45 protein-coding genes and 4 tRNA genes (2 of these 49 cut by a window edge) are annotated in these 57,671 nt (G+C 37.4%); 26 read left to right on the forward strand and 23 right to left on the reverse strand.

Features of this window, described 5'->3' with window-relative positions; translation table 11 throughout:
* Positions 1-806 carry the 3' portion of a nucleoside triphosphate pyrophosphohydrolase gene (gene mazG / locus J7R13_RS04365; RefSeq protein ID WP_208437643.1) on the forward strand. The gene continues 25 nt to the left of window position 1, outside the view, so the window shows 806 of its 831 coding nt (coding positions 26-831); its start codon lies beyond the left edge, outside the window; the stop codon is at positions 804-806.
* Between the two features lie 65 nt (positions 807-871).
* Here the strand turns inward: mazG and J7R13_RS04370 are convergent, their stop codons facing one another.
* Positions 872-1,231 carry an iron-sulfur cluster assembly accessory protein gene (locus J7R13_RS04370; RefSeq protein ID WP_208437720.1) on the reverse strand — a complete coding sequence of 120 codons (360 nt, stop codon included), beginning with the start codon at positions 1,229-1,231 and terminating at the stop codon, positions 872-874.
* A 651-nt stretch (positions 1,232-1,882) separates the two neighbouring features.
* On the opposite strand from J7R13_RS04370, the gene J7R13_RS04375 reads away from it, so the two are divergent.
* Positions 1,883-1,959, forward strand: a tRNA-Pro gene (locus J7R13_RS04375).
* 259 nt (positions 1,960-2,218) lie between these two features.
* Here J7R13_RS04375 and J7R13_RS04380 read toward each other — a convergent pair.
* On the reverse strand, positions 2,219-2,716 hold the full coding sequence (locus J7R13_RS04380) for an Hsp20 family protein (protein WP_208437644.1): 498 nt from the start codon (positions 2,714-2,716) through the stop codon (positions 2,219-2,221).
* A 270-nt stretch (positions 2,717-2,986) separates the two neighbouring features.
* Here J7R13_RS04380 and J7R13_RS04385 point away from each other — a divergent pair, with 270 nt between their 5' ends.
* The 3 genes from J7R13_RS04385 to J7R13_RS04395 all read left to right on the forward strand — a co-directional run bounded on the left by J7R13_RS04385 (position 2,987) and on the right by J7R13_RS04395 (position 4,925).
* Complete coding sequence (locus J7R13_RS04385; RefSeq protein WP_208437645.1) at positions 2,987-3,907, forward strand: serine aminopeptidase domain-containing protein; 921 nt, start codon at positions 2,987-2,989, stop codon at positions 3,905-3,907.
* Positions 3,908-4,389: 482 nt separating this feature from the next.
* A complete protein-coding gene (gene cpdR / locus J7R13_RS04390; protein WP_004858948.1) occupies positions 4,390-4,752 on the forward strand; it encodes a cell cycle two-component system response regulator CpdR in 363 nt (120 codons plus the stop codon).
* A 98-nt stretch (positions 4,753-4,850) separates the two neighbouring features.
* Positions 4,851-4,925, forward strand: a tRNA-Val gene (locus tag J7R13_RS04395).
* A 908-nt stretch (positions 4,926-5,833) separates the two neighbouring features.
* Here J7R13_RS04395 and J7R13_RS04400 read toward each other — a convergent pair.
* The 5 genes from J7R13_RS04400 to J7R13_RS04420 all read right to left on the reverse strand — a co-directional run bounded on the left by J7R13_RS04400 (position 5,834) and on the right by J7R13_RS04420 (position 8,939).
* A tRNA-Arg gene (locus tag J7R13_RS04400) sits at positions 5,834-5,910 on the reverse strand.
* 36 nt (positions 5,911-5,946) lie between these two features.
* The gene (locus J7R13_RS04405; protein WP_208437646.1) at positions 5,947-6,252 is read right to left on the reverse strand and encodes an ETC complex I subunit; all 306 of its coding nucleotides are present in this window, start codon (positions 6,250-6,252) and stop codon (positions 5,947-5,949) included.
* Between the two features lie 92 nt (positions 6,253-6,344).
* Positions 6,345-6,421 (reverse strand) — tRNA-Pro (locus tag J7R13_RS04410).
* Positions 6,422-7,044: 623 nt separating this feature from the next.
* Positions 7,045-7,734 (reverse strand): DnaA regulatory inactivator HdaA, encoded by a 690-nt coding sequence (gene hdaA / locus J7R13_RS04415; protein WP_208437647.1) that lies wholly within the window; start codon positions 7,732-7,734, stop codon positions 7,045-7,047.
* The gene (locus J7R13_RS04420; protein ID WP_208437648.1) at positions 7,731-8,939 is read right to left on the reverse strand and encodes an AI-2E family transporter; all 1,209 of its coding nucleotides are present in this window, start codon (positions 8,937-8,939) and stop codon (positions 7,731-7,733) included. The genes hdaA and J7R13_RS04420 overlap by 4 nt, the downstream gene beginning before the upstream one ends.
* Before the next feature lie 181 nt (positions 8,940-9,120).
* On the opposite strand from J7R13_RS04420, the gene purM reads away from it, so the two are divergent.
* Both purM and purN read left to right on the forward strand, forming a co-directional pair.
* Positions 9,121-10,206, forward strand: coding sequence for a phosphoribosylformylglycinamidine cyclo-ligase (gene purM / locus J7R13_RS04425; protein ID WP_208437649.1), 1,086 nt, complete (start codon positions 9,121-9,123; stop codon positions 10,204-10,206).
* Positions 10,203-10,814 (forward strand): phosphoribosylglycinamide formyltransferase, encoded by a 612-nt coding sequence (gene purN / locus J7R13_RS04430; RefSeq protein ID WP_208437650.1) that lies wholly within the window; start codon positions 10,203-10,205, stop codon positions 10,812-10,814. The genes purM and purN overlap by 4 nt, the downstream gene beginning before the upstream one ends.
* Positions 10,815-11,062: 248 nt before the next feature.
* Here the strand turns inward: purN and J7R13_RS04435 are convergent, their stop codons facing one another.
* A complete protein-coding gene (locus J7R13_RS04435) occupies positions 11,063-13,606 on the reverse strand; it encodes a response regulator (protein WP_208437651.1) in 2,544 nt (847 codons plus the stop codon).
* A 189-nt stretch (positions 13,607-13,795) separates the two neighbouring features.
* Between J7R13_RS04435 and J7R13_RS04440 the strand changes: the two genes are divergently transcribed.
* A complete protein-coding gene (locus J7R13_RS04440; RefSeq protein ID WP_208437652.1) occupies positions 13,796-14,311 on the forward strand; it encodes a flagellar biosynthetic protein FliO in 516 nt (171 codons plus the stop codon).
* Positions 14,312-14,363: 52 nt separating this feature from the next.
* On the opposite strand, the gene dksA is transcribed toward J7R13_RS04440, so the two are convergent.
* Positions 14,364-14,780: an RNA polymerase-binding protein DksA gene (gene dksA, locus J7R13_RS04445; RefSeq protein ID WP_004858975.1), complete on the reverse strand. Its 417-nt coding sequence runs from the start codon at positions 14,778-14,780 to the stop codon at positions 14,364-14,366.
* 348 nt (positions 14,781-15,128) lie between these two features.
* Complete coding sequence (locus J7R13_RS04450) at positions 15,129-15,662, reverse strand: flavin reductase (protein ID WP_208437653.1); 534 nt, start codon at positions 15,660-15,662, stop codon at positions 15,129-15,131.
* 131 nt (positions 15,663-15,793) lie between these two features.
* Between J7R13_RS04450 and rpe the strand changes: the two genes are divergently transcribed.
* From rpe to J7R13_RS04500, 10 genes are all read left to right on the forward strand, one after another.
* Positions 15,794-16,468: a ribulose-phosphate 3-epimerase gene (gene rpe / locus J7R13_RS04455; protein ID WP_208434283.1), complete on the forward strand. Its 675-nt coding sequence runs from the start codon at positions 15,794-15,796 to the stop codon at positions 16,466-16,468.
* A 9-nt stretch (positions 16,469-16,477) separates the two neighbouring features.
* Positions 16,478-17,782 carry an adenylosuccinate lyase gene (gene purB, locus J7R13_RS04460; RefSeq protein ID WP_208437654.1) on the forward strand — a complete coding sequence of 435 codons (1,305 nt, stop codon included), beginning with the start codon at positions 16,478-16,480 and terminating at the stop codon, positions 17,780-17,782.
* A 77-nt stretch (positions 17,783-17,859) separates the two neighbouring features.
* Positions 17,860-18,408, forward strand: a complete 549-nt coding sequence (locus J7R13_RS04465) for an RBBP9/YdeN family alpha/beta hydrolase (protein WP_208437655.1) — start codon at positions 17,860-17,862, stop codon at positions 18,406-18,408.
* Between the two features lie 173 nt (positions 18,409-18,581).
* Positions 18,582-19,346, forward strand: coding sequence for a phosphoribosylaminoimidazolesuccinocarboxamide synthase (purC, locus tag J7R13_RS04470; RefSeq protein ID WP_004858990.1), 765 nt, complete (start codon positions 18,582-18,584; stop codon positions 19,344-19,346).
* 86 nt (positions 19,347-19,432) lie between these two features.
* Positions 19,433-19,672 (forward strand): phosphoribosylformylglycinamidine synthase subunit PurS, encoded by a 240-nt coding sequence (gene purS, locus J7R13_RS04475; protein ID WP_208437656.1) that lies wholly within the window; start codon positions 19,433-19,435, stop codon positions 19,670-19,672.
* A 12-nt stretch (positions 19,673-19,684) separates the two neighbouring features.
* Entirely contained in the window at positions 19,685-20,356 is a 672-nt protein-coding gene (gene purQ / locus J7R13_RS04480; protein ID WP_004858997.1) for a phosphoribosylformylglycinamidine synthase subunit PurQ, read from the forward strand.
* 302 nt (positions 20,357-20,658) lie between these two features.
* The gene (purL, locus tag J7R13_RS04485) at positions 20,659-22,872 is read left to right on the forward strand and encodes a phosphoribosylformylglycinamidine synthase subunit PurL (RefSeq protein ID WP_208432727.1); all 2,214 of its coding nucleotides are present in this window, start codon (positions 20,659-20,661) and stop codon (positions 22,870-22,872) included.
* A 70-nt stretch (positions 22,873-22,942) separates the two neighbouring features.
* Positions 22,943-23,176 (forward strand): BolA/IbaG family iron-sulfur metabolism protein, encoded by a 234-nt coding sequence (locus J7R13_RS04490; protein ID WP_004859001.1) that lies wholly within the window; start codon positions 22,943-22,945, stop codon positions 23,174-23,176.
* Positions 23,177-23,274: 98 nt separating this feature from the next.
* On the forward strand, positions 23,275-23,607 hold the full coding sequence (gene grxD, locus J7R13_RS04495) for a Grx4 family monothiol glutaredoxin (RefSeq protein ID WP_208437657.1): 333 nt from the start codon (positions 23,275-23,277) through the stop codon (positions 23,605-23,607).
* Between the two features lie 68 nt (positions 23,608-23,675).
* On the forward strand, positions 23,676-24,926 hold the full coding sequence (locus tag J7R13_RS04500; RefSeq protein ID WP_208437658.1) for a multidrug effflux MFS transporter: 1,251 nt from the start codon (positions 23,676-23,678) through the stop codon (positions 24,924-24,926).
* A 59-nt stretch (positions 24,927-24,985) separates the two neighbouring features.
* Here the strand turns inward: J7R13_RS04500 and parC are convergent, their stop codons facing one another.
* Together parC and aspS are read right to left on the reverse strand one after the other, a co-directional pair.
* Positions 24,986-27,235, reverse strand: a complete 2,250-nt coding sequence (gene parC, locus J7R13_RS04505) for a DNA topoisomerase IV subunit A (protein ID WP_208437659.1) — start codon at positions 27,233-27,235, stop codon at positions 24,986-24,988.
* Between the two features lie 656 nt (positions 27,236-27,891).
* Complete coding sequence (aspS, locus tag J7R13_RS04510; protein ID WP_208437660.1) at positions 27,892-29,685, reverse strand: aspartate--tRNA ligase; 1,794 nt, start codon at positions 29,683-29,685, stop codon at positions 27,892-27,894.
* Between the two features lie 136 nt (positions 29,686-29,821).
* Between aspS and rnd the strand changes: the two genes are divergently transcribed.
* A complete protein-coding gene (gene rnd, locus J7R13_RS04515; RefSeq protein ID WP_208437661.1) occupies positions 29,822-30,976 on the forward strand; it encodes a ribonuclease D in 1,155 nt (384 codons plus the stop codon).
* A gap of 234 nt (positions 30,977-31,210) precedes the next feature.
* Here the strand turns inward: rnd and ppx are convergent, their stop codons facing one another.
* Both ppx and J7R13_RS04525 read right to left on the reverse strand, forming a co-directional pair.
* The gene (gene ppx / locus J7R13_RS04520) at positions 31,211-32,722 is read right to left on the reverse strand and encodes an exopolyphosphatase (RefSeq protein ID WP_208437662.1); all 1,512 of its coding nucleotides are present in this window, start codon (positions 32,720-32,722) and stop codon (positions 31,211-31,213) included.
* Positions 32,723-32,728: 6 nt separating this feature from the next.
* Positions 32,729-34,912 carry an RNA degradosome polyphosphate kinase gene (locus J7R13_RS04525; protein WP_208437663.1) on the reverse strand — a complete coding sequence of 728 codons (2,184 nt, stop codon included), beginning with the start codon at positions 34,910-34,912 and terminating at the stop codon, positions 32,729-32,731.
* Between the two features lie 331 nt (positions 34,913-35,243).
* On the opposite strand from J7R13_RS04525, the gene J7R13_RS04530 reads away from it, so the two are divergent.
* Positions 35,244-35,492 carry a zinc-finger domain-containing protein gene (locus J7R13_RS04530; RefSeq protein ID WP_208437664.1) on the forward strand — a complete coding sequence of 83 codons (249 nt, stop codon included), beginning with the start codon at positions 35,244-35,246 and terminating at the stop codon, positions 35,490-35,492.
* 32 nt (positions 35,493-35,524) lie between these two features.
* The gene (locus tag J7R13_RS04535) at positions 35,525-36,778 is read left to right on the forward strand and encodes an FAD-binding protein (protein WP_208437665.1); all 1,254 of its coding nucleotides are present in this window, start codon (positions 35,525-35,527) and stop codon (positions 36,776-36,778) included.
* Positions 36,779-36,982: 204 nt separating this feature from the next.
* Here the strand turns inward: J7R13_RS04535 and dnaE are convergent, their stop codons facing one another.
* Positions 36,983-40,471 carry a DNA polymerase III subunit alpha gene (gene dnaE, locus J7R13_RS04540; RefSeq protein WP_208437666.1) on the reverse strand — a complete coding sequence of 1,163 codons (3,489 nt, stop codon included), beginning with the start codon at positions 40,469-40,471 and terminating at the stop codon, positions 36,983-36,985.
* A 401-nt stretch (positions 40,472-40,872) separates the two neighbouring features.
* Here dnaE and recG point away from each other — a divergent pair, with 401 nt between their 5' ends.
* A complete protein-coding gene (gene recG / locus J7R13_RS04545; protein ID WP_208437667.1) occupies positions 40,873-42,981 on the forward strand; it encodes an ATP-dependent DNA helicase RecG in 2,109 nt (702 codons plus the stop codon).
* Positions 42,982-43,087: 106 nt separating this feature from the next.
* Here recG and glmS read toward each other — a convergent pair whose 3' ends face one another.
* The 5 genes from glmS to J7R13_RS04570 all read right to left on the reverse strand — a co-directional run bounded on the left by glmS (position 43,088) and on the right by J7R13_RS04570 (position 48,635).
* Positions 43,088-44,911: a glutamine--fructose-6-phosphate transaminase (isomerizing) gene (gene glmS, locus J7R13_RS04550; RefSeq protein WP_208437668.1), complete on the reverse strand. Its 1,824-nt coding sequence runs from the start codon at positions 44,909-44,911 to the stop codon at positions 43,088-43,090.
* A 174-nt stretch (positions 44,912-45,085) separates the two neighbouring features.
* A complete protein-coding gene (gene glmU, locus J7R13_RS04555) occupies positions 45,086-46,435 on the reverse strand; it encodes a bifunctional UDP-N-acetylglucosamine diphosphorylase/glucosamine-1-phosphate N-acetyltransferase GlmU (RefSeq protein WP_208437669.1) in 1,350 nt (449 codons plus the stop codon).
* 14 nt (positions 46,436-46,449) lie between these two features.
* Entirely contained in the window at positions 46,450-47,238 is a 789-nt protein-coding gene (locus J7R13_RS04560; protein ID WP_208437670.1) for a cytochrome c biogenesis CcdA family protein, read from the reverse strand.
* A 44-nt stretch (positions 47,239-47,282) separates the two neighbouring features.
* The gene (locus J7R13_RS04565; protein WP_208437671.1) at positions 47,283-48,299 is read right to left on the reverse strand and encodes a carboxypeptidase regulatory-like domain-containing protein; all 1,017 of its coding nucleotides are present in this window, start codon (positions 48,297-48,299) and stop codon (positions 47,283-47,285) included.
* Between the two features lie 12 nt (positions 48,300-48,311).
* Positions 48,312-48,635 (reverse strand): HesB/IscA family protein, encoded by a 324-nt coding sequence (locus J7R13_RS04570; RefSeq protein WP_004859047.1) that lies wholly within the window; start codon positions 48,633-48,635, stop codon positions 48,312-48,314.
* 106 nt (positions 48,636-48,741) lie between these two features.
* Between J7R13_RS04570 and J7R13_RS04575 the strand changes: the two genes are divergently transcribed.
* The 3 genes from J7R13_RS04575 to J7R13_RS04585 all read left to right on the forward strand — a co-directional run bounded on the left by J7R13_RS04575 (position 48,742) and on the right by J7R13_RS04585 (position 54,386).
* Complete coding sequence (locus J7R13_RS04575) at positions 48,742-49,944, forward strand: deoxyguanosinetriphosphate triphosphohydrolase (RefSeq protein ID WP_208437672.1); 1,203 nt, start codon at positions 48,742-48,744, stop codon at positions 49,942-49,944.
* Positions 49,945-49,975: 31 nt separating this feature from the next.
* A complete protein-coding gene (gene argS, locus J7R13_RS04580; RefSeq protein ID WP_208437673.1) occupies positions 49,976-51,733 on the forward strand; it encodes an arginine--tRNA ligase in 1,758 nt (585 codons plus the stop codon).
* 157 nt (positions 51,734-51,890) lie between these two features.
* Complete coding sequence (locus tag J7R13_RS04585; RefSeq protein WP_208437674.1) at positions 51,891-54,386, forward strand: SPOR domain-containing protein; 2,496 nt, start codon at positions 51,891-51,893, stop codon at positions 54,384-54,386.
* A 160-nt stretch (positions 54,387-54,546) separates the two neighbouring features.
* On the opposite strand, the gene J7R13_RS04590 is transcribed toward J7R13_RS04585, so the two are convergent.
* Complete coding sequence (locus tag J7R13_RS04590; RefSeq protein ID WP_208437675.1) at positions 54,547-54,840, reverse strand: hypothetical protein; 294 nt, start codon at positions 54,838-54,840, stop codon at positions 54,547-54,549.
* A gap of 300 nt (positions 54,841-55,140) precedes the next feature.
* Between J7R13_RS04590 and J7R13_RS04595 the strand changes: the two genes are divergently transcribed.
* Positions 55,141-56,247 (forward strand): branched-chain amino acid aminotransferase, encoded by a 1,107-nt coding sequence (locus tag J7R13_RS04595; RefSeq protein WP_208437676.1) that lies wholly within the window; start codon positions 55,141-55,143, stop codon positions 56,245-56,247.
* A 123-nt stretch (positions 56,248-56,370) separates the two neighbouring features.
* Here the strand turns inward: J7R13_RS04595 and glpX are convergent, their stop codons facing one another.
* Both glpX and J7R13_RS04605 read right to left on the reverse strand, forming a co-directional pair.
* Positions 56,371-57,357 (reverse strand): class II fructose-bisphosphatase, encoded by a 987-nt coding sequence (gene glpX, locus J7R13_RS04600; protein ID WP_208437677.1) that lies wholly within the window; start codon positions 57,355-57,357, stop codon positions 56,371-56,373.
* A gap of 148 nt (positions 57,358-57,505) precedes the next feature.
* Positions 57,506-57,671, reverse strand: the 3' end of a protein-coding gene (locus J7R13_RS04605; RefSeq protein ID WP_208437678.1) for a homoserine dehydrogenase. Its footprint extends 1,145 nt past the window's final position; 166 of the gene's 1,311 nt are visible here — the last part of the coding sequence; its start codon lies beyond the right edge, outside the window; the stop codon is at positions 57,506-57,508.

Below are 57,671 nucleotides of genomic sequence, written 5' to 3' on the forward strand. Positions count from 1 at the left end.
ATCTTATCACAATTGTTACAGCATTACGAAACCGTGATAGCGGATGTATCTGGAATATAAAACAAACATTTGAATCCCTCATACCCTATATGCTTGAAGAAGTTTACGAGGTTATCGATGCCATTGAACGAAAAAATCGAATGGATCTTTGCGAAGAACTTGGTGATCTTCTTCTACAGGTCGTCTATCATACTACAATTGCACAAGAAGAAAGTTACTTTACTTTCGAAGATGTTGTTTACGCAGTCACTGCAAAAATGATTCGTCGCCATCCTCACGTTTTCGGAAATGCAGAGCAAAAAAAACGTGGTTTTGTAGCAGAAGAATGGGAACATATAAAAAAAAGAGAGCAAGCTGAACAAAAAAAGTGCTCCGAAAAAGAAAATTTATTAAACAGTTCTACAACAAGCATTCTTAAAAAAGTAAAAAAGATTCAACCAGCAGACCAAGAAGCACTCGCTTTACAAAAAGCCGCAGCTAAGGTAGGTTTTGATTGGCGTGAAAATCATAAAGTTTTTGCAAAAATAGAAGAAGAACTTAATGAACTCAAAGAAGCAATCAAAAATAATAAAATATCAGATATAGAAGAAGAGTTCGGTGATCTTTACTTTACCCTACTTAATCTCGCACGCCACTTGGATATTGATTCACAAAAAGCATTAAAAAAAACAAATACAAAGTTTCGAAATCGTTTTACCTATATTGAAGGAAATCTATCCGCTCAATCTAGAACACTGGCTGATGCATCCTTAAATGAAATGGAAGATCTCTGGAATAAAGCTAAAAATGGAAGACAAAAAACATGAGATTTCATCAACCTAAAATCCAAGAAAATCCCTCAACTCATTAAATTCAATTGACTTTATACATTTCAACTAATTGATTTTGCAAGAGCTGGACGAAGTTCTACTGATTCGCCACATCCACATGCGGAAACTTGATTAGGGTTTTTAAATACAAAACCGGAACGAAGTGCCGTCACTTCATAATCTACCTGCGTACCTAATAAAAATAATACTGCATCATGTGCTATAAAAACACGAGCGCCATTCACTTCAACAACATCTGCATCCAGCCCCTCTTCCTTTACAAGGGTAATTGTATACTCCATCCCCGCACAACCGCCTTTCTTGATACCAATAAGAATACCACGCGCATCTTTGGCATCCATAATCGCTTTAACACGATCTACTGCAGCTTCTGTTAAATTTATTACCGAAAAACGGCTCATCATTTACCCTTTTCTTTCCAAAAAAAAACCTTGAAAGTATTTCAACTACAACATTTTATTTACCTGGTATATCTGATACAAAACAACAAGATATAAATTGAAATGTTTTGACCTTTTCTTATCGGGATAAAAGCTTCATATCTAGCTATTTAGATTTGTAATTGTGCAATCTGAAAATTCCATTTTACTATCTTCGCATCTCATACAAAATGCTTTTTTTACGCAAAACAAAAACGGAGAAAAATTTCTCCAATATCATCTATCTGCTACCATACTTATAAAAGTTTCTACCTTTTTGGAAAAATCTCAATAAACAAACAGAAATACTAAAAAGGTATCATTCTTCTATAACACCTCTTAAATATCAGAAAAAATGAATGCGTTTAAAAGCATACAAATCCTATCTTATACCTCACAATTCACACAAAATAATTAAAATAAATATGTGAATATAACAGCGATAAAATAACAACAAAATCAAGAGCTGAACAGTTTAATTATTTATCTTAATGAACAAAGAAATATCAAAACGCAAAGTTTCATTTTCACTCTAGAAAGCTCTCTTTAAAAGTGCAAAAGCATTTTAGATTTGATTCTATTTATTTTTCTCTTGCCTTTAAAGAAACAGTCATTTAAGCGTTTTACACAGTTCGGAGCGTAGCGCAGCCTGGTAGCGCACTTGACTGGGGGTCAAGGGGTCGTGGGTTCGAATCCCGCCGCTCCGACCACTTTTCCCGAAGAATATATCAGTAAATACAGAATGTATTTTTTTGAATGAGACTATTATCTTTTAGCATGATGAAGCTTTAAAAATCTATTCCATTTTCTCAATATACAGCAATACGCAGTAGAATCATTGCCATAAACTAGAATAGGTAGTCTTACTTAAATAGTATTCTTTTTAAGAAAAAATATATAAAACGCGAGACCTTATGTCTCGCGCCACTTCGCTATCTCAATGAGAATAATCATAGAAGGAATTAATAATCATTTAGTTTTCTCAACTTCTAAATTCGCCTTACGCATAGTATGATTATTATCATTTTTCACGGCAGATGTTGATGTCTGCACAGCTATCTTCTTTGGTTTTAATTCAGCTGGCATTTCTCTTTTAAGCTGAATATGAAGAAGACCATCACCAAGCTCTGCTCCAATAACCTTAACATGATCAGCCAAATGGAAACGCCGCTCAAAAGCACGTGACGCAATGCCTCGATAAAGAAATTCTCGTTCTTCATTATCATTTTCAGGCTTTCTATCACCCTTAACGATCAGCTGATTGCAATGCGTTTCGATATCGATTTCATCTTGAGAAAAACCAGCAACAGCCATAGAAATTCTATAAGAATCTTCAGTTAAACGCTCGATGTTATAGGGTGGATAAGAAGAAACATCATCAGGTTGTGTCCTAGAATCAAACCAGTTAAAAAGATGATCAAAACCTACTGTTGAACGATAAAATGGTGAAAAGTCTACTTGACGCATAATATTGCCCTCCTTTAGAGCGACTATAATTAATTGACTCACAAAGTTCCCGAATGGCAAACTGTCCGTGAACCAGCGGCCCAGAGTAGCGACCGCATCATTTATCTGGTAATTGCTTTGTCCTATTTCAACTCTTTTATGCTTGAATTTGTAAAAACATACAAAACAACATAACTGTTTCTTAATCCTTCTTTATCATTACATAAATGTAAGTCCTCTCGTTATCTCACTTTGCACTAAGTTTGCAAAATACACTGTAAAGGATTTCAATTGGAAACATCTCTTTATCACACAGTTTGCGATTCCACTCCTTCCAATATCCGTAGTAGCTATCTTAAAATAGCCACGGATCGCGAAATCCGTTTTTCTATAACGTGTCCTGATATGGAAAAATCCGAGGGAACAATTGTTATTCTCCAAAACTATGCAAATGCTTTAGAAGAATATTTTTTACCAATAAATGAAATTTCTAAACGTGGTTTTCATACAGCAATATTTGACTGGTTTGATCGAGAAAAATCATCGTTCAATACACAAAAACAGAGTCGATATCATTATTTTGATATTAACAATGATATTAATGACTTGAATGAATTTCTTATAAATGCCGTTTATCCTAGTTGTCCACCACCTTACTATATGCTCACCTATGGCATGGGAGGATTGATAGCACTTAGCGGACTGGATCTCCTTAATCATCAGTTTAAAAAAATGCTCTGCGTTTCTCCCCTTTTTGCACCGCTTAGCAATAAAACAAATGGCTTCCAACATAAATTAACACAATTTCTTTCTGATATAGGCTTAGGATTCTTGCCAGCTAGAGGTGGAACAAAACTCAAAGAAAAAAAACAAAAAAAGATGCAACCTGGGTATACTAATAGAGTACCTTTCCTCTCTATGAAATCGCCAACATCCCAATGGATGGCATCGGTACTGAATGCAATTTCCTCTATGAAGGAAAATATATATCATGGACATTTACGAATCCCAACACTATTTATTCTCGCCAATCAAAACAATATTGCGAATAACATTGAGGTGCGGCAATTATGCGAACACACACGCCTGACAGACAGCATCACCATTACAGGTGCGGAACTTGATACAATCATGCATGAAGAAAGTTACAAAAAACAATTTTGGGCTGCATTTGATGCATTTATTCTCGATGATATTTTTTCCATAAAGTAATAGTTATTAATAAATAATATATTTTAGAATTTAAAGTACAGATACTTTAATACATTTCTTGTTTATTATTAATTTTTTATGTTATATCACTATATAATTCATACAAGTATACAGGAAAAATAGCTATAAAAACTCAGCTTTATCGTATAGCTTTTCTGACTTCTCCATTTAAAATATAAAAAATTTTTGAAATTAATGTTTCCATGCTCCCTTCAAGGAAGCGCGTACCAAAATGAAAAAATTAAAAAGAAACATAAATCGCGCTTAAAATATTCAGACACGGCTCTCTTCTTTTCATACACATACGTTTCGAATTTAACCAACTCACAACTAATATACTGTATTCTCAAAATAATGTAAGAATTAACCATTTTATCATTCATTACAATTGTGAGTATTTTATCGTCTTTTTTATAAATACTCTATATTGTATAATTGATGTGGCAAAAAACTCTGACGAATGGAGCCATTGGAATATAATCATGAAACGAATCCTGCTCGCAGAAGATGATAACGACATGCGCCGCTTTCTAGCGAAAGCCTTAGAACGTGCAGGCTACGAAGTCGCAGATTTCGATAACGGTGCCAGCGCATATGAGCGTTTACAAGAAGAACCATTTTCCCTTCTCCTTACTGATATTGTAATGCCAGAAATGGATGGTATTGAACTGGCACGACGCGCTACTGAAATTGATCCTGATTTACGCGTGATGTTTATTACAGGTTTTGCAGCAGTTGCACTCAATTCAAATAGCGATGCTCCTCCTGATGCAAAAGTGCTTTCTAAACCGTTTCACTTGCGTGAACTCGTTAATGAAGTTGAAAAAATACTTATAGCTGCTTAAAAGGCTATTTTTTCAAGTTATTCGTGACTGATTAAATAGAAAACTAAATTAGGCATTGACGTTTGTAATTCTATGTGGTGTATGCAACGTCATGAAATGGGCGTGTAGCTCAGCGGGAGAGCACTACGTTGACATCGTAGGGGTCACAGGTTCAATCCCTGTCACGCCCACCATTTAGCTTTATATAACAAATAGATTCTTGATTGTGTGGATCTTTTAAAGGTACGAAATGTGTGGGCGACAATTGGAGAATAAGATTTTCCAATACCTACTCTACAAAACGTATTCTTTTTTCTACACTTTTCTAGCCTCTCTTATGAAAGAACATTTCAGGATTCTAGCACACATGCCAATAATCTCACAGCTCAATAAATAAGAGAGTCTATTGCAAACAACTTATGATAAGCATCAACTTCTTTCTCCAAAATACTATTTTTTCTAATCTGACGACCGCTTCATGATTCTTTTTTTCATACCTATTATAGCAAACTTGCTGCCAAAATATTTAGATATAATAGTACACTACAGTCACTTTACAAGAAAGGCTAAAAGAATGGAAAATCATGGATAAAAATTAGATTTTGTATGAGCATCACATACCCATTGAAATTCAAAAACAGGTAGTAATCACTTTTTTAGAGCATATGAGTGGAAGTACATTAGATCTTATTCGCATAACGTTTCAGTATATAGTTAAGGAAGGCTTTTTGTCGTTTAATTTTTAAATAAGTGTTTTTCTTATTTTGTCTGAACGAGTAGAAATCCTTAAAATTTGTCCTATTGGAGATAAAATATTCATTTGTAGGAAAGGCAAAAATAAACGCACTAAAGAAAGTTTTAAAGCAATCTGTTTCGTGAGCGCGTAATCAAATAGGAATTTGAAAATTAGCAGATGAACTGAAAAATTAACAGCAACACATACCAGTAATGCAGAGACTATAGCATTACAACTTATAGCACTTTTATTGGACAGAATCCCCTTTTCTTACAAAAATGGCTGATAGGCAATAACCTAAAATAGAAAAAATCAAAAGAAGAAAGGTTTCCAAACTTTTATATATCTATTTATTCTATTTAAATATGGTGATCCCGACAGGATTCGAACCTGTGACCCACGGCTTAGAAGGCCGTTGCTCTATCCAGCTGAGCTACGGGACCAACTGATTTTTCTCAATCCAAAAGAACATCCTTAACTCAATGCGTCCAAGGTTGATGTCTATCACTGCGAAAATTATCAGAATAAGAAACGACACGACGAATTGGCTTATGTGTTTTCTCTACACGATAAGGAATAGCATTCTTACGAGCAAAAGCAATTGCCTCTTCCTGCTTATTAAACCGGATTTTTATTTGACTACTCATATCAGATGTTGCCGTATATCCCATAAGAGACTCAAGAATTTTTGCCTGTAATGGCTCATATTGTAAAATCCAAAAACCAGTATTTCTCCTACCTGACTGCATAGCTGTCTTCGCAGGACTATAAATACGTGCGATCATGATTAGCTTCCTTCAGACTGACGAAAACGCTTGAATGACAATTTCTCACCACACGCACCCAATCGGACCATTCTTTCATATAAAACCAAATATGGTCGGAGCGATAGGATTCGAACCTACGACCCCCTGATCCCAAATCAGGTGCGCTACCAAGCTGCGCTACGCTCCGCCGTTTACATTTATTTGATGCACATTCCCTAAAATTTTCATAACAGAAGCGCAAGAGGAAAAGACATCTTTTTTAATTTTTTTGCACTTCTTTACAAGAAAAAACCTTTTTAATTCCTTTTTTTTGCTAAGTGATACATTTCATTGGCAGAAATAAGGAAAACAACACCCAAAAAAGAAAAAAAGTCATCCCACCTTAACAAGTAATGAATTCCTCTAATAAAATTCTACAATTCTCATATTACTTCAAGAAAACTTTTACAATATTAAAAACATCTAGCAAATATAATTTTTGCGACAAAAATGTTCCAAGTCGCACAAAAAAATCCTCAATACTATAAAGCTTCAACATCATCACTCTTTCATATAAAATCTAATACGCATCATAAGAAAAAATGATCTGGCACCCTGTCACTCACGCCTTTAAACCGCTTTTATTTTTAAAAATGCTAATCTCTCCTAAAATATCAATGCAAAAATTAAAAAACAAACACTTTTCTCAAAAGAAAAAAGAGAAAAATCTTACTTCTCTAAAATCATTTTCAAATGTCTAAATACGCTTGTAAAAGCGAGGAAAATATAAGTATTTTTTATTGAATAATTTGTGCTATATCCAGAAAATATTCACTGCATTTGCATGTTAAGGACTTCAGCAATAACAGCCCGCGTTATTTTGCTTTTTCTTTCTAATGCTAACTGATCAACAGAATCAATAACATGCTTTAATGAAAATAAAGAACGCTCACAACGGCTTACAAGGTACGCAATAGTATCCGGATGAACAATAATCTGCTTATCAGAAAAAAGTTTAAAAGCAACAGCTGTTAACAATGCATCATCAGGCTGATTAATCGCAATTAACATAACCGAATTAAGGCGACTTTTGAGATCATTTAACTTTAAATTCCACGCTGAAGGTACTGTACGTGCTGTTATCAACAAAGTAGCATGATGTACATCAAGATTTGCTTGCTTAACGCTGTTAATTAAGTGAAAAAGCCCTGTTTCACTAATTTCATCCGCATCAATATCCTCAATTAAAAGTGATCTTCCTGAAGAAGCAACAGCAATAGCCTGATCAACTTCATTGCGATGAAAACTTAAAGCGTCAGCTTTCTGCGCCCATACGCTAGAAAAATGCGTTTTCCCAGATCCTTCTTTTCCAACCAAAACTGCAATAGGTAAGACCCAATTTGGCCAATGATCAATAAGCTGAAAAGCCATACGATTGCTTTCCGTCACTACCAAGTCATCAAATTGGAAAGCCGGATTATAAAAGAAGTTTAAGGATAATTGCGTTTCACGCCCCTTCATTCTAGCAACTCCGAATTTCCACTTCGTGAATACATTTGAGAATTAAGGTAAGTATGAAGAGCAAAACGAACCAAAACACCAACAGCCGCAGCAGCAGGAACCGCAACAAGCATACCGGTGAAACCAAAGAGTGAAGAAAAAGCAAAAAGTGCAAACATCAGCCACACCGGATGCAATCCCACTGATGACCCCACAAGTTTTGGTTGAAGAATATAACCTTCAATAAACTGACCAATTAAAAAGAGAACCATAACAACAACGATCCAAACCCAATTATTGGGGTAAAACTGAACCCATGCAACACCAACAGAAAGCACAAAACCACTCATTGTACCAATATACGGAACAAAGCTGATAAGACCAATAAACATACCAATCAAAAGACCAAAATTAAGTCCCGTGATAGTTAAACCAATAGCATAATACCCTCCCAATATTAAACAAACTGTTCCTTGTCCACGAACAAAGCCAGCAATAGCTCTATCCATTTCATAAAAAATACTGCGAACTGTCTCAAGATGGTCCCTTGGTATTAACGAATCAACTGCTGCAACCATACGCGGCCAATCTAATAACATGTAAAATGCTACCACAGGTGCCACAACAAATAGGCTCACAAGATTAACGATAGATTTTCCTGACTTCAAAAGTGAATTCAAAAGAGATGTAATAAAATCAGAACTTTTTCCCAAAAGCCCTTTAATATTACTCTGTAATTCAGTTGGATCACTACCAAAATAGCGCCTAACCCAATCAAAATCATGTTCAACAAAAAAAGTTTGAATACGACTAATATAGACGGGCAAGCCATCACTCATAAACTGCTGTATTTGCCAACTGATAATAGGAATTAAAATAATTAAAGCAGCAACAAAAATAACAACAATAAACGAAGTAATGAGGATAGTACCAAAAACACGACGAATACCAAACTTTTCAAACAATTGAACAATGGGGTTAAGAAAGTAAGCCAACACAATCCCTGCTACAAAAGGAAGCAAAACGGATCCAAAAACAAACATAAAAAGAATGAAAAAAATCAGCGTACCAAGCCAGAAAAAAATTTGTTTTTTCATATTGTTCAGTAACGGTACTTGAGTATAAGCTGGTACATAAGTCTTATAACGGTCACGAGACCCACTCTGACTCACTTTCTTGTTCACAAGCTGCGAAGCAAAATGATCGTGATTATCTACCTTGCTCATAAAATATCCTAAAAAATTCTTCACAAAAGATTATAAACTTCTTCTACATGGGTCAAGAAAATACATAGGTCAAGCAAAATGGCTTATTTATTAAATACTAAATATCAATATCTCTTGCAGAGGTAACTTTATCATGGCATTGCATAACACCAAAATCTGATTTTCCATAAGGAAGACTCCAATGAGCAATAAAGATCTCATAAATAATAAATCCAAGTGTGCTCTTACCTACGCAGAAGCCGGTGTAAACATCGACATGGGTAATGCCATGGTAGAAAAAATTAAACCCTTTATACGCTCAACAAAACGAGCAGGAACAAATGCAGAAATTGGTGGATTTGGTGGTCTCTTTGATTTAAAAGCAGCCGGTTTCACAGATCCTATTCTTGTAGCGGCCAATGATGGTGTAGGAACAAAATTAAAAATTGCCATTGAAGTAGGTATACATGACACTGTCGGTATTGATCTCGTAGCCATGTGCGTTAATGATCTACTCGTACAAGGTGCTGAACCTCTCTTTTTTCTTGATTACTTTGCAACGGGTAAGCTGAACCCTGAACAGGGTGCTACAATCGTTTCTGGTATAGCAGAAGGATGTAAACAAGCAGGCGCGGCTCTTATTGGAGGAGAAACTGCAGAAATGCCAGGCATGTATGCAGAAGGAGATTATGATTTAGCAGGCTTTGCTGTAGGAGCATGCGAACGCAGCGCATTACTCCCTTCAAAAAATCTTACAGAAGGCGATATTATTTTAGGACTTAACGCTTCTGGAGTTCATTCCAACGGCTTTTCTCTTATAAGACGAATCATCCAACAAAATAACCTAAAATGGGAAAACCCTGCTCCATTTAGTCCTCAAATCAGCCTTGGTACAGCATTGCTCACACCAACACGCATTTATGTAAAATCGCTCCTATCTATTATGCGAAATTATGAAGGAATTAAAGCTCTTGCCCATATCACCGGTGGAGGCTTTTCTGAAAACATTCCACGGGTACTTCCATCTTCTCTGTGCGCTGAAATTAATCTTTCTGTCATTCATGTTCCATCAGTTTTTTCATGGATTGCAAAACAAGGCAAAATAGAAGAAACAGAAATGCTGCGAACATTTAATTGCGGCATTGGCATGGTTATTATCGTAGAGCAACACGCAGTTGAAAAAATTACGCAAGCACTTGAAGTACAAGGAGAAACCGTTACCCCCCTAGGCATTTTAACAAAACGCCAAGATAAAGAAATACTCTATAAAGGTGTCCTGCACTTATGAAAAAACAAATTGTTATTTTTATTTCTGGCAACGGATCTAACATGGTTGCCCTTGCCAAAGCAAGTAAACAAAAAGAATACCCTGCTGAAATCATAGCAGTTATTTGTGATAATCCTTATGCTGCCGGCATTGAAAAAGCGCGTAACAATAACTTGCCTACGCACATTGTTGATCGCAAAAACTATCCAACAAAAGAAGCACACGAAGAAGCTATCTTTACGATTTTAGCTCAATATAAGCCAGATCTTCTCTGCTTTGCTGGCTATATGCGCCTCATCTCATCGCGTTTTGTAAAACTTTATGAAGGCCGAATTTTAAATATTCACCCTTCTCTTTTACCTTCATTTAAAGGTTTAAAGACACATGAAAGAGCTTTACAAGCAGGCGTTAAAATTACTGGTTGCACTGTTCATCTTGTTACAGAAGATATGGATGCAGGAAAAATTCTTGCCCAAGCAGCTGTTCCAGTGTGTCCAAATGATACCGCTGAAAGCTTAGCAGAGAGAGTCCTTAAAGCGGAACATAAACTCTATCCCGAAGCCTTAAAATCCTTCATTGATGGAAACAAAAAAATGATAAATACGCAACAACAGCTTTTCTCCTTTTGAGTATATCAACCAGCACTTTCTAACATTGTAAAAACTTTCCTGCAACTCTTCTCTTATAAAGTTTTAATAGGATATGCTCACTCCATCTTCATGAGTATTTTTATACAAAATCTGCGATGCTTTTTTAGCTTTCTATCGGTATCGATTTCATTAGGCTTTACGCATTACTACGCTTGTCTTTTCAACACACTCATCTTCGTCTAAAAAATTTTAAAATAAACAATGTTTCTATCACACAACTTTTCATTTCATTGTGCAAGTGTTTCTTTAACTATTAGTGCTAACTGTTTGAGTGTAAATGGTTTAGATAAAAAACCAAAAACAGCATCTTGTGGAAGATTTTTAGCAAAAGCATCTTTTGCGTATCCAGAAACAAAAATAAATTTGATATCAGGATAGTTTTTACGTGCTTCCTTAAGCAAAGTAGGCCCATCCATTTCTGGCATCACTACATCAGAAACAATAATATCAATAGCCCCCTTATTTTCCTCAAGAATGGTAAGTGCTTCTACCCCGCTTGCAGCCTCTAAAACAGTATATCCTCTCATTTGAAGTGCTCTTACCCCACCCATTCTGACAGCATCTTCATCTTCAACCAACAAAACAGTCGCCGATCCTGTTAAATCTGTATTTTTTTCTTGCTCTTCACCTTTTTCAATCAGCGGAAAAATTTCTCCATTATTATGAGGAATGTACCGGGGGAGAAAAATATGAAATGTTGCTCCCTCTCCTTCTCTGCTATCACAGTAAATGTAACCACCTGTTTGTTGAATAATTCCATAAACCATAGACAAGCCAAGCCCTGTTCCTTGTCCAACTTCCTTTGTTGTAAAAAATGGTTCAAACATCTTTTCTTGTATAGTAGCTGATATACCAGTTCCTATATCTGAAACAGTCAATTGCACATACTCACCAATCGCAAAACCAACATGATCAAATGCAGCACTCTGTTGTTTTGTAATATTATTTGTTGTAATCGTTACAACCCCTCCATCAGGCATAGCATCACGCGCATTAATAACCAAATTCATAATAACACGCTGAAAAGATGCTTGATCAACTTCAACGCTCCACAAATCTCTTCCATGAATAATTTTTAACTGAACATTATTGCCTAAAAGAGGTAAAATAAGATTGCGAAGATCTGATAAAAACTCTGTAAAATCCACTTCTTCAGGACGGAGTGTTTGCTTCCGAGAAAAAGCTAGTAATTGTTGTACAAGCGCAGCTGCACGATTAGCATTATTTTTGATATTGATAAGATCAGCATAGGCAGGATCAGAACTACGATGTGTATTTAAAAGAAGATCGCATGACATCAAAATTGCTGTTAAAACATTATTAAAATCATGAGCAATACCGCCAGCTAATTGCCCAACAGCTTGCATTTTCTGGCTTTGCATCATTTTATCTTCAAGCGTTTTTTGTTCTGTTGTTTCTATGACAGAGATAATGACCAAATCTCGCAATGCTTCACCGTGATAGGACAGTATAGGCATAATATGGAGACGTAAATGGCGTTCTTCATTATTTTCTAAAACTGTTTCTAGAGAGACTGAATAATTTTTATTTGTCATGATTTTCTGAAAGGCACGCTCTAACTGCGCACGATCATGGTGAAATATAACATCATAAAGATTGATAGTTTTTCCCGTACATCCCGTGAGCAATGAAAAGACATTATTCATGTGAATCAAATGTCCTTTCTGATCCGCCACTGCTATTGCAAAAGGGCTTGCATCAAAATACCCTACCAGTACACTAGGTAATTTTGATTGATCACCGTCCTCTCCCTTTTGTACCTGCTGTGGAATTATAACAATACGATAAATAGCTTCATCTTCTAAAAGAGAAGAAACACACATAAAACAATTCAATATTTTCTTAATACCTGTCTCTGAATTTAAACATAACGAAAATATATAAGGTAAAGAGTACCCTGAACTTTGATGTTTGTCGTATTGCAAACAAATATCACGCCACGCGCTATTAATTCCAACGTTACCAAATAATTGATCAAAACTATATTGCCCAATAGTAAAGTTAGCCAAATCAATTGAAAACCATTCAGCAAAAACTGTATTTGCATAAAGAACATTTCCTTGGGTATTAACGGATAGAAAACCAACAGGAGCTTGATCTAAATGATTGATAGCTTCTTGGAGATTCGAGAAAAAAACTTCACGACATTCTTGCAAATGCGAAATATCGGCAATACGCCAAAATAAAAGTTTTTTTCTCCCCCTTGTAATTGGTTGAACAGAAATATTGTACCAAGCAGATTTCTTTTGTACAGAATGGGCAAAAATCGGTTGCTCCACCCTTAATTCTTCTTGCGCTGCAAGATGACTACGTGCCGCAACCTTTAAGCGATACGCAAGTGCACCAGCCCCTGGAAGATCAGCAATAACCACATAACAAGTGGATTCAGGCTTATAGGTAAGAATTTTTCGGTAATTTTGATTAGAGTAATAAACAAAACCAGACAAATCAGAGACTATAATTGCATCATCGCCACTATTAAAGATGCTAAGATCAAAATCTTCATGAAACTGTACTGCATTACATTTCAAAACTCCCATTCCAATTAGAACGATTGCAGCCACCCCTATAATCGCTAAAGCCAAAAAAGAAATCAATCCAATCTTTTGCAAAGAGCTTTGCGGATAAAAAAAATCTAGAATACCTACAATGAAGAGAAAAGCTATTACAAAAATAACACCAAAAACCACACCTCTTCGATTTACAGAAGAAGACGATAATCTCCCACTATTCTCAAAACTTTTATCCATCTCGCTTTGCCTCGATTAGAGCTATTACCACAAATTACCTCCATAATCATTGTTATAAAGTACATACCATGATAATATCTCTTTAAGAAAAATCACTTATCTTATGTTATAAGCAAACCTTTTAAGGGTATATTTACAGACTTATCTCAATAAAAAATAATATTTCCATTCCAAAATAAGAGAAACTCCATGTATATCTGGTTATCAAACCAAATAGGCGCATCTGCCGCGAACATAACCATAAGCGTTGTGTTTTTTATAATAACAATTGCAGCTCTTGCTACAATCATCCTATTTGTGCGTCGTTTAAATACAGGAAGATTCAGTATCAACAAAAAAAAGCATCTATCGCGATTAACTCTCTGCGAGACAATTGCTATAGATCGCACACGTCATCTTGTTTTGGTACGTTGTGATGATAAAGAGCATTTACTCCTTATTGGCGGACTGACAGATGTTGTTGTAGAATCCAATATTACCAGTACATCCATGATACAAAAGAAAGAAACACAACCAACATTAACAACAACAGAAATAAATCCCAATCTCACAGAAAAAATATCTTTTTCCAGAAATGAAAGAAAACATACGCAAAACACTTCCCCGAGCTCTTTTATGAAGCAAAACGTAGAAGATTCAGCAATTACCGCTGAAATTGAAGGACGGCAGGAGCCATCCTTATTTATCCCTACCCCCAAAAAATAAAATATGAAACTCTAACGCCGTACATCTCATTTGCTCATCATCTCAATCGACTTTAATCGTCACGATAAACCTTTTCCCGTCGTTCGTGGCGTTCTTGTGCTTCCAACGATAAAACTGCAATCGGTCGAGCCTCAAGACGCTTTATGCTAATAGGCTCGCCAGTTTCTTCACAAAAACCGTAAGTTCCATTATCAATGCGCTCCAAAGCAGCATCTATTTTTGAAATGAGTTTTCTCTGACGATCACGAGCACGTAATTCGATTGTACGATCAGTTTCGCAGGACGCTCTATCAGTCAAATCGGGTTGACCAACATTCTCTTCTTGCAAATTTTCCAAAGTCCCACGCGCTTCTCTTAATATATCATTCTTCCAAGAAACTAATTTAGCACGAAAATACGCCTTTTGTCGCTCATTCATAAAAGGCTCATCTTCACTAGGGCGATATTGATCATCAATCTCTTCGCTCATGCCATAAAAACCTCCATATATAGTACGTGCGGACTATATATTGTGCAACACCAATCAACACAAGTATAAAATGCTCTTTTTACTTCTCTAAGAATGTGTTTAAAACTATTTTTTAGATTTTCACTACTCTTTTGCATAGCATGTACTCTCTTGGCACAACTATCGATAAAAACCCTCCTCTTCCCTCTTTTCCAATTATAGCTAGAAGCTTATAAAAGATAGCTAGAAGCTTATAAAAGAAGGCGATACAGATATTCAATATCATGTAAAATGAACTTCACCAGCAATTGGGCTAAACTTCAAATATATTAAAAAAAATCACCTTAAATATGCAAAAAACAAAAACTCTTATAAAGATAGAGTATGATATTCACGATTCAAATACATCAAAGCGTCTTTTTCTTGATTACGGTTGATTGCAACAACTTCACCAATCAAAACAAAATGGGTTGCATGTTCATGCCAACAAATCAAACGACAATCAAAAGACGCTAAAGCATCTGAAAGACTAGGTGCACCAGTCTGCAACGTACCCCATTGTGCTATATCAAAACGTTCATTTTGTGTGTAATTGCCACGTTTAGAAAAAATATCTGCTAATGAACGATGTTTTCCTGCTAGACTATTAACACAAAAATTTCCATTTTCCATAAACAACTGATTCTTGAGGTTGTGCCGCATGAGGCAAACAAGAAGTGTTGGGGGATCATCAGATAAAGAACAACACGCTGAAACTGTCACCCCGCGCCGTCCTTTAATGCCATTCGTTGTCACAATATGCACAGCTCCTGCAAAATGACTCATAGCATCTCGATATTCTTGCGAAGAAACAGTAATATTATGTTGAAGTTCAGGCATTAAATGTGTTGTATGGTTTGACATATCTTTCACTTATACAGCTTTAAAATTCCAAGTGATCTTTCCATAAAAAGATCTATTCATATACTCTATAATACAAATGATGTTTTAGTATACAGAATTACATGCTAAAAAAGCCAACCTAGGAGATCTTAATGCCTCATTCTCATCTCATTTCACCTTCACTCTTGGCTTCTGATTTTTCCAAACTTGGCAAAGAAGTATTAGATGTTGTTGATGCCGGTGCAGATTGGTTGCATCTTGATATAATGGATGGCCACTTTGTCCCTAATATCACTTTTGGCCCTGATGTCGTCAAGACACTCCGTCCATTAACCAAAGCAATATTTGACGTTCATCTGATGATCGCACCTGTAGATCCTTATCTTGAAGCTTTTGCACAAGCTGGTTCAGATATTATAACCATTCATGCTGAAGCAAGCCCCCATCTTCATCGTTCACTACAAATAATCAAAGCAACAGGAAAAAAAGCAGGAATTGCAATCAATCCAAGTACACCAGAACATGTGCTTGAATATTTGCTTGATCAATTAGATCTTATCCTCATCATGACAGTCAATCCTGGTTTTGGTGGACAAAATTTCATTCCAGAAATGAAAGATAAAATCAAACGCGTTAAAAGCATGATCGCTAACAGGCCTATTGATCTCGAAGTAGATGGTGGTATCACAGTTGATACAATTGGAATAGCTGCAAAAGCTGGTGCAAATGTATTTGTTGCAGGCTCTGCAATTTATAAAGATGGAAACAAAGAACTTTACAAAACACGTATTAACGCACTGCGCCAAGCAGCAGCTCTCTCACAATAAGGAAAAATCATGATAGCACGTTATTCCCGATCTGAAATGGTAACAATTTGGTCAGCAAAAACGAAATATCGTATTTGGTTTGAAATTGAAGCACATGCCTGTGATGCACTTGCTGAACTAGGAATTATTCCAAAAGAAGCAGCAAAGATTATATGGAAAAAAGGGGGCGCAGCCGAATTTGATGTTAATCGCATTAATGAAATTGAGGCAATCACCAAGCATGATGTTATCGCATTCCTAACCCACTTAGCTGAATTTGTTGGACCAGAAGCACGCTTCATCCACCAAGGTATGACATCATCAGATGTTCTAGATACAACGCTAAATATTCAGTTGATGCGTGCGAGTGATATTTTGCTAAAAGACATAGAGCAACTTCTTGAAGCGTTAAAAAAACGTGCCTTTGAACATAAAGAAACAATCACCATTGGGCGAAGTCACGGCATTCATGCTGAACCAACAACATTTGGAGTCAAATTCGCCCTTGCATATGCTGAATTTTCCCGTTGCCGCAAACGCCTTCTTGCAGCACGTGAAGAAATTTCTACTTGTGCTATTTCAGGAGCCGTAGGAACTTTTGCTAACATTGATCCACGCGTTGAAGAACATGTAGCAAAAGCATTGGGTATGCGTTTTGAACCCGTTTCTACCCAAGTTATACCACGTGATCGTCATGCTATGTTCTTTGCAACGCTTGGTGTTATTGCTTCATCCATTGAACGGCTAGCTATAGAAATACGTCATCTACAACGAACAGAAGTACTTGAAGTAGAAGAGCATTTCTCACCTGGGCAAAAAGGCTCATCTGCTATGCCCCATAAACGTAATCCAGTTTTAACAGAAAATTTAACTGGGTTAGCGCGTATGGTACGTGCATACGCAATACCTGCCATGGAAAATGTAGCACTTTGGCATGAACGAGACATTTCTCATTCATCTGTTGAGCGTTATATTGGCCCTGACGCTACCATTACACTTGATTTTGCTCTTGCCAGACTCACATCTGTCATTGAAAACCTAATTGTCTATCCCAAAAATATGCAAAAAAATCTTAATAAATTCCGCGGGCTTGTTCATTCACAACGAGTGCTTTTAGCACTCACGCAAGCTGGGATTAGTCGTGAAGATTCTTATCGGATTGTACAACGAAATGCGATGAAGGTTTGGGAACAAGGAAAAGATTTTTTAGAAGAACTGCTCAATGACGGCGATATTACAAAAGTCTTAAGTGAAGCGGAACTTCGCGAAAAATTCGACCTTTCTTACCACACCAAACATATTAACACGATTTTTAAACGCGTTTTTGGGAAATGACGAAGATTGCATATCAGGAACAGAGTTATTGTCTTCTACCTATGAGACAAAACCTATTGTAATGAAAGAAATAGTTCATGAAAGCAAATCAACTCGATATTCTTATTGTTCCTGGCTACAAAGGATCTGGTCCTGATCATTGGCAAACACGATGGGAAAAAAAATTGTCTACGGCCCGCCGCGTTAAACAAGCCCATTGGTCAAAACCTGTTTGTGAAGAATGGGTTAACGAGGTTAAAATCGCCATTGCACAAGCTCAAAAACCCGTTATGATTATTGCCCATTCATTAGGAGTTCCAACGGCTATTCAAGCAACGCTAAAAAACGCAGAAAAAGTTTGTGGTGCCTTTTTTGTTGCACCTCCAGATGTAAGTAATGAAAAAATACGCCCCAAACATTTAATGACATTTGGCCCCTATTATTGCAAAAAATTATCCTTTCCCTCTGTAGTTGTAGCCAGCCGAAACGATGAATTTTGTCAATTCTCAGTAGCAGAGAACCTTGCCAATGATTGGGGAGCTCTCTTTGTTGACGCTGGTCAGTCAGGCCACATTAATGCAGAATCTGGATATGGACCTTGGCCTGAAGGGCTTATGGTTCTCTCCCATTTTCTTGCAAAAATCTGATCCAAAAAAGATAATCGTCTTTACCCTATCTACGCAGTTCCATTTTTCTTTTGCAGCCCCACAATGACAAAAGTTATAAGAAGTGTTATAGCAATCATTGAGAATTTCTGCCAATTAGGATAGTATCACTTATCAACGCTATTTAAAACCTCTCAAACCAATAGAGAACTATAATGAATCGTCGCCACCGTATATATGAAGGCAAGGCCAAAATTTTATATGAAGGACCTGAACCAGGAACCTATATTCAATTTTTTAAAGATGACGCAACTGCCTTTAATGCAAAAAAGCATGAAGTTATCGACGGAAAAGGGGTTTTAAATAACCGTATTTCGGAACATATCTTCAGCCATCTTAGCCGTTTGGGTATCCCAACACATTTTATCAAGCGTATAAATATGCGCGAACAACTCATTAAAGCCGTTGAAATTATTCCGTTGGAGGTTGTTGTTCGAAACATTGCCGCTGGCTCTCTTTCTAAACGTTTGGGATTGGAAGAAGGAACCGCTCTTTCGCAATCCATCATTGAATTTTATTATAAAAATGATTCTCTTGATGACCCAATGGTAACTGAAGAACATATCACTGCCTTTGGATGGGCTGTTCCACAAGAGATAGAAGACATTATGCAACTTGCGATTCGTATTAATGATTTTCTTTCTGGACTTTTTGCAGGTGTTAATATTCAATTAGTTGATTTTAAAATGGAATTTGGTCGTTTGTGGGAAGATGAAACGATGCGCATTGTTCTTGCTGATGAAATCTCACCTGATTCTGCCCGACTATGGGATATGCAAACACGAGAAAAAATGGATAAAGATCGTTTTCGGCATGATATGGGGGGACTTATTAACGCTTACCAAGAAGTTGCCAAACGTCTCGGAATCATCAATGAAAATGAGCCTCCACGACCAAGTGGTCCCGTTTTAGTAAAATAAACAATAAGATGACGTTATATCACCTTCCTTGACATTGGTAAGTAGACCTCCTCAAGGAGAGAGATTTTAGCAACAGGAAATAAGAAATGAAAGCACGCGTTACAGTTACCCTAAAAAGCAGCGTTCTTGATCCACAAGGAGAAGCGATTGTTAATGCTTTAAAAAGTTTAGCTTTCAAAGGCATTCACTCTATTCGCCAAGGGAAGGTTTTTGATGTTGTGCTTGATGATCAACCTGCTGAAACGGCAAAGCAAAAACTCGAAAAAATGTGTGAAGAGTTACTTGCAAATACTGTTATTGAAAATTACACTGTAGAACTTCTTTAAATGGAACTTTCCATGAAAACTGCCATCATTCAATTGCCTGGACTAAATCGCGACCGAGATATGGTCGCAGCATTACATCATATAACAGGCGTTGAACCATTCAAAATTTGGCAAACAGATTCAACAATTCCAGATGTAGATGTCATTGTTATTCCTGGTGGTTTTTCTTATGGGGATTACTTAAGATGTGGCGCTATTGGCGCACGAACACCAGTTTTACAAGCCGTTCGTGAGAAAGCAGAAAAAGGTATTACAATAATCGGTATATGTAATGGATTTCAAATTCTATTGGAAGCTGGATTATTACCCGGTGCTTTAATGCGTAATGCTTCATTGAAATTTGTTTGTCGTGAAATAAAGCTTGAAGTAACCAATACCAATACAAAATTTTCTCGATATTATTCTAAAGGACAAATCATTCGTTGTCCTGTTGCACATCATGATGGAAATTATTTTGTTAACAGTGAAATATTAAAACAAATGGAAGATAATGAGCAAATTGTTTTCCGCTACGCAGAAAATACAAACCCTAATGGTTCACTTAATAATATTGCTGGTATTACCAATAAAGCTGGTAATATTCTTGGTATGATGCCTCACCCTGAAAATTTCATTGAACCAGCACATGGTGGTACTGATGGCCGCTTACTTTTCCAAAGTGCTTTAGAATTTGCAAATGGGTAATAATAAAAGAGAAATTATGTTATTTAACTTTTTTAAAGTCAAAAATCTCTATCATCTCCTATGCAGTAAATTTACGAATCAAAGACTTTACAGACCCAGTGGATGGTATTTCTCTAAAAACACACAAAGATTTATTCAAAAGCCGTTTCTGGTCTTTGAATCACCGAATAAATCACTAGAGTCTCAGTTAATGGTTTGTGCACTTCTGCCTTATCAAACAATACAACCATTTATGATCTAAGCTGCTAGATTTAAAAGAATAAAAATGCTAAATTTTGATTAATTTTACGGATAAACTACTCATGAATCCTTGCAATAATAATATCGCCATTACACCAGAATTAATTGCACAACACGGTTTAAAAGATGATGAGTATCAACATATCCTAACCTTAATTGGGAGAGAGCCAACATTTACTGAGCTGGGAATTTTTTCTGCAATGTGGAACGAACATTGTTCTTATAAATCATCTAAAAAGTGGCTTAAAACTCTCCCAACAAAAGGAAAGTGTGTTATTCAAGGACCTGGTGAAAATGCTGGTGTTGTGGATATTGGTGAAGGTCAATGCGTAGTTTTCAAAATGGAGAGTCATAACCATCCCTCCTACATTGAGCCTTATCAAGGTGCGGCGACAGGTGTTGGTGGCATTTTACGAGATGTCTTTACAATGGGTGCCCGCCCTATCGCAACCATGAATGCATTGCGATTTGGTTCTCCTGATCATCCTCGAACACGCCATCTTGTTGCTGGTGTCGTTTCTGGAATTGGTGGCTATGGAAATTCTTTTGGTGTTCCAACCATTGGAGGAGAAGTGAATTTTGATAAGCGTTACAATGGCAATATCCTTGTCAACGCTTTTGCCGCTGGTATTGCAAAAACAAACTCTCTTTTTTACTCTAAAGCGCAAGGAGTAGGGCTTCCTGTCGTTTATCTTGGTGCCAAAACAGGACGTGATGGTGTCGGTGGAGCAACAATGGCTTCTGCCGAATTTGATGATTCAATCAGTGAAAAACGCCCAACCGTTCAAGTGGGTGATCCTTTTACGGAAAAATGCCTTTTTGAAGCTTGCTTAGAACTCATGGAACTAGGAGCTGTCATTGCTATCCAAGATATGGGAGCAGCAGGCTTAACATCTTCTGCAGTTGAAATGGGAGCAAAAGGAAATTTGGGTATAGAGCTTAACCTCGATAAAGTTCCTGTTCGTGAAGAAAACATGACAGCCTACGAAATGATGCTTTCTGAAAGCCAAGAGCGTATGCTCATGGTTCTGAAACCAGAAATGGAACAACAAGCAGCTAAAATTTTTCATAAATGGGGACTTCATTTTTCCATTATTGGCAAAACAACAGATGATTTACGTTTTCGCGTAAAGCATCAAGGGGAAGAAGTCGTTAATCTTCCTATAAAAGAACTGGGGAATGAAGCACCTGTTTATGATCGTCCTTGGAGTGAGCCTGCTAAAAAAACACTTCTTAAAGCAGAAGACGTTGAGAAAGTCGAAAATCTTGGTGATGCACTCCTTACACTGTTAAACTCTGCCAATCAAAGTTCACGGCGATGGATTTATGAACAATATGACACTTTTATACAAGGTAATACGCTTGTTCGCCCAGGAGGCGATGCAGGAGTCGTCCGTGTAAGCAATAACGACAAACGTGCTCTTGCCTTTTCTTCTGATGTGACACCTCGATATTGTGAAGCTGATCCCTACGAAGGAGGAAAACAAGCCGTTGCAGAATGCTGGAGAAATATTAGCACTACGGGCGCAAAACCACTAGCCGCTACAGATAATCTCAATTTTGGTAACCCTGAAAAGCCTGAAATTATGGGACAGTTCGTTTTTGCTATTAAAGGCATAGGTGAAGCTTGTAAAGCTCTCGATTTTCCTATCGTTTCAGGCAATGTCTCTCTTTATAATGAAACCAATGGAGAAGCAATTCCTCCTACCCCCACAATCGCTGGTATTGGTCTTCTTGACGACTGGTCTAAAATGGTGACAATCAGCGGTATGCAACATGGAGATAATATTGTTCTGATTGGAGCTTGCGGCTCTCATCTAGGACAATCAATCTACGCACGGGACATTTTAAATATTGATACAGGTGCACCACCTCATGTCGATTTACAACTTGAAAAAAAGCATGGACAATTTGTTCGAGATGTCATTCATCGTGGTTTTGTTCATGCCGCGCATGACATTTCTGATGGAGGATTAGCTATTGCACTTGCAGAAATGGTCATAAAAGCAGGTAAAGGAATCAAAGCAAAATTAAGCAATCAATCACCAGAGCATGCAGAACTTTTCGGAGAAGACCAAGGGCGTTATCTCTTAGCAATCAAACCTGAAGCACTGAATAGCCTTAAAGAACTTGCACAAATAAGTGCAATTTCCTTAACAAAGCTTGGTATAGTTGAAGGCACTTTGCTTAATATAGATGGGATATTAAAACTTTCTGTAGATGAGCTCATACAAGCCTATGAAAGCTGGTTTCCAGAATTTATGGGCGAAAAATAAAGATTTTTTTCATTTCTCTTGGACCTTATGCTAATCTTACTAACAAATTAACAAACACAGGAGAACAATCATGGCAATGAGTGCCAGTGCAATTGAAGCACTTATTCGCGAAGGCATTCCCGATGCAACTGTAACAATTCATGATCTTGCTGGCGATGGAGAACATTACGCTGCAGAAGTTATTTCCGAAAGTTTTCGCGGTAAAAGCCGTGTTCAGCAACATAAAATGGTCTATGATGCTCTTAAAGGCAATATGGGAAACGACCTCCATGCTTTAGCACTACAAACCAATATTCCCAAATAATTTAAAAATTTCTTCTTGCATTCATTCACTCAATACGATTAGAAAATAGTATGAACATAAATACACACTTATAAAATCTGCAATATCGAGGAATAGAGATGACTACTGTTCATAATTTTATTGACAACGAAATTAAAACAAATGATGTCATTTTATTCATGAAAGGAACACCTGATGCTCCACAATGCGGATTCTCAGGTCAAGTTGTTCAAATCCTTGACTATTTAGGGTTAAATTATAAAGGGATTAATATTTTAACTTCTAATGAATTGCGTCAAGGAATCAAAAACTATTCAAATTGGCCAACAATTCCGCAACTTTATATAAAAGGTGAATTTGTTGGAGGCTGTGATATTGTTAAAGAAATGTTTCAAAACAATGAATTGCAAGAACTGCTAAAAGAAAAAGACATTCCCTGCAATAAATCATAAGCATCTCTTATTTTATCCAGTCTTTTATAGAACCGTGTTCAGTCGAAACTTTTATTTCAAGGACGCATATGTCACATTCAATCGACGAACAAACGCATAGTGATACGATTAGAAAAAAAATCGGCTATAAAGAATTTGTTATCCTCATTGGTTCGCTTATGGCCATCAATTCTATAGCCGTTGACATTATGCTGCCGGCTATGCCTGATATTTTGAACAGCTTACATGTCATTAATGAAAATGATCAGCATTATATCATTTCTTGTTATCTTATTAGCTATGGTATCACACAAATATTTTTTGGTCCAATAAGTGATCGTTATGGGCGACGTAAGATCCTTCTCATTGGTCTTGCTTTTTATTCATTTACGGCGATTGGTTGTGCTTTTATATCCAATTTTTCTTTATTGCTTATTTTACGTATCTTGCAAGGCATGGGAGGTGCCGCTATGCGTGTACTCACTGTTTCCATTGTACGTGATCTCTATAGTGGTCGAAAAATGGCAGAAGTCATGTCTATCGTCATGATGGTTTTTCTTATCGCACCAATGATTGGACCCGCAACAGGACAAATTATTCTACTATTCGGGCACTGGCAATTCATTTTTATATTCATGGCAATGATCGGTTTTGGTCTCATGATTTGGATTCAATTGCGCTTGCCTGAAACTCTTTATGCACAACGCTCTCTTTCTTTTTCTTCGATCAGACATAATCTATGGATCGTTATAACCAATCGCACAACACTCTGCTACACACTGGCAACTTCTATCATTCTAGGTTGCATTTTTACCGCCGTTAATACATCACAACAAACATATGAGGGGATTTATAACCTAGGTCTCTGGTTTCCCCTTGCATTTGCTCTTGGTGCTGCGTTTCAAGCTCTATCCTCATTCTTTAATTCTCAACTTGTCGGACGTCTCGGAATGCGCCGTATCGCACACACAATGCTTTTACTCTTTTGTGCCACTTCATTCATCTGGTTTGTCGGATCCATCTTAGCAGATGGCGTTATCCCTTTTCCTTTTTTCATGCTGTTGTTCTGCATACTAATGTTTGCATGCGGCGGTATTATGGCAAATTTCAATACACTTGCTCTCGAATCTGTAGGAAAAATCGCAGGAACAGCATCTTCTGTATCTGGCTTTCTTCAAACATCTATCGGAACAGGCCTTAGCTTTTTTATTGCGCAACAATTTAATGAAACAACCATCCCTAATTCGGCAGGTTTTTTCTTTCTTAGTCTCATTGCCATAGTTCTAGTTTTATGGGCCGAACGTGGGCATTTCTTTAGGCAAAAAAATAATCCTGAATAAATATCGTGATAAAAAAGGTTAAAAGCCACCTTTACCAAAGATTAAGTATGCAGTACAATCTAATTGGTAAATTTTCCTGATTTAGGAAAGCCTTTTGGAACCAAACGCCCTCCCCCAGCACGCGTTCCCATCCATTCAATGAGATCATTAACTTGACGATTAAAGCAGCGTTCAGCTGTATCTTGCCAAGTTAAACCTTCTGATAAATTAAAAGTTTTGGCATCGAGAATACCACCCTCTTTATAACGTTGCAAACGAACACCTTTACCACGATTCATTTCTGGGATTTGTTCAATGGCAAAAATAAGCATTTTACGATTTTCACCAACCACTGCAACATGATCACCTTTTACCGGAACACAAAGCTTTACTTTATCAGGGGACTTCACATTCATAATCTGCTTGCCTTTTCGTGTATTAGCAATTACTTCAGCTGCAGGTACAATAAAACCATTTCCATGAGATGAAACCAAGAGAAGTTTTTCCTCTGCATTGTGCACAAAAGCTGTAAGAACATCATGTTCATCATCCATATCAACTAAAATACGAATTGGTTCACCATGTCCACGCCCTCCAGGCAAGCTATTTGCACCAATAGCAAAAAATTTTCCGCCAGTACTTACCACCACAATCTTATCTGTAGTGAAAGCCGGAAATGCTAACTTTAAGCAATCCCCTTCTTTGAAAGAAAGTGCTTTGTAATCACTTAAATGTCCTTTTAAAGCACGCATCCACCCCTTTTCAGAAATAACAATCGTAACTGGTTCTTTTTCGATCATTGCTTGATGAATATCACTAATATCATGTCTTGGTGCTTCTTCAAATGTTGTACGCCTTTTCCCTAAGAAAGTATCAGGACCAAAAATTTTACGAACCTTTATGATTTCTTCTGAAATTATTTCCCATTGCTTTGTATGAGAAGTTAACAGACTCTGCAATTTTTCTTTTTCAGCCTTCAGAGTTTCAAATTCTTTACGAATTTCAAATTCTTCAAGCTTACGGAGAGACCGCAACCGCATATTAAGAATCGCTTCAGCTTGATTTTCCGTTAATTCAAAACGGTCGATCAGTTCTTTTTTGGGTTCATCCTCTTCTCGAATAATCTGAATCACTTCATCAAGATTTAAATATGCGATAAGATATCCGTGAAGAATTTCTAATCGACGATCAATTTCATCAAGACGATAATGAGAGCGACGAATAAGCACTTCTTGACGATGTTCAAGCCATTGCTGCAAACTTTTGCGCAAAGAAAGAACGTTCGGTATCTTTCCCAAAGACAAAACATTGAGATTTAGAGGGAATCTTACTTCAAAATCAGTCAATTTAAAAAGGGATTCCATGAGGAGTTCAGGATCAATTGTACGATTTTTAGGAACAAGTACGATACGAATATCTTCTGCCGATTCATCACGAATGTCTTCAAGCATTGGTAATCGCCGAGCAAGCAATAATTCTGCTGTTTTTTCAATAAGTCGTGACTTTTGAACTTGATAGGGAATTTCAGTAACAATAATCACATAAGAACCACGACTGCCGGCTTCCTGATGCCAACGCGAACGCAACCGAAAAAAACCACGCCCTGTCCGATAAGATTCCTCAATACTCTTTTTAGGCTCAACTAAAATGCCACCTGTTGGAAAATCAGGTCCAAGCACAAATTGATTTAATTCCTCATCATGTGCATCAGGATGTGTAATTAAATGTAGTGCCGCATCACAAAGCTCAGCAACATTATGGGGTGGAATAGATGTTGCCATACCAACAGCGATACCTGATGAACCATTTGCTAAAAGATTAGGAAAAGCCCCGGGCAAAACAACAGGCTCTTCATCTTCCTCATTATAGGTTAAACGAAAATCAATGGCGTTTTCATTAATACCCTCAAGCAGCAACGCTGCCACTTCAGTCATACGTGCTTCCGTATAACGCATAGCAGCAGCATTATCACCATCAATATTACCAAAATTACCTTGTCCATCAATCAATGGATAGCGAACAGCAAAATTCTGCGCCAAACGCACTAATGCATCATAAATAGATGCATCACCGTGCGGATGAAACTTTCCCATCACATCACCAATAATCCGTGCACATTTTGCATAGGACTGTCCTGGATTAAGTTTGAGCAAACGCATTGCATGGACAATACGCCGATGCACAGGTTTCAAACCATCACGTACATCAGGTAACGCACGGTGTGTAATAGTAGAAAGCGCATAAGCCAAATAACGCTCTTGTAAAGCAGACCGTAATTCTATTGGCTCAATATGTTCTTTATCAAAAGGTAAATTCATTTTATCAGACACAATATTAGAATAACAATTCTCAAAATAATGAGAAATTATTTCATAAGCTTTCTTCAGTACAATCTTTTATGAGTCGAATATTTTTATCAAAAATCGACTATATAAAAATAAACGTTATGATTAAAACATGAACAGAAAATTATATCAATTTGAAAAATTTATATGCGCATTTAAAACAATACATGGAAATGCTTAACGAATTAATTCAAAAGCTTTTGAAGGAATGATAAAACATCGTCTTTAAAAACTTAACGCAAAAAATAAATAGATAAAAGGAAGTGAAAAACACATCCATCATTATACTTAGAAATGAACACTTTCAGGATAAACGGAAAATCTAACGATAAATAAGTTATCTAACCTCATAACTCTTTAAAAAGCAACCATATTGCATAACAACTACATCCAGTTTTTATGTGATGAGCTTTACAGAGCATTTAAAGATTATAAAATTCAAACTTTCTAGAATATCTCAACCTTTAGCAACACTACCTTATTCTCATAAACACTAAGACACGTGTTATTTTCTACATCGTTGAAAATCTAAAAAGCATAGCCCTAAGCCTGTTATCAACAGTATATACTCTCATATCATTGAAAACATTAAAATTTTATAACACAGTAAACGTGTCATCAACATTCAAAATCCACCAACTTTATGAACTCTTTTTGTCAGCAGGAGCAATTCGGATTCCTAAATCACGTAATTGTACAGCTGCGACATCAGACGGAGCACTCATCAAAAGATCAAGCGCTTGCTGATTCATAGGAAATAAAGCAACCTCACGTAAATTTTTGACACCTTGTAAAAGCATAATAATACGATCAACACCCGCCGCCATACCACCATGCGGTGGTGCCCCATAATGGAATGCACGATAAAGAGCACCAAAGCGATTTTCTACCACTTCCTTAGTAAGACCAGCAAGATTAAAAACTTTAAGCATCATTTCTGGTGAATGATTACGGATTCCACCCGAAGCAATCTCATAACCATTGCATACAAGATCATATTGAAAAGCTTTAAGAGTAAGAGGATCTTGGCATTCAAGCGCATCTTGCCCCCCCTGAGGAAGAGAAAAAGGATTATGAGCGAAATCAAGCTTTTTTTCATCTTCATTCCATTCAAAAAATGGAAAATCAACAATCCATGCTAAAGAGAAACATTCCCGATCGATAAGGTTTAATTCTTCGCCTACCCGCGTACGTGCTGATCCTGCAAAAGATGCAAATTTCTTTGGATCTCCTGCCACAAAAAAACAAGCATCACCATTTTCAAGTCCAAGCTGTATACGAATTGCTTCGGTCCTCTGCTCACCAATATTCTTAGCAATAGGCCCTGCTCCTTCAAACTTTCCTCCTTCTTCACGCCAGAAAATATAACCAAGCCCTGGTTGTCCTTCACCTTGTGCCCATACGTTCATACGATCACAAAAAGCGCGGCTTCCACCAGTTTTAGCTGGAATAGCCCATACCTGTGCTTTCTCATTATTTGCTAAAATTTGAGCAAAAACTTTAAAACCAGAATCATAAAAATGCTGAGAAACATCTTCCATAATGATCGGGTTACGTAAATCAGGCTTATCGGAGCCATATTTTCGCATTGCTTCATCATAGGAAATACGAGGAAAGTTTTGTGTTACAGGCTTTCCATTTGCAAACTCTTCAAAAAGAGAGCGCATAATGGGTTCCATTGTTATAAAAACATCTTCCTGTTCAACAAAACTCATTTCAACATCTAATTGATAAAATTCTCCTGGAAGACGATCAGCCCGTGGATCTTCATCTCTAAAACATGGAGCAATCTGAAAATAACGATCAAAACCTGACATCATCAACAACTGTTTGTACTGTTGTGGTGCTTGTGGCAATGCGTAAAATTTTCCTTGATGAATACGACTTGGAACCAAAAAATCACGCGCCCCTTCCGGTGATGACGCTGTCAAAAGCGGCGTGGTAAATTCGGTAAAACCATTATCTTGCATAAACCGTCTGATAGCAGCAATAATTTCAGTACGACGCATTATGTTTTTGTGCATAGTTTCGCGACGTAAATCAAGAAAGCGATACCTCAACCGAATATCTTCTGGATAATCAGGTTCGCCAAAAACAGGTAAAGGAAGCTCATCAGACTTCGAAAGAATCTCCACCTCTTTTGCAAAAATTTCAATCTCGCCTGTTGGAAGAGATGTATTAATAACTTCATCAGAACGTGCGCATACTTCGCCATCTACACGAATAACCCATTCAGAACGCACTTTTTCGATAATTTTAAAAGCTGGCGAAACAGGATCAGCAACAATCTGTGTAATTCCAAAATGATCACGCAAATCTACAAAAAGGATTCCTCCATGATCACGGACACGATGAACCCATCCCGAAAGACGAACGTTTGTTCCTACATCACATTTACGAAGAGCAGCGCAATGATGACTGCGATAACGGTGCATAGCTTTTGCCTTTAATTATAACATTCTACATGCGCTACAAACGCTTTTTAACAACCATTTGTCAAGATATGAGGATAAAGACTCAAAAAAAAAGTCAATAAAAGACAAATTTAATTTATCTGGTTATAATAAAATAATGATGAATCCTATTACACAAACTACAGATCTTGAAATTGCACTTGCCACTTTACGTACATCAGATTTTATAACAGTCGATACTGAATTTATCCGCGAGACAACTTTTTGGCCGCAACTGTGTTTAATCCAGCTTGCATCACCAGACACTACCGTTCTAATTGACCCAATGTCGCAAGATATTGATTTACAAGCATTTTTTGATCTAATGGTAGATAACAAAATTGTCAAAGTTTTCCACGCTGCACGCCAAGATATCGAAACGATTTATCATCTCGGAGGAATTATTCCCTCCCCTCTCTTCGACACGCAAATAGCAGGATCAATCTGTGGGTTTGGTGATTCTATCTCCTATGATCAAATTGTACAACGCTGCACAGGGCATCAACTTGATAAATCATCTCGTTTTACAGATTGGAGCTGCAGACCTCTTTCTGAAAAACAACTGCTGTATGCACTTGCCGATGTAACCTATCTGAGAGATATTTACCTCTTATTGAAAAAACAGTTAGAAAAAAACAAACGCATACACTGGATGGATGATGAAATAGCAATCTTATTATCACCCAAAACTTATGATATGCCAGAAGATGAAGCATGGAAAAAAGTGAAAGGAAAAGTCAAAAAACCTCGTGAGCTTGCTGTATTACAAAAAATAGCAGCTTGGCGTGAACGTAAAGCACGAAAATATAATATTCCACGTCGCCATATTATGAAAGATGAATGCCTTATCGAAATCGCAACGCAACAACCAAAAGATGAAACTGCACTAAAACGTTTGCGCAGTCTTAACAAAAACTGGGATAGATTCTCAATCACGCAAACATTAATCACAGCTGTTCACGAAGGCTTAGCAGTCGATCTTGCGACTTTACCCGCCCTGCCTAAGCATAAACCACTTAATGATACGACAACCGCTGCTGTCGATCTTCTCAAAGTACTCTTAAAGCTTGTTGCTAATGAAAATAATATTGCACCCAAAATTATTGCAACTTCCAGTGATTTAGAAAAAATTGCAAATGGATGTGTAAAGAAAAATATCCCTGCTATGAATGGTTGGCGTTATGAAATATTCGGGCAGAAAGCCGAACAAATGCTAAAAGGTCAAATAGGATTTTATTTTAGCAACGGAGAAGTAAGCATAAAACAGCTCTAATATACAAAGAAAAATTTAACCATTTGTATACTAAGCATTTCACAACAAAATTTTCTAAAGAAGAAGACTATCCGTTTTTGTTGTTGCAAAAACGGATTGAAAATCAAAAGACTAAAACTTTTCAACCTCATTATGTCTCAATATAAATGGAAACAACCTCCATATAATAATACAGTATCTAAAATACACAGCAATATAATATATGATAGATTTTTATAACCCAGGAGGAAAAAATCAGAAAGTTTCAAAAGCAAGGGGTGTTTTTATTATTTTTGATAATTTTTTCAACCGCCCGAGAGGCCGTTCTCCCATTAAATCAGCGTAACGCCTTGGGATATACAATACAACGTGATCTGTTTTTTTACGCCATGATAAGTGAGGCAAAATACCAGCAGTAGAAGCACTAAAAAGATAAGCAATACGCATAGTTGCACCAAGAATGCGTGCTTTTTCAATTATATTTTTAGTAGCCAATTGAAAAATGGGCAGGGATTCTTCATCAATGAGCAAACTCGTGTTGCGAAAAAAAACTGCCAGCGCAGCATAAAGACGCCCTTCATGAGAAATTCCCGGATAAGATCCTAATGCTATCTGATGAGCCGCCTCATTGCCTCGATAATCTGGATGTATACGCCAACCAATATCAGCAAGAAGACAGGCAGCTTTACGGTAACGACATTCATTTTCTGTTTCTAAAATTCCAAAAGTTTCAAAAGCATTGGACGTGAAATCAATGAGTTCCTCTGCTTGCTTTGGTGAACGTGCCCGTAGAATAGCCACTTCCGTGCACGCAGCAATTAAAGGATCTGAAAGACGAATCTTTTGTGATAAACGTGAATAAAGAAAACCTTCACGGACTCCAGCTCCAGAAAAGATTATTTTTTCAAAACCCATAGAGCGAATAAGTTCAATAAGAATGATTGCCCCATAAGGCAAAAGCTGACGGCGATTTTTTGAAACAGCTGAAATCCCTTTCATATCAGCAATACTGCCACTCACGACAAAACGCAAAAAATCCTCCATCTCAACTGCATCAACTTCATAACCATGCATCACAGGTAGCCGATAGTGTTTTGTTGCCATATGAAGCTTTGCCAAATTACGCCAAGTTCCTCCTACTGCATAAAAATAACGTGCCATGCTTTTACAAAGGACAGAAGATTTACAAAACTGCTCATGTGCAATTTTTTCAGCGATAGCAATATTATTATTGGACATATACTGTAACCGCAAACCACCTAATGGAAGAGTTATCCCTTCACCTACATCAGAATCATCAACATCAATAAGCTCGAGACTCCCTCCCCCAAGATCACCAGAAATACCTTTTGGCCGGTAAAAGGTAGAAACAACTCCGTACGCTGAATAAACAGCCTCTTCATTTCCTGAAAGAAGATATATTTTATCTTGCAAAATATTTTCAGCATTTTGAATAAATGTTAACCCATTTTTTGCATCCCGCGCTGCTGCTGTTGCTAGAGTATAAACCTCATCTGCTCCAATTTGTCGACAAAGTGCACGAAACCGTTTCAGTGTTCGCAATGCCATTTCCATTGATTTTTCTTCTAAAAATCCAGTTTTTGCAACCCCTTGACCAAGACCACAGAGAACCTTTTCATTAAATAAAACTGTTGGTGAACGAACAAGACCTTCGTAAACAACGAGTCTAACAGAATTTGAGCCAATATCGATAACAGCGATAGGCTTGCACCCTTTTAGCCGACCTTGAGCATTTATATATGTCATTGGATTTCAGTCTTTATGCACTTCGGCTTGTTGCCGATGCAACATAATTAAACGCGAAGCAGAAGACTCAAAAGATTTTTTTTCACCCGAAAGACCTGCATTTGCCATAAAATACTCCTGTGCATTAAACGGTCTCTCACCTCTTTGCGGCGTTATACGTTTTGATGTTCCGTCATTTAGTATATCAAAGCTTTGCTGATTATCAATGATATTAGCTAACATAATTTGTAAAAGAATCTGCTGACGAACCATTTTATTAAAAACTGGAACCAATATCTCAATACGATAATCTAGATTACGCGGCATCATATCAGCGGACCCTAAATAAACAAGTGCATTCTCATTAGGCAAATCTTTACCATTACCAAAGCAAAAAATGCGACTATGTTCAAGAAAACGCCCTACTATTGATTTTGCACGAATATTATCTGAAATTCCTACAATGCCAGGACGTAAACAACAGATACCACGTACAACTAAATCAATCTGCACTCCTACTTGGCTAGCGCGGTATAAAGCATCAATAATTTCAGGATCAACCAATGCATTGACTTTCATCCAAATAGCAGCAAGCCGCCCTTTTTGTGCATTAGAAATTTCTCCTTCAATATGCTTAAGAATACGACTGCGCAATGTTAAGGGTGAAAAAGCAACTTTCATTGCTTCATTTGGACGCGCATACTGCGCAATATAATCAAACAATAAAGCAACATCATGCGCAATATCATCATCCGTGGTAAAAAAAGAAAGATCGGTATAAACTTTAGCATTAATTGGATGGTAATTTCCAGTTCCAAGATGCACGTAAGAGCAACGGCGTTTTCCTTCATGCCTCACGATAAGTGACATCTTAGCATGTGTTTTTAATGCAATAAAACCAAAAACAACTTGAACACCTGCACGCTCAAGATCACGCGCCCAACGAATATTCGCTTCCTCATCAAAACGTGCTTTAAGTTCCACCAAAGCGGTCACCGACTTACCCTGTTCAGCAGCTTCAATCAAAGCGCTGACAATTGGGCTATCATTCGATGTGCGATAGAGAGTTTGTTTAATTTCAACAACATCAGGATCCCTAGCAGCCTGACGTAAAAACTGTACCACAACATCAAATGATTCATAAGGATGATGAAGCACGATATCATTTTCACGAATAGCCGCAAAACAATCACCATTATGCTTACGAATACATTCAGGAAAACGGGGATTATAAGGAACAAATTTTAGGTCATCGCGTGGAACAGAAACAATCTCTGATATCATATTAAGCGCCAAGAATCCATTGAGAACACTGATACAATTATCAGGAACAGCAAGTCCATTCGCTATAAATTGGCGTAATTTTTTTGGCATCTTCGCATCAAATTCAATTCGAATAACCTGCCCGCGACGACGCCTTTTAAGCGCTGCTTCAAAAAAATGAACAAGATCTTCAGCCTCTTCTTCTACTTCAATATCACTATCGCGAATAACCCTAAATGTACCAATTCCATCAACTTTATAAGTAGGGAATACATGACTTATAAAAATGCTAACAGCATCTTCAGACGCGATAAAACGAAAACAATTGCGCTCTTCTCGAGGAAGCAGAATAAAACGTCTTAAGACAATTGGAATAGGCAACAACACTATGAATGAGTGTTGATCAGTACACCGAGACAACTGAAGGGCAAATGAAAGACCTAAATTAGGAATAAATGGAAAAGAATGAACAGAATCAACAGGTAAAGGTGTTAAAACAGGAAAAATCGTATCAAGAAAATATTTTTCGAGCCATAATTTTTCAATTTTTGAAAGCCTACTAGGACAAATAATTTCAATATCATTCTGTTTTAACTCATAACGTAAAAGACTCAATTCTTGTAGTTGATTAACCTGCAAATGTGAAATCTCAGCTAACACAAAATCAAGTTGTTCTTGTGGTGTACGTCCATCTGCACTACAGGATGTAACTCCAGCACGAATTTGTGCAGCAAGACCAGCAACACGAACCATAAAAAACTCATCAAGATTTGTTGCTGAAATCGAAAGAAATTTTAGCCGCTCCAATAAAGGATGCTTCGGATTAGCAGCTTCCATCAATACACGATTATTAAATTGTAGCCATGAAAATTCTCGATTAATAAACCTTGCCGGATTTTTCATCATTATATCCGACAACAAACTCTGATCTGCCACCATTTGTTTCATATATTCTAGCTAATATTCTTTATACTTTCTGAAAATCTTATTGGATAGATATTTCACAAAACACTTTACGATATGTTACCGTATAATAATATAACGGTCAGTTTTTCTTATGTTATTTACATTTAATATTTCAACACACTTGAAACTTTTTCTATGCACGAAATGCTAAGAAAACGCCAAAAAAACCAGCATAACATAAAAGATAATTAAGTTTTCTTTAAAAGCACCTTGCATTATTATAAGCTTTATTACAAAATTACAAACTGATACATATAAAATAGAAGATCAAAATCATACCTGATTAAGGTAATTTATCGGAAGTTTATACACCATGGCTGATCACAACATTCCCCATTTCCAAAATGACCTTGGATATAGCACAATCGAAATTGGTGTGAAGGAATTTATGTGTGTAGGTGCTACACAACCATTCGATCATCCTCATATTTTTATCGACATGGGATCAGCTGATGAAAAAATTTGCCCTTATTGTTCAACACTTTATCGCTATGTTTCCTCACTATCCTACAATCAAACAAACCCCACAGGATGTCTCTATCATCCAAGCAATTCACTATAGTGTGTTCTCGGCTTTTTCAATATGAAGTACTTATGGATCAATCGCCAATCATAGTTGGAGCAGGTATTGCTGGTTTAAGCACTGCTTTAGCACTTGCCCATAAAGGAATTGCAAGTACCATTTTTGAAAAGCGTACGCAGCTTGATGCTATAGGCGCTGGTATTCAGCTCACCCCAAATGCAACCTGTATACTTGCTCATTGGGGGATTCTTAGCAAACTTACTGAAGTAGGTACAACACCGCACTTTCTTGAATTAAGAGAAGGAGTATCTTTAAAAACACGACTGCGTGCTGAGCTTATTAATTTATCAGAAAAAAACTGGAAAGCTCCTTATATCACGATCCATCGTGCCGACTTACAAAAAATTTTATACAACGCTGTTATTGAAAATCCTTTTATTAAATATAAAACAGGAGAAGCTGTTGTAGCAGCTACCCAAACGACAACAAACAACATTCATATAAAAACAATAAAAGCAGATGTACTAACTGAAACACAACAACACCAATTTTATTCAACGCCGCTTCTTATCGGATGTGATGGAGTTTGGTCCACATTACGGAAATTGGCTCCTTTGCATGAAACGGCAGATTTTAGTGGCTTTATTGCTTGGCGCGCAACAACAGAATTCGAACATCTCCCTAAAAACTTTCGTTCTTTATTGCAAAATGTGAATACAATTACTGCTTGGATGGGCCCCAAAAATCATCTTGTTGTCTATCCCATTCAACCATCCAAAAAAATTTTTAATTTTGTAGCCATTACCCATGGCGAAAATTCAAAAGAAGGGTGGGCACATAAAGGAAATAAAGAAAATTTAAAATCTCTTTTTAAAGACTGGAATCTGCAAATTTTGCAAATTTTTGACCATATTGACGAATGGAGCTATTGGCCAATCTTTCAAATGAAACAGAACCGTTTTTTAGGCTTAGAAAGACAAGTATTTGTTGGTGATTGCGCACACGCTGCCCTGCCTTTCGCTGCACAAGGTGCTGCTATGGCAATAGAAGACGCTGCCACATTAGCAGAAACACTCTCTATGAAAGATCTTTCACTCACCGCAGCTCTTTCATTATACGAAAAAATACGAAAACCCCGCATTATTGCGGTAAAAAAACGTGGAGATTTTAATAAAATAGCTTATCATGCAACTGGTCCCATAGCAATCGCACGCAATTTCGTAATGAAAATTCGCACACCAGAAACTATTATGTCGAGCCTAGATTGGCTTTATAGTTATAATGCTATAAACTTAGCAAAAATGACACGAAGCGCTATGCTATAAAAACTCATAAAATCCTTAATCCCCAAACTACCTTAAATATTCATAAACGAAGTAGGATCATTTTTTTAATTTTATTACATGAGAAATGCACCATATCTGAAAAGAGAATCTTTCAGAATGTCAAACCCGATTCAAATTCCCAATTTAAATCGCTAATGAAAAAAATACTTCCACTCAAAACAAAAAGCCCCTGTGGATACCTATTCAAGTCAACTCCACATCAACAACACCCTGTATCGATTTCATAGCATTCGCCACATGTGAATTAACCTTGTACCGCTTTGGAAGCGTAATTTCGACTTCCCGTAATCCATCCTCTTGAATGAGAATAAGCCCTACTTCTCCATTGCCACTAGGATTTAAATTTTGCTCAATTTGAGGAAGCATATCAACTGTTTTTATAAAGAGACGCATCATTTTATGATGCTGTAACGCCTCCTGTTCCAAAGATTGAACCGTTTCAAGTCGCAAACTAACACCCTCAGAGCGATTTTCTGCACTCACGGTAACGATAAAAGATTTTCCAAGTTCTAGTATCTCCTCATAATCCGCAAGTACCTCAGAAAAGAGAATTGTTTCATACTGCCCACTCGTATCAGAAAAATGGATAATCCCCATTTTTTTACCAGATTTTGTTTTGCGCACTTGTTTTGCCACAACAGTTCCAGCAAGCCTAGCAGCAGTTGCTCCTCCTTTAACGGCATTGGCAAAATTAACCCAAGTCTGTACACGCTTTTTATCCAGTATAGCCCGATACTCATCCAGAGGATGAGCAGAAAAGTAGAAACCTATTGCTTGAAATTCTCGATAAAGTTTTTCATCCAATAACCAAGGAGATGTTTGCGATAAAATCAAGGGGTCTTTTAACCCACCTGTCATCCTAAATATATCAATCTGCCCACTAGAGTTATTATCAAGAATACGCAGTGCATACGCATGAAGAGTTCCAAGATTCGCCAATAAAATCTCACGTGCAATATTAAAGCAATCAAACGCACCAGCACAAACCAAACTTTCCATCGCACGCTTATTAACAATACGAGGATCAATACGCTCACAAAAATCTTCCAGATTCTTAAAAAGTTTATTTCCACGACAAGCTACAATATGATCAACCACCGCTTCTCCAACCCCCTTAATTGCAGCAAGAGAATAATAAATACAATTATCACCAACCTCAAAAACACGATGTGATGTTTGCACACAAGGTGCAACAACTTTAATACCCAATCTTAATGCTTCACGACGAAAATCATTTAACTTATCCGTATTCGCCATATCATATGTCATTGAAGCAGCTAAAAACTCAACGGGATGATGTGCTTTCATATAAGCTGTTTGGTAAGAAACAATCGCATAAGCAGCGGCGTGCGACTTATTAAAACCGTAATCTGCAAATTTTGCCAAAAGATCAAAAATAATATCGGCCTGATCCTTATCAACGCCGCCAGCAACAGCTCCATTCACAAAGCGTGTACGCTGTTCTTGCATTTCTTTGTGAATCTTTTTACCCATAGCGCGACGTAATAAATCCGCTTCCCCAAGCGAATAACCAGCAAGCACCTGAGCAATCTGCATCACCTGCTCCTGATAGACAATAACACCTTGTGTTTCTTTAATCAGATGATCTATTTTAGGATGAATAGAAGCGATTTCCTCTTCTCCGTGTTTTCGTGCATTATACGTCGGAATATTCTCCATCGGTCCAGGACGATAAAGCGCGACAAGAGCAATAATATCTTCAATACGATCTGGCTTCATCCCAATCAACGCCTTACGCATCCCAGAACTTTCAACTTGAAATACGCCAACCGTTTCACCACGTGCCATCATAGCATAGGTTACTTCATCATTCAGGGGGATATTCGACAAATCTATTTTGATACCCTTTCGCGCAACAAAATCTACTGCCATTTTCAAAACAGTAAGCGTTTTCAACCCAAGGAAATCAAACTTTACCAACCCAGCTTGTTCAACATATTTCATATTAAATTGTGTAACAGGCATATTGGAACGAGGATCACGATACATCGGAACAAGCTCTGAAAGTGGTCGATCACCAATAACAATCCCTGCTGCATGGGTTGATGCATGACGATAAAGCCCCTCCAACTGAAGCGCTATATCTAATGTACGTGCAACAGCGGGATCTTTTTTCTTTTCTTCCTCAAATTTTGGTTCATTCTTGATAGCATCAGCTAATTCAACCTGACTTCCAGGCGTAGCAGGAACTAATTTCGTAAGATAATCCACCTGACGATAAGGTACTTCTAAAACACGCCCAACATCACGCAACACCGCACGTGCTTGCAATTTACCAAACGTAATAATTTGGGCAACTTGATCACGTCCATATTTTTTTTGAACATAATGAATAACTTCTTCGCGTCGCTCCTGACAAAAATCGATATCAAAATCCGGCATAGAAACACGATCTGGATTAAGGAAACGTTCAAAGAGAAGAGAAAAACGCAATGGATCAATATCAGTGATAGTCAATGCATAAGCAACAAGCGAGCCAGCACCAGAACCACGCCCTGGACCAACAGAGATACCATGGGCCTTCGCCCATTTTATGAAATCTGAAACGATAAGAAAATAACCAGAAAATTGCATACGCGTAATAACTGAAATTTCATAATCAAGTCGTTGCTCATAATCTGCAATCGTATATCCTTCAGCCAATCCAATTGTTTCAAGCCTCTTTTTTAAACCAGCTTTAGCTTGATTTAACAATTCACTATCTTCTACTTCTAAAGTAAATTTTGAATCAACAGATTGCTCTATAAAACGAGGTAAAATCGGTTTGTGAGTCGGCGTAGCAACATGACAACGTAATGCAATTTCAACACTGTTTTCCAAAGCTTCTGGCAGATCAGAAAACAACGCAACCATTTCATCTTGTGACTTTAAATAATGATCTGGCGTCACACGTGTGCGCTCTGGATTAGAGACAATTTGTCCCTCCGCAACCGCCATCAATGCATCATGCGCTTCATATCCTTGCCTATTCAGAAAAAAGGCCTCATTGGTTGCAACAAGAGGAATTTCATGTGTATAAGCCAACTCAATAAGTGCAGCCTCTATTTTCCGGTCATAGGTGCCATGCCGCTGTAATTCTATATAAAGACGATCCCCAAAAAAATTTTTTAAATAAGTTAACCGTTCAACAGCACGTTCTTTTCTACCTTCTGCCAAAGAAAAATTAATAGGCCCTCGCTTGCCACCCGTCAAAGCGATTATTCCTTCACTGTGTGACAACAGCCAATCGACTTTGATATGAGGAGGATCAGTATCACACTTATCAAGATAAGCACGACTAACGAGACGAACCAAATGCGCATAACCGCTCTCGCTAGCAGCTAAGAGAACAAGAGAGCAAAAATCAGAAGAAGAGCGCCCTTTAACAAAAGTCAGGTTATCATTTCCATCACCAAAATCAACTGTAAGCTGACAACCGATAATAGGTTGGATCCCATGCAAAAAACAATATTGCGAAAACTCCAAAGCACCAAATAAATTATTTGTATCCGTAATAGCAACTGCTGGTGTATGATCTGAAATTGCATGTTGAATAATTTGTGGGATTTTTAAAGCTCCTTCGAGTAGTGAGTAAGCAGAATGCACCCTTAAATGAATAAAGCGAGGGAGAGATTTTTTTTCATCTCGTATTTTACTTTTATCTTCCGCCACTCTCACAATTTCCCACTACAAAATAAATACCAAATCGCAACCTTTACCTGTATTATAATAAAAAAATCTATAATTTATCGTACCTTTCAATCTATAAATTTATTATCACCCGTATATCGATGGCATTCCAGTTCTATTGCTATTCATAAAAGACTTCCATAAAGAAACTATCTCTATTCACAGCAAATAAACATACAAAAACAAATAGGAACAAATCATATAGAGTATTACACATATTAACACTCTTCTTTACACCATTTTTATTTTATGCATGATTGAAATATTTATTTTTCTATCTAAAACTCAAAGCGTAAATAAAGCAACTTTCTCTTCTATGACTTATCCCCAAAAAGCTCTTTTAAAGCACTAGAAAAAACAAAAAGAGCAGGCTAAATTTCCTTATGCCTCCAAGCCTTATTGTCCCTCTTTTTAATTCTATCCGTACCCTTTCTGGGGTAACGCCTAAAGTATATAGCTTACTGGCCAAAGTCTTAAACATTAACCCTACACAACGTGAGCCTACCCTTATTGATCTTCTTCAATTAATGCCCTATTCCGTTATAGACCGGAGAATATGTCCTAACATTGCTTGTGCACAAGAAGGAGTCACCATTACTCTCGAAATTGTTATAGATCACCATCAACCACCCCCTATTGGCCGTAGCCGATCACCCTATAAGGTTGTTGCACATGATCCAACAGGAAAAATAAATTTAGTCTTTTTTCACGCACAACATTCTTGGCTAAAAAAACAACTACCGGAAGGAAAAAAAGTCATTATATCAGGTAAAGCTGAACGGTTTAATGGGCAACTTTCAATGGTGCATCCAGATCATATCACACCAAGCGAACAATCAAATCAGATGCCGCTGATCGAACCCGTTTACCCCTCTACTGCGGGGTTATCAGCAAAAACACTAAGGCATGCAATACAAAACGCCCTCGATTATATTCCTCTCTTGCCAGAATGGATAGAAGAAAGCGTTAAAGAACAACAAAACTTTTCTTCTTTTTCTGTTGCTTTACGTCGCATCCATACTCCCGTTAATCCCGATGATCTCACCTTAGAAAGTCTAGCACGTAAACGTCTTGCATATGATGAACTTCTCGCTAGCCAATTAGCTCTTGGACTTGTACGCTTAAAGACTAAATCTTTTTCAGGAGCTTCTCGCCCACCAACAGAAATATACACTAAAAAATTGCTGCAAGCCCTACCCTTTCAACTTACAAATGGACAAAGAGAAGCAATAAAAGATATTGCTAATGATCTTGCTTCACCAGAACCAATGCTAAGGCTTCTCCAAGGTGATGTAGGAGCAGGAAAAACTGTTGTTGCACTAATAGCGATGGCACAGATTGCTGAAAATGCGGGACAGTCGGCATTAATGGCTCCAACAGAAGTTCTTGCCCGCCAGCATTTTGCGACAATTGCACCTCTTGCCGAAAAGGTTGGATTACAAACAGTTCTCTTAACAGGGCGAGAAAAAGGAAAATTGCGCACAAATATTTTGAACGATATTTTATCAGGCCAAGCTTCTATTATTATCGGAACCCATGCTCTTATACAAGATAACGTCATTTACAATAATCTTGCTTTAGCCATTATCGATGAACAACATCGTTTTGGCGTGCATCAACGTCTTACCCTTACAGCAAAAGGCCATAAACCTGATATGCTGGTGATGACTGCAACTCCGATTCCACGTACATTAGTCCTGACAGCCTTTGGTGATATGGATGTTTCCAAAATTACCGAAAAACCAATGGGACGCCAACCAATTACAACAGCAACGCTTTCTCTAAAGCGTATTGATGAACTCATAGAACGAATTGCCATTGCATTAGAAAAAGGAGAGAAACTCTATTGGATCTGCCCTTTAGTGGAAGAATCAAAAATTCTTGAGCTCACTTCAATTGAAACTCGTTTTGCTATTCTTCAAGAACGTTTTGGAACACATGTTAGTATGATACATGGGAAAATGTCAACAGATGAAAAAGAAGCAGCTATGGCATCCTTTAAATGCGGAAATATAGGTATTTTAGTTGCAACTACAGTCATTGAAGTAGGAGTCGATATTCCAGATGCTTCGATCATCGTTATCGAACATGCCGAACATTTTGGCCTTTCACAACTACACCAATTGCGTGGGCGTGTTGGACGAGGAGAAAAAAAATCTTCCTGTATTTTGCTTTACAAAGACCCACTAACAAAAATGGCTGCAACACGCCTTAATATTATACGCAATACAGAAGATGGTTTTAAAATTGCTGAAGAAGACTGGCGCCTGCGAGGAGAAGGAGAGCTTTTAGGAACCAAACAATCCGGTATGCCCGAGTTCCACATAGCAAACCTTGCAGTCCATAGTGATCTTTTATCAATGGCAAGAAGAGATGCACGTTTATTTTTGCAACATGATCCTAACCTTTCTTCAGAACAAGGACAAGCTTTACGTTTGCTCCTTTACCTTTTTGGACGCCACGACGCTACACGTCTGTTACGAGCAGGATAACAATAAAAAAGCAATCAAATAAAAATTAAAAGCCTTACTGTTGATTGCACATTCTATTATGAATTTATACCTCTCATTATTTTTCGACAAAACCTTAGATAAATTTTTATTCTACAGTGACTGATTTTGCTAAATTACGAGGCTGATCAACATCTGTTCCTAATAAAACAGCTGTATGGTAAGCGATTAACTGAATAGGTAAAGCATAAATAATAGGCGCAATAAATTCTGTAACATCTGGTAAAACAATAATTGACAAGGTATCAAAACGTACTGCTTCTGCCCCTCTTTTATCGGTTATCAAAACGATACGACCATTGCGCGCCGCCACTTCTTGCATATTAGAAAAAGTCTTTTCAAACCACCGATCATAAGGTGCCACAACAATCACTGGTATTGTCTCATCCACCAGTGCAATCGGCCCATGTTTTAACTCACCCGCCGCATAACCCTCAGCATGAATATAAGAAAGCTCCTTCAGTTTAAGTGCCCCCTCCAATGCAATTGGATAAGAAGTCCCTCGCCCGAGATAAAGAACACCTTTTACATTTACTAAATTACGACAAATCCGTTCAATCTTGTCATCTAGTTTTAAAACCTCATTTAAAATCCGAGGTATTTCTGCCAATTGTTGGACAAACTGATACTCTTCTTTCTCAGAAAGATACCCACGTTGCTTAGCAGCATTAAGCGCCATTGCAGCAAGCGTTGCCAATTGGCAGGTAAAAGCTTTTGTTGAGGCAACACCTATTTCCGGCCCAGCAAGTGTTGGTAAAACAAAATCAGCTTCCCTTGCCATTGTTGATTGCTCAACATTCACAACTGTTGCTGTTTTCACACCACGTTCGCGACAATAACGCAAAGAAGCCAATGTATCAGCTGTTTCACCAGATTGAGAAACAAACATTGATAGCACATCGGATGTCATGGGTGGTTCACGATAACGAAACTCCGAAGCGACATCATTATCAACACTTAAAGCAGCCAATCTCTCAAACCAATAGCGTGCAACTAAAGCCGAATAATAAGCCGTTCCACAACTTGCAAAGAGTATTCGATTAATACTTTTCCAATCAATCAAATTTTCAAGTGGGCGAACTGTATAATTTCCAAGATCAAGATAATGCGCTAAATTATGAGAGATCACTTCAGGTTGTTCAAACATTTCCTTATGCATAAAATGACGATGATTCCCCTTAGAAACCAACAAAGTTTCTTCAAACAATGTTGTAAGAGGACGTTTTACCCGTTGATTTTTGGCATCGTAAATTGTTACACCTTCCCGTGTCAGAACAGCCCAATCCCCATCTTCCATATAGCTAATACGATCTGTAAATGGAGCTAAAGCAATTGCATCCGATCCGACAAAAAATTCATCTTTTCCATAGCCAATTGCCAGCGGTGGACCAGAGCGAGCAGCAATCATAAGATTGTCTTCACCTTCGAAAATAAGAGCAATAGCAAAAGCACCTTGCAACCTTTTCCAACTTGTATGCACTGCTTCTTGGGGAGAAAGACCATTTTTTAATGCGCGCGTAATTAAATGGGCAATGACCTCCGTATCCGTTTCTGTTTCAAAGATATAACCATCTTCAATGAGTTCTCGTTGCAATTCTACAAAGTTTTCAATAATACCATTATGAACAATTGCAAGCCGTTCAGTTACATGAGGATGAGCATTCCGTTCTACCGCAGCTCCATGTGTAGCCCAACGCGTATGACCAATCCCTAAATTTCCTTGCAGAGGTGTTTTTTTTAATTTTTCTTCTAAATGAGTGAGCTTCCCCTCAGCACGCATACGATAAAGACGCCCCTCATGCACTGTCGCGATACCAGATGAATCATACCCCCTATACTCAAGGCGCTTCAAACCATCAATCAAAGAAGATGTAACACATCTATTTCCAAGAATTCCGATAATTCCGCACATTAAAAAGCTCCAATTCACATCCCAGATTTATATATCCCATAAAATAATTCAATAACTCTTCATTCAAAACATTAAGGTATCAGATAAACCAAATATAGAGTAAGGCAATACTTAAGAAGTAGCCGCCTACACAATTATTAGGTCAACATAAAGCAAAGAAATGAACAAAAATAATCACTTTTTCTTTTTATTTGCTGATAAGCGTGCGCGCAACTTTGTTGCATAATTCTCTTTTATCACTTGTCGTGCACGTCCTAAAGCCAGACTATTTTTAGGAACATTTTCAGTGATAACACTTCCTGAAGCAATATAAGAACCACTCCCTATCACCAATGGAGAAACAAGTGCTGAATTAGAGCCAATGAAAGCATGGTCACCAATTGTAATTTTATATTTGTGAAATCCATCATAATTACAAGTAATAGTACCGGCCCCAATATTGGTATGTACACCAATTTCTGTATCACCAATATAACTCAAATGATTAATTTTAGAGGACTCTCCTATCTTCGCCTTTTTGACTTCACAAAAATTTCCAATCTTTACTGAGGGTGCCAACTCTGTTCCAGGACGCAAACGCGCATAAGGTCCAATCCGCGCATTCATACCAACAACAGCGCCCTCTAAATAACTAAAGGCATGAATAACTGCACCAGATTGTACTTTTACGCCAAGCCCAAAATAAACATTTGGCTCAATCACCACTCCTGGTTCAATCTCAGTATCATAAGAAAAATAAACACTATCCGGTTTAAGAATGGTAACACCAGACAACATTAAATCGCGCGCTTTGCGTTTTTGCCACAAAGAATCAGCCTCAAAAAGCTCAAAACAATTATTAATTCCTACAATATTATCAACAGGCACTTTAACAACACGAATATCTAACCCTTCCTGTGCTGCAATAGATACAATATCTGTCAGGTAATATTCTTTCTTCATATTATTATTACTAACTTTCTCTAAAAGAGAAAGTGCGTGTTTTCCGTTAAGAGCAAATATGCCACCATTACAAAAAGAGATCTTTTTTTCTTCATCGCTAGCATCTTTTTCTTCTACAATCGCGATAAGTTTCCCATTTTTTTCAAGAAGACGACCATAACCTATTGGATCTGGAGCATGAAAACCAGCAACAACAACATCTGCTCCTTTAGCAAGTTGCGCGCGAATTTGTAGCAATGAATCTTGCTCAATTAAAGGGGTATCGCCAAAAACAATGAGCACATCATCAACCTCTTTTTGCAAAGCTAAACGCGCAGAAAGAACAGCATGCGCAGTTCCAAAACGTTCTTTTTGTTCAAAAATCATCGCATTTTTCACAAATGACTGAACAGTTTCCGTAACATCTTTAGCACCAAATCCTACAACGACTGCTAATTGTGAAACGCCTACCAATTCTATTTGTTTTATGACATGTCCTATAAGGGGCAAACCAGCAATTTTATGAAGCACTTTAGGAAGAGACGACTTCATACGCGTCCCTTCACCTGCTGCAAGAATAATAGAAAGACAATTTCTAACCATAAAACCACATAAAACTAACGAGAAAATCCAAAAAAATGCACAATATCATGCCAACGAATGCCTTCAATATCATTCAACGAAGGATAATGTTCCAAAAGCCAAAATGAAAGATCCTGCATAGAACCTGTCAAAAACAAAATACCCGTGACAACCAAAAAAGTTCCAATAACTTTTTCAACTTTTCCTAAATGAATACGAAAAGCTCCCAAAAATTTCATAAAACTGCTTGAAAATAAAGCCGCCAGCACAAAAGGCACGCCAAGACCTAACGCATAAATCCCTAAAAGGACAGCACCCTCGCCTACAGTTTCTTTTGTTCCAGCAAGAGTTATGACAGGTCCTAAAATCGGACCAATACACGGTGTCCAACCAAATGCAAAAGCTAAACCAATAATGTAAGCTCCTAAAGGTCCGGCAGGCGTATTGCGTGTTTGAAAACGCGCTTCACGAAACAAAAAAGCAATCTTAAAAAAACCCAAAAAATTTAAACCAAAAATAATAATGATAACACCAGCAGCAAGCGCAAACCAATCACGATAATAACCAATGAATTTGCCGATTGTGCTTGCACTAGCACCTAAAGCAACAAAAACGGTTGTAAAACCTAGCACAAAAGCAATAACAGAAGATAAAAGCGCGCGCCGTATAAATACTTTCTCATTCTGCTTTTCTGAACGAAAATCGTTAATACCAATCCCTGCCATATAGCACAAATAAGGAGGAACTAACGGCAAAACACATGGTGATAAAAAAGATAATGCACCAGCAAAAAATACACCAACTGTTGAAATTTCTACAACCAAATCTCTATCCGCTTCCCATTACCGGTCATATCCACGCACAATTATCAATCCATTTCTTCATCAATTTTTTGCATATTTTGCGCATCCGCTACCACACTTACATCTTCATCATGGCCAGAGACAACTGAAAAAACCTTTTGATAAATTTTATCTTTATTTTTAGCAATGGCAATATACTCCCCCTCCGCTAACACGAGCGAAACATAAGCACCAACTGTTTCGTAAATGATATCACCAGAATCATTTGTAATAGACCAACTTGTATCTGCGAGCGCTTCCCCTCCTTCTTGCCGTACCAACTTTAAAACAATTTGAGCTGCTTGATGTTCAAGAATAACTTCTGTAATTTTACCCGCATCCACTTGGATATCCGAACGAACAATAGCATTAATGGAACCATAATGGGAAGCAACATGATAGTGCCCAGCTTTCAAACGCACAATTGACTGAGGTTTAACATTTGATAAAATTACGCCAGTATCATCATTTTCTTTTTCATCCTCATAGATAGTGAAATGGAGTTCCTTTTCATTGATTGTGCCATTCAACAGTGTAGCATTTAAAATAATCCCCCCAGCATCAAGATTAAAATTTTTAACAAGACTTTGCCCAATTTCTAAATTTACATGATCCACCGCACCAACGTGACCAAATGAGAGATGAACAAGATAACTCCCTGGTTCTAAATCAAAACGCGCGCTCCCTCCTTCATAAGTTGCAATCAATGGTAATTTATTATCAACCCCTAAGATAGGAGCATAAATCCGCCATACGAGCCCCTTCACAATATCTTCATTGCTGTTTTTTAAGCGAGCATGCAATATAAGTCTAGACTGAGAAACTAAATCCTCTTTTTCGTGATCTTGAGATTTTAAAATAATATTTGTTGATTGTTTTTGTGAATAATATTGCTCTCCCCCCTCTTCTGAAAATGCACAATCATTAAAGAATAATAGGATAAGCGCCACGCATAACCGCACACACCGACCTAATATTTTCGTAAGAGTTCCCATTTTTGCATTGTTGACCAAAGTAATAATCTTTTCAAGAAGCAATATCACAAAACCACTATTCTAAATTGAAAAACTTACACCGCAACCGCATGATGAAACAGCATTAGGATTATGAATTTGAAAAGACTGTCCCATAAGATCATCAACAAAATCAATTTCAGCTCCTTCCATGAAGGGAAGTGATAGTGAATCAATAAAGACGATCGCCCCATCTTTTTTAAGAATGAGGTCATCTTCGCTCATTTCAGAAACCAAATTGTATTTATAAGAAAAACCTGAACACCCACCACCTTCAACAGAAATACGTAATCCTATTTTATCGGGTTCATTCAAAAGTATCTGTGCAATCCGTTTGGCAGCAACATCTGAAATATTCACACCCATCTTATATATCCTTGCATTAAACTATCAAGAAAGAGTATCCCCAACTCAAGAAAAGTTTATTAATTATAAACCAATCCTAATTTAGGATGAGAATGGACAGCTTGCAATGGATATAAATAATATCAATTTCAATTACCAATCTCGGGCGGTCTATAGTGCTAACCCGCAAACAAGCCGTGGTAGATTATTCCATGAAACTGTGAATACTATGCGATCACCTTTTCAACGAGACAGAGATCGTATTATTCATTCTAACGCATTTCGGCGCCTTAAACATAAAACTCAAGTGTTTATTGCTGATGAAAGCGATCATTATCGTACGCGACTGACACACTCAATAGAGGTTTCTCAAATTGCACGAACATTAGCCCGTGCACTCTGTCTTGATGAAGACCTTGCCGAAGCGATTGCTCTTGTTCACGATTTTGGGCATACGCCTTTCGGCCACGCAGGAGAAGATGCCCTTAATGAAGCAATGAAACCTTATGGCGGTTTTGACCATAATGTACAAGCGTTACGCATTGTCACAAAGCTGGAACAGCGTTATGCAAATTTTGATGGACTTAACCTTACTTGGGAAACACTCGAAGGACTTGTAAAGCATAATGGTCCCCTTTTAGGTCCCTATGCAAACAGCAAAGATGTTCCAATCGATATTCTACAATACAATGCAAAGCAGGATCTTGAGCTAGACTGTTTTGCTGGTCTAGAAGCACAATGTGCTGCTATTGCTGATGATATTGCTTACAATGCGCATGATATCGATGATGGTTTACGTTCGCAATTTTTAACACTCGATCAGTTCGAACATATTTCACTGACAGCAGCATTATTAAAAGATATAACAGATGAACATCCACAACTCGATCAAGATCGGCGCGGTTACACACTTGTACGAAGACAGATAACAACCATGGTTGAAGATGTTATCAAACAATCACAAGAAAACTTAACTCGTCTCAAACCAACAAGCATAAAGGATGTTCACCAAGCAAAACAAACCATTATTACCTTTTCGCCCACAATGAGCGTTTATGAAAAAGAACTAAAAGACTTTCTGTTTAAAAATCTTTATTACCATGATCAAGTCCTCAGCCGTCGCAATGCAGCAAAATGCATTGTACAAAAATTATTCGACTGTTATTATGAAAATCCAAATACAATGCCTGAAAGCTGGTGCAGCAAAACAGCTCACTTGACGAATCAAGAGTTAGCACGTCTTATTGCTGACTTTCTATCAGGTATGACCGATCACTATGCTCTACGCGAATATCACCGTTTATTTGACCATACAGGTAATTTCATTTAATTGCTTTTGAATACCATGATGGAAGTTGAATATGAATGTCTTTAAAAACTTCGAAAAAAAAATTAAAAAATCACTTGAACTATCTGATATAAAAGGAAAAAATGGAGAATATTTAGATTTATCAAAAATCACCGTTGACCCCCCACGTGATTCTTCACACGGACATTTATCAACCAATGCTGCTATGGTGCTTGCAAAGTCTATTGGACTGAGCCCCCGTGCACTTGCAGAAAAGATCGTAGAACTTCTCAAAAATGATCCCTTTATCGATTGTATTGATGTTGCTGGTCCTGGTTTTATCAACATCAAGCTTACAAAATCATTTTGGCAAGATGCAATAAAATCCATGCTTGAATTAGGAGTCTCCTACGGTCGTATACCAATGGGCCAGGGCAAACGCATCAATGTTGAATATGTATCAGCAAATCCTACAGGACCGATGCATGTGGGACATTGCCGAGGTGCTGTTGTTGGGGATGTTCTCTGCAATTTGCTACAATTTGTCGGCTATAACGTTACAAAAGAGTATTACATCAATGATGCTGGTAAACAAATTGAAGTGCTCGCCCACTCCGTACTGTTGCGTTACCGCGAAGCTCTTGGACAAAAAATTAATGAAATTCCAGAAGGACTCTATCCTGGTGAATATTTGATTCCATTGGGAAAATCGCTTGTTCAAGAATTTGGCGATAAATTACTCACTATGGATAAAAATGAAGCTTTAGCTATCGTGAAAGAGCGTGCTATTCATGCAATGATGTCAATGATTCGCGAAGATTTGGCTGCTCTTAATATTTATCACGATATCTTTTTTTCTGAGCGTATGCTTTATGCAGATAATGCGCGTGCTATTCGTAACACAATTAATGACCTTACTTTAAATGGTTATATTTACAAAGGCAAGCTCCCACCACCAAAAGGGCAGAACACAGAAGACTGGGAACCAAGCGAACAAACTTTGTTCCGTTCAACAGATGTTGGAGATGATCAAGACCGTGTTTTAGTCAAATCTGACGGTTCTTACACTTATTTTGCTGCTGATGTTGCTTATTTCCATGATAAATTCAATCGTCATTTTGATGAAATGATTTATATTTTAGGTGCAGATCATGCTGGTTATGTAAAGCGGCTAGAAGCGATGGCAAAAGCGATTTCTGGCGATAAAGCCAAATTGAGTGTTTTCTTATGTCAATTAGTAAGGCTCTTTCGCAACGATCAGCCTGTGCGTATGTCAAAAAGAGCAGGATCATTTGTAACCTTGCGTGATGTTGTGGAAGAAGTAGGTCGTGACCCTGTGCGTTTTATGATGCTATACCGTAAATGTGAAGCACCTCTTGATTTTGATTTTGCGAAAGTAACAGAACAATCAAAAGATAATCCTATCTTTTACGTACAATATGCAAATGCACGTTGTCACTCAGTCTTTCGTCAAGCGCAAGAATCCCTTCATATTAAAAATTTTTCAAAAGATACAATGATCCTCCACCTTAAGAGATTAACAGATGATAATGAAATATCCCTAATACGCAAACTTACTGAATATCCACGCATCATCGAACAAGCTGTAATTCATAAAGAACCACATCGATTGGCGTTTTATCTCTATGACCTTGCTTCCAATTTTCATGCTCATTGGAATAAAGGGAGTAACAATCCCTATTTACGCTTTATTCAGCCCGGTGACAAGGAGCTATCACTTGCCAGACTGGGATTAATACAAGCTATCATGAATATTTTATCATCAGGACTTACAATTGTAGGAGTAGAAGCATCAACAGAAATGCGTTGAAAAAGTTCTCTAAATACATAAAATAAGTACTTTATTGATAAACTTTTTCATATATCCTTGTCATAGGAGGGGGAAATTTTATAATTTCAAAATATAATACATTAAAATTAACCATTTTTTATTGCACGCGAATGCAAATCATCATGTGAGAAAAGCTATGAGCGATAACGATCGCAAAAATCCGCACGAAATGAAAAAAGTTCATGAACACCATGATCCTTTAGAGAGGCTTACACGAATTTTTCATCCGTACAAACAAAACGAAAACCAAAACGATCAATCTTCTTTACAAACTGATCGATCAGTACCTCATCCCCCTAAAACTTTATCTCATGATGACGACTTTGATTTATCCTTTCTAGAAACAGAGCTTGAAAATAGTTTAACGCATAACTTGCCATTTGATGATCAAAAAAAGCAACAGAGTTTACACACAGCCACCCATGAGCAAACTTCAAACGTTACACCAACTACTTCTTTTAACTATCGAGAAAAAAGTGGTTTTTTGTCTGAAGAAGCACATTCTTTACCTATAAGTCATGATGAGGAAAAAATTTTAGACTCACTTTCCCCATTACCTATTCAAAAGAATCAATCACCTCAAAATAGTGCTACACCAATCAGTAGCGACTCTTTTTTTGAAGAAAGCGATTTTAGTATACAATCAGAAAAATTCTTTTTTGATGAAACTGATAAACGCAATAATAAAGGTGTCACTACAGAACTGGCTGAACAATCCAACCGTTTTTCACAAACAGCCTCACAACAAGCAGATACCCCTAATATACAACGAAATTATGACGATAATCAAAGCTTCCACGACACTCCTGTAAATCATCCATCTCAAGTTTCAAATGATCAAGAAAATTGGGTTAAAGAATATTATACTGATGTTCCTCTCCCTTCTACGGATACAAACATGTTTTTCTCACCTTCTGATATTCTTTCAGAGAGAAAGAACACCGCTAGAAATGAACCAGCAAGTAATTTCCCATCATCTTTGGATTCAACATACATCGACAAACAATCTGATTTAAAAAGCTTTTCGCAAAAAAGCCATACTGCCGATTATCCGCAGTCTTACGAAGAAAAATTCTTAGAACAAGAAGTTTATGCTGCAGAAATTCCAGAATATCGTGAAACTCAAGCCCAATACATCAATAATGCTCAAAATATCTCTGATCAAAACAATTTAAATAGTATACATCCCTCCTCAGAAATCCCTCATACAATACAAAAGGATAGTTTTTTTTCTCATAATTACGCACACAGGGATACCCCTCCTCCAAATGTTGATACTTATAGATTTGCAGAGGAAATCGTGGAAAAAACTGGACCAATTATGGTCCCTGAAGTCCCATATGAAGCCCCAGAATATGATGTACCGACAGATAATTTAAAAGAAGAATTTGCTGATGTATTCAATGTAGGAAATATTACAGAAGCGGATTCTTCGCAACAACAACAGCAAAATGAAATCCTCAATGAAATCTTTCATCAAACCATGCAAAATCCAAGAGACGATGCATATACAAACTCTCAAGATCAAAATACTAACTATTTTCCCGCCGACAATATGGGATATGATTCCTCCTCTTTTCCAGAGAATTCGTCATACAAAGCTGCAAATAAAATCCCTACTCATGTATCAGCCACTCCTCCCTTAAAAAGTTTTATTGTTGGTAAAATGCTTACCAAGAGTGCTCTTCTTCTCATTTTAATAGCAATTGGTTTTTCTGGTTATTCCTACTTTTTTATGCCATCACAAAAAAATGAAAATGCGCCCATTATCCATGCTGATAATACGCCCTTCAAATTCAAACACGAAACAACTGAAACGAAGAATGATGTTGGACATAATTTAGATATTTATAAACAAACAACTGAAGAAAATGAAAAACAAGAAAACACACAACAATCTCTTATTGATAATTCTGAACAACCTGAAAATTTAGCAGAATTAAACCAACAGAAATCTACAAGTTTTTCATCCTCTTCTCTTAATGAATCTGACGTTGAAGATGCCGTGACAGAAGCCGTCAATCACACCATTCCAACGCGAGAAGTACAGACTGTTATTGTAAACCAAGATGGCACAGTTGTACTGGCACCAATGCATCACACAGAGAGAAAAAATTCTGATAAAACAGAAGAAAAAACTGATCAAACTATTGTAGATCAACTTCCAGATTCTCCCTCTGTTTCTTCGCACGATTCCGATATAAATAACAAAGCAACAGAAGATAATCTCATGAGAGATATTGATAAAATAATAGCTGAGAATACTTCTGCTTCTAGTATTAAAGGAAAAGTTATATCAATTCCTTCGCATGCAGAGAGAAATTCAGAACCGCAAACACATGCTGCTTCTCACCCAATATCACCAAGCCAAGTAGCCACACAAAATTCAGAAAGTTATTACGTACAACTTGCATCTCAACCAACGCAAGCACTAGCTAGAGATTCTTTGAAAAATATGAAGTCTAGATTTGGATTCCTTATCGGCACTCGTCCTTTAAATATTCAGTCTGCTCTCATACCAGGAAAAGGAACCTATTATCGTGTTCGTATTCAAACGCAAAATCGCAATGACGCCATAAGCCTTTGTGAAAACATAAAAAATTCTGGAGGAAGTTGCTTCATCACACGCTAAATAAATAATGCAACGGCTTTAAAAACCGCTGCACTATTTATTGTGATACCATTTAATTAACTTCAGGAGTTAAAATTCTGTTATATTTTTCTAGCTCATATACGTGAAGTAATTTTATTCTTTGATTCACGCTAGGTTAGATTCTTTACTCTGAAGAATTTTATTCAGGAGATAAAGGTGAGTTCGTGCCTTTATAAGTATAAGGTACTGGAGATGTTGGATTTAAATCTTTCCTCGGACTTGTTATCATTTGATTTTGTTCTGTAGTATTATAGTGAGAGATATGCTCAGGAGATTTTTCAAAAAAAGATCCTAAAAAGCCAAAAATAAACCAGATAATAAAGAGTCCAAGAAGAATAGCAAGAATACCTCTACCAATCGAATTACGCTGTTCACGGTCTTTCTTTTCTGCAGCTATACGTTCCTCGTATGTGTGGTAATTTCTATCAATCATAGTAAGTTCCTTTTCTCAATGCCCTTGCCTTTAAGCTATAAGATATGCATATAAAATTATTCAGACACTTATTTTGAAAAACGATAATTATGTATAAAGGTTCCAGATTACATGATAAAATTGAGAAGAAGGATTATAAAATAGAAACAAAAATATCTCTTAAGAGTCCTTCCTTTTAATTCTATAATAAGGTCATTGACATAAATGACACACTAGTAATAGAGTTTTAATAAACGTATCTCATTATTTTTATGATAAAAAAACACTTAGAAATAGAGCACATCCCAAAAGGTTTTACTTATGAAATCTCCTACATCATCGCTTCCGTTTAAAATAGAAAAACACCCATCACCTTTGTCAGACGGGAACCGTGAAGAAATTTTTAAAAATCCTGGGTTTGGTCAATTTTTTACAGATCACATGTGTACCATTCAATGGTCTGAATCCAAAGGTTGGCATAACGCCGTTATTTCTCCATACAAACCTTTAGAGATTAACCCAGCAAGTACCGTTTTGCATTATGGGCAGGAAATTTTTGAGGGTTTAAAAGCATATCGCGCAAAAGACGGACGCATTTTGTTATTCCGCCCTGATGCCAATGCACAACGCTTTATAGAATCGGCTAAGCGTTTAGCTATGCCGGAATTACCACAGGATATCTTTTTGGATGCGGTTCATCAATTGGTAAAAGTTGATCAAAAGTGGGTTTCTGATCTTCCAAATGCAAGCCTTTACATACGCCCATTCATGTTTGGCAATGAAAGCTTTTTGGGAGTTCGCCCTTCTGAAGAATATATTTTCTGTATCATAGCATCTCCTGTTGGATCATATTTTAAAGGAGAAGAAAAATCTGTTAGCGTATGGATCGAAACAGATTATAGCCGTGCTGGTCCAGGGGGTACAGGCGCTGCCAAATGTGGTGGCAACTATGCAGCAAGCTTACTTGCACAAAACAGTGCAACACAAAATAATTGTAGCCAAGTGCTTTTCCTTGATATGCTTGAACATAAGTGGATTGAAGAACTCGGCGGCATGAATGTTTGCTTTATTATGGCAAATAATACACTTGTAACACCTGCACTTAATGGCACTATCCTTCCAGGAATAACACGTCATTCAATTTTACAGTTAGCACAACGGATGGGATTAACAATAGAAGAGCGTCCTTATTCTTTTGAAGCGCTCAAGGAAGATGCGCGGAGTGGTCACCTTAAAGAAGTCTTTGCCTGTGGTACAGCAGCCGTTATTACATCAATTGGCCGTTTCAAATACAAAGGTGGCGAGTTCGTTATTGGAAATGAAATGATTGGTGAGATCACGAAACAACTTCGCACCCAACTGGTTGACCTTCAAAAAGGCAATATAGAAGATAAAAATGGCTGGGTGCATGCTGTCCAGCTCTCATAACAATAAAAGATATTTCTAAACTATCATCAATGCTTCCGTAAAGTCCTCTTAAAAATTTTGTGAAAGCACGCTCTCAAAAAACAATATTCTTTTATTTCTTAGGTAACTACGACGGGAAAAGCATTAATCAAATTTTGAATAATCCCTATGCTGTGCTTTAATATTACGGATTGTGCCGGTATGTGAACGCATCACTAGAGTTTCCGTCTGGATATAACGAGGGGTAAATTTAACACCAGAAAGCATATTGCCATCCGTTACACCCGTTGCAGAAAACAACACATCACCTTTTGCCATTTCTTTCATTGTATAAACTTTATTGGGATTATCGATTCCCATTTTAGCCGCACGTGCGATTTTGTCTTCTGTATCAAGCTGCAAACGTCCTTGCATCTGCCCACCAATACAGCGTAAGGCTGCAGCCGCTAGCACCCCCTCTGGTGCTCCCCCAATCCCCATGTAGATATCAATACCCGTTTCATCTGGATGAGTTGTATCAATAACGGCAGCAACATCTCCATCACCAATTAAACGAATTGACGCCCCCGTTGTTCGCACTTCATTAATTAGTTTTTCATGGCGAAGACGATCCATAATACAAACAGTTACCTGATTAACCGCAACTCCCTTAGCCTTTGCAAGAGCGTGAATATTATCCGTAGGAGAGGCATCTATATCAACAATCCCCTTTGGATAACCAGGACCAATAGCAATTTTTTCCATATAAACATCAGGGGCATAAAGTAAATTACCCTTTTTAGCAATTGCAACCACCGCTAGGGAATTAGCAAGATTTTTAGCACAAATCGTCGTTCCCTCAAGTGGATCAAGTGCAATATCAATTGCCAACCCATTTTGAAGACCTACTTTCTCTCCAATATAAAGCATAGGAGCTTCATCACGTTCACCTTCGCCAATCACCACTGTACCATCAATAGGCAACCGATTAAGTTCGCGACGCATCGCATCTACAGCAGCTTGATCAGCAGCCTTTTCATCACCACGCCCGCGCCAGCGCGCAGCTGCAACAGCAGCACGTTCAGTTACACGCACCAATTCAAGTGTTAAAATACGATCAAGTCCATTTAAAATTTTCTGGGTTGTGGGCATATAAAAATCCTACCGAATGAGTGCTAGCAGAAACTAGCATTTATTGTTAAGTATTAAGAAGAAAGCTTTTGGCAAAGATAAGAACTTTCCACAAGAGAAAAAAGCATTCAGGCTTCTCCCTTTGCCATTATAAACCAAATGATCAATTCTACGCCATAGGTTCGATACGAATAAATTGAGATTTTGCAACAAGATGACCATCTTTTTCAATTGCTGCAAGTGCTTGTCGTACATTCACTTCCGTTGTTTCATGCGTTATTAAAATGATTGTTTTTATAATCTGACTCTCTACAAAAGACCTTTGAACAATTGAC

Origin of the sequence: Bartonella taylorii 8TBB (genome assembly GCF_902825155.1) — a bacterium.
GTDB lineage: Bacteria > Pseudomonadota > Alphaproteobacteria > Rhizobiales > Rhizobiaceae > Bartonella > Bartonella taylorii_A.

Bases quoted from the DNA above. Each gene is read 5' to 3' on its own strand.
- J7R13_RS04370 (WP_208437720.1), bottom strand. From the start codon at position 1,231: ATGAGCCGTTTTTCGGTAATAAATTTAACAGAAGCTGCAGTAGATCGT.
- J7R13_RS04380 (WP_208437644.1), bottom strand. From the start codon at position 2,716: ATGCGTCAAGTAGACTTTTCACCATTTTATCGTTCAACAGTAGGTTTT.
- cpdR (WP_004858948.1), top strand. From the start codon at position 4,390: ATGAAACGAATCCTGCTCGCAGAAGATGATAACGACATGCGCCGCTTT.
- J7R13_RS04405 (WP_208437646.1), bottom strand. From the start codon at position 6,252: ATGATCGCACGTATTTATAGTCCTGCGAAGACAGCTATGCAGTCAGGT.
- hdaA (WP_208437647.1), bottom strand. From the start codon at position 7,734: ATGAAGGGGCGTGAAACGCAATTATCCTTAAACTTCTTTTATAATCCG.
- J7R13_RS04420 (WP_208437648.1), bottom strand. From the start codon at position 8,939: ATGAGCAAGGTAGATAATCACGATCATTTTGCTTCGCAGCTTGTGAAC.
- purM (WP_208437649.1), top strand. From the start codon at position 9,121: ATGAGCAATAAAGATCTCATAAATAATAAATCCAAGTGTGCTCTTACC.
- purN (WP_208437650.1), top strand. From the start codon at position 10,203: ATGAAAAAACAAATTGTTATTTTTATTTCTGGCAACGGATCTAACATG.
- J7R13_RS04435 (WP_208437651.1), bottom strand. From the start codon at position 13,606: ATGGATAAAAGTTTTGAGAATAGTGGGAGATTATCGTCTTCTTCTGTA.
- J7R13_RS04440 (WP_208437652.1), top strand. From the start codon at position 13,796: ATGTATATCTGGTTATCAAACCAAATAGGCGCATCTGCCGCGAACATA.
- dksA (WP_004858975.1), bottom strand. From the start codon at position 14,780: ATGAGCGAAGAGATTGATGATCAATATCGCCCTAGTGAAGATGAGCCT.
- J7R13_RS04450 (WP_208437653.1), bottom strand. From the start codon at position 15,662: ATGTCAAACCATACAACACATTTAATGCCTGAACTTCAACATAATATT.
- rpe (WP_208434283.1), top strand. From the start codon at position 15,794: ATGCCTCATTCTCATCTCATTTCACCTTCACTCTTGGCTTCTGATTTT.
- purB (WP_208437654.1), top strand. From the start codon at position 16,478: ATGATAGCACGTTATTCCCGATCTGAAATGGTAACAATTTGGTCAGCA.
- J7R13_RS04465 (WP_208437655.1), top strand. From the start codon at position 17,860: ATGAAAGCAAATCAACTCGATATTCTTATTGTTCCTGGCTACAAAGGA.
- purC (WP_004858990.1), top strand. From the start codon at position 18,582: ATGAATCGTCGCCACCGTATATATGAAGGCAAGGCCAAAATTTTATAT.
- purS (WP_208437656.1), top strand. From the start codon at position 19,433: ATGAAAGCACGCGTTACAGTTACCCTAAAAAGCAGCGTTCTTGATCCA.
- purQ (WP_004858997.1), top strand. From the start codon at position 19,685: ATGAAAACTGCCATCATTCAATTGCCTGGACTAAATCGCGACCGAGAT.
- purL (WP_208432727.1), top strand. From the start codon at position 20,659: ATGAATCCTTGCAATAATAATATCGCCATTACACCAGAATTAATTGCA.
- J7R13_RS04490 (WP_004859001.1), top strand. From the start codon at position 22,943: ATGGCAATGAGTGCCAGTGCAATTGAAGCACTTATTCGCGAAGGCATT.
- grxD (WP_208437657.1), top strand. From the start codon at position 23,275: ATGACTACTGTTCATAATTTTATTGACAACGAAATTAAAACAAATGAT.
- J7R13_RS04500 (WP_208437658.1), top strand. From the start codon at position 23,676: ATGTCACATTCAATCGACGAACAAACGCATAGTGATACGATTAGAAAA.
- aspS (WP_208437660.1), bottom strand. From the start codon at position 29,685: ATGCACCGTTATCGCAGTCATCATTGCGCTGCTCTTCGTAAATGTGAT.
- rnd (WP_208437661.1), top strand. From the start codon at position 29,822: ATGATGAATCCTATTACACAAACTACAGATCTTGAAATTGCACTTGCC.
- ppx (WP_208437662.1), bottom strand. From the start codon at position 32,722: ATGACATATATAAATGCTCAAGGTCGGCTAAAAGGGTGCAAGCCTATC.
- J7R13_RS04525 (WP_208437663.1), bottom strand. From the start codon at position 34,912: ATGAAACAAATGGTGGCAGATCAGAGTTTGTTGTCGGATATAATGATG.
- J7R13_RS04530 (WP_208437664.1), top strand. From the start codon at position 35,244: ATGGCTGATCACAACATTCCCCATTTCCAAAATGACCTTGGATATAGC.
- J7R13_RS04535 (WP_208437665.1), top strand. From the start codon at position 35,525: ATGGATCAATCGCCAATCATAGTTGGAGCAGGTATTGCTGGTTTAAGC.
- recG (WP_208437667.1), top strand. From the start codon at position 40,873: ATGCCTCCAAGCCTTATTGTCCCTCTTTTTAATTCTATCCGTACCCTT.
- glmS (WP_208437668.1), bottom strand. From the start codon at position 44,911: ATGTGCGGAATTATCGGAATTCTTGGAAATAGATGTGTTACATCTTCT.
- glmU (WP_208437669.1), bottom strand. From the start codon at position 46,435: ATGGTTAGAAATTGTCTTTCTATTATTCTTGCAGCAGGTGAAGGGACG.
- J7R13_RS04570 (WP_004859047.1), bottom strand. From the start codon at position 48,635: ATGGGTGTGAATATTTCAGATGTTGCTGCCAAACGGATTGCACAGATA.
- J7R13_RS04575 (WP_208437672.1), top strand. From the start codon at position 48,742: ATGGATATAAATAATATCAATTTCAATTACCAATCTCGGGCGGTCTAT.
- argS (WP_208437673.1), top strand. From the start codon at position 49,976: ATGAATGTCTTTAAAAACTTCGAAAAAAAAATTAAAAAATCACTTGAA.
- J7R13_RS04585 (WP_208437674.1), top strand. From the start codon at position 51,891: ATGAGCGATAACGATCGCAAAAATCCGCACGAAATGAAAAAAGTTCAT.
- J7R13_RS04590 (WP_208437675.1), bottom strand. From the start codon at position 54,840: ATGATTGATAGAAATTACCACACATACGAGGAACGTATAGCTGCAGAA.
- J7R13_RS04595 (WP_208437676.1), top strand. From the start codon at position 55,141: ATGAAATCTCCTACATCATCGCTTCCGTTTAAAATAGAAAAACACCCA.
- glpX (WP_208437677.1), bottom strand. From the start codon at position 57,357: ATGCCCACAACCCAGAAAATTTTAAATGGACTTGATCGTATTTTAACA.